At 75.6% G+C, this 57,671-nt stretch carries 41 protein-coding genes and 2 riboswitches (2 of these 43 only partly in view); of the genes, 19 read left to right on the top strand and 22 right to left on the bottom strand.

Annotated elements, in window-relative coordinates:
• From E1B22_RS10310 to E1B22_RS10285, 6 genes are all read left to right on the top strand, one after another.
• Nucleotides 1-566, top strand: the 3' end of a protein-coding gene (locus E1B22_RS10310) for a long-chain fatty acid--CoA ligase (protein ID WP_135225584.1). The gene continues 1,087 nt to the left of window position 1, outside the view; the window shows 566 of its 1,653 coding nt (coding positions 1,088-1,653); the start codon falls outside the window, past its left edge; its stop codon occupies nt 564-566.
• Nucleotides 567-953: 387 nt separating this feature from the next.
• The gene (locus tag E1B22_RS10305; protein WP_371413469.1) at nt 954-2,603 is read left to right on the top strand and encodes a thiamine pyrophosphate-binding protein; all 1,650 of its coding nucleotides are present in this window, start codon (nt 954-956) and stop codon (nt 2,601-2,603) included.
• A gap of 100 nt (nt 2,604-2,703) precedes the next feature.
• Nucleotides 2,704-3,480 (top strand): SDR family oxidoreductase, encoded by a 777-nt coding sequence (locus E1B22_RS10300; protein WP_135225582.1) that lies wholly within the window; start codon nt 2,704-2,706, stop codon nt 3,478-3,480.
• Nucleotides 3,481-3,823: 343 nt separating this feature from the next.
• Nucleotides 3,824-3,943, top strand: a riboswitch (TPP riboswitch).
• Nucleotides 3,944-4,090: 147 nt separating this feature from the next.
• The gene (locus tag E1B22_RS10295; RefSeq protein WP_135225581.1) at nt 4,091-4,687 is read left to right on the top strand and encodes an ECF transporter S component; all 597 of its coding nucleotides are present in this window, start codon (nt 4,091-4,093) and stop codon (nt 4,685-4,687) included.
• Nucleotides 4,688-4,703: 16 nt separating this feature from the next.
• Nucleotides 4,704-7,499 carry an ATP-binding cassette domain-containing protein gene (locus tag E1B22_RS10290; RefSeq protein WP_135225580.1) on the top strand — a complete coding sequence of 932 codons (2,796 nt, stop codon included), beginning with the start codon at nt 4,704-4,706 and terminating at the stop codon, nt 7,497-7,499.
• A 114-nt stretch (nt 7,500-7,613) separates the two neighbouring features.
• The gene (locus E1B22_RS10285; protein WP_135225579.1) at nt 7,614-8,282 is read left to right on the top strand and encodes a TenA family protein; all 669 of its coding nucleotides are present in this window, start codon (nt 7,614-7,616) and stop codon (nt 8,280-8,282) included.
• Between the two features lie 2 nt (nt 8,283-8,284).
• Here E1B22_RS10285 and E1B22_RS10280 read toward each other — a convergent pair whose 3' ends face one another.
• Both E1B22_RS10280 and E1B22_RS10275 read right to left on the bottom strand, forming a co-directional pair.
• On the bottom strand, nt 8,285-9,364 hold the full coding sequence (locus E1B22_RS10280; RefSeq protein ID WP_243123333.1) for a metallophosphoesterase: 1,080 nt from the start codon (nt 9,362-9,364) through the stop codon (nt 8,285-8,287).
• Nucleotides 9,361-9,969 (bottom strand): methylated-DNA--[protein]-cysteine S-methyltransferase, encoded by a 609-nt coding sequence (locus tag E1B22_RS10275; protein WP_207669861.1) that lies wholly within the window; start codon nt 9,967-9,969, stop codon nt 9,361-9,363. The genes E1B22_RS10280 and E1B22_RS10275 overlap by 4 nt, the downstream gene beginning before the upstream one ends.
• A 217-nt stretch (nt 9,970-10,186) precedes the next feature.
• On the opposite strand from E1B22_RS10275, the gene E1B22_RS10270 reads away from it, so the two are divergent.
• Nucleotides 10,187-10,525, top strand: coding sequence for a hypothetical protein (locus tag E1B22_RS10270; RefSeq protein ID WP_135225578.1), 339 nt, complete (start codon nt 10,187-10,189; stop codon nt 10,523-10,525).
• Between the two features lie 127 nt (nt 10,526-10,652).
• Here the strand turns inward: E1B22_RS10270 and E1B22_RS10265 are convergent, their stop codons facing one another.
• From E1B22_RS10265 to E1B22_RS10230, 8 genes are all read right to left on the bottom strand, one after another.
• Nucleotides 10,653-11,336 carry a TIGR00725 family protein gene (locus E1B22_RS10265; protein ID WP_243123332.1) on the bottom strand — a complete coding sequence of 228 codons (684 nt, stop codon included), beginning with the start codon at nt 11,334-11,336 and terminating at the stop codon, nt 10,653-10,655.
• Nucleotides 11,337-11,817: 481 nt separating this feature from the next.
• On the bottom strand, nt 11,818-14,109 hold the full coding sequence (locus tag E1B22_RS10260) for an ABC transporter ATP-binding protein (protein WP_135225576.1): 2,292 nt from the start codon (nt 14,107-14,109) through the stop codon (nt 11,818-11,820).
• Between the two features lie 340 nt (nt 14,110-14,449).
• Nucleotides 14,450-16,210, bottom strand: a complete 1,761-nt coding sequence (locus E1B22_RS10255) for an ABC transporter ATP-binding protein (protein ID WP_243123330.1) — start codon at nt 16,208-16,210, stop codon at nt 14,450-14,452.
• Between the two features lie 461 nt (nt 16,211-16,671).
• Entirely contained in the window at nt 16,672-17,583 is a 912-nt protein-coding gene (locus E1B22_RS10250; protein WP_135225574.1) for an ABC transporter permease, read from the bottom strand.
• Nucleotides 17,570-18,772 (bottom strand): ABC transporter permease, encoded by a 1,203-nt coding sequence (locus E1B22_RS10245; protein WP_135225573.1) that lies wholly within the window; start codon nt 18,770-18,772, stop codon nt 17,570-17,572. Before E1B22_RS10245 ends, E1B22_RS10250 begins: the two co-directional genes overlap by 14 nt.
• Nucleotides 18,769-20,298, bottom strand: coding sequence for an ABC transporter ATP-binding protein (locus E1B22_RS10240; protein WP_135225572.1), 1,530 nt, complete (start codon nt 20,296-20,298; stop codon nt 18,769-18,771). Before E1B22_RS10240 ends, E1B22_RS10245 begins: the two co-directional genes overlap by 4 nt.
• Before the next feature lie 112 nt (nt 20,299-20,410).
• Entirely contained in the window at nt 20,411-21,487 is a 1,077-nt protein-coding gene (locus E1B22_RS10235; RefSeq protein WP_135225571.1) for a BMP family protein, read from the bottom strand.
• Between the two features lie 358 nt (nt 21,488-21,845).
• Nucleotides 21,846-22,520, bottom strand: coding sequence for a DNA-3-methyladenine glycosylase (locus E1B22_RS10230; RefSeq protein WP_243123329.1), 675 nt, complete (start codon nt 22,518-22,520; stop codon nt 21,846-21,848).
• Between the two features lie 309 nt (nt 22,521-22,829).
• Here E1B22_RS10230 and E1B22_RS10225 point away from each other — a divergent pair, with 309 nt between their 5' ends.
• Nucleotides 22,830-24,041 carry an NADH-quinone oxidoreductase subunit D gene (locus E1B22_RS10225; protein ID WP_135225570.1) on the top strand — a complete coding sequence of 404 codons (1,212 nt, stop codon included), beginning with the start codon at nt 22,830-22,832 and terminating at the stop codon, nt 24,039-24,041.
• A 434-nt stretch (nt 24,042-24,475) separates the two neighbouring features.
• On the opposite strand, the gene tnpB is transcribed toward E1B22_RS10225, so the two are convergent.
• The gene (gene tnpB / locus E1B22_RS10220) at nt 24,476-25,744 is read right to left on the bottom strand and encodes an IS607 family element RNA-guided endonuclease TnpB (RefSeq protein WP_135225569.1); all 1,269 of its coding nucleotides are present in this window, start codon (nt 25,742-25,744) and stop codon (nt 24,476-24,478) included.
• Between the two features lie 302 nt (nt 25,745-26,046).
• Here tnpB and E1B22_RS10215 point away from each other — a divergent pair, with 302 nt between their 5' ends.
• The 3 genes from E1B22_RS10215 to E1B22_RS10205 all read left to right on the top strand — a co-directional run bounded on the left by E1B22_RS10215 (nt 26,047) and on the right by E1B22_RS10205 (nt 31,386).
• On the top strand, nt 26,047-26,706 hold the full coding sequence (locus E1B22_RS10215; protein ID WP_135225568.1) for a TetR/AcrR family transcriptional regulator: 660 nt from the start codon (nt 26,047-26,049) through the stop codon (nt 26,704-26,706).
• Nucleotides 26,703-28,154 carry an efflux RND transporter periplasmic adaptor subunit gene (locus E1B22_RS10210; protein ID WP_135225567.1) on the top strand — a complete coding sequence of 484 codons (1,452 nt, stop codon included), beginning with the start codon at nt 26,703-26,705 and terminating at the stop codon, nt 28,152-28,154. Before E1B22_RS10215 ends, E1B22_RS10210 begins: the two co-directional genes overlap by 4 nt.
• 106 nt (nt 28,155-28,260) lie before the next feature.
• Entirely contained in the window at nt 28,261-31,386 is a 3,126-nt protein-coding gene (locus tag E1B22_RS10205; RefSeq protein ID WP_135225566.1) for an efflux RND transporter permease subunit, read from the top strand.
• A gap of 254 nt (nt 31,387-31,640) precedes the next feature.
• Here the strand turns inward: E1B22_RS10205 and E1B22_RS10200 are convergent, their stop codons facing one another.
• Both E1B22_RS10200 and E1B22_RS10195 read right to left on the bottom strand, forming a co-directional pair.
• Entirely contained in the window at nt 31,641-32,429 is a 789-nt protein-coding gene (locus E1B22_RS10200) for an enoyl-ACP reductase (protein WP_135225565.1), read from the bottom strand.
• Nucleotides 32,430-32,655: 226 nt separating this feature from the next.
• A complete protein-coding gene (locus E1B22_RS10195; RefSeq protein ID WP_135225564.1) occupies nt 32,656-33,960 on the bottom strand; it encodes a M24 family metallopeptidase in 1,305 nt (434 codons plus the stop codon).
• A gap of 220 nt (nt 33,961-34,180) precedes the next feature.
• Between E1B22_RS10195 and E1B22_RS10190 the strand changes: the two genes are divergently transcribed.
• The 4 genes from E1B22_RS10190 (at nt 34,181) to E1B22_RS10175 (ending at nt 39,265) form a co-directional block, all read left to right on the top strand.
• Complete coding sequence (locus E1B22_RS10190) at nt 34,181-35,224, top strand: NADH:flavin oxidoreductase/NADH oxidase (RefSeq protein ID WP_135225563.1); 1,044 nt, start codon at nt 34,181-34,183, stop codon at nt 35,222-35,224.
• Nucleotides 35,225-35,469: 245 nt separating this feature from the next.
• Nucleotides 35,470-35,618, top strand: a riboswitch (cobalamin riboswitch).
• Nucleotides 35,619-35,856: 238 nt separating this feature from the next.
• A complete protein-coding gene (locus E1B22_RS10185) occupies nt 35,857-36,930 on the top strand; it encodes an ABC transporter substrate-binding protein (RefSeq protein ID WP_135225562.1) in 1,074 nt (357 codons plus the stop codon).
• Between the two features lie 116 nt (nt 36,931-37,046).
• On the top strand, nt 37,047-38,282 hold the full coding sequence (locus E1B22_RS10180) for an iron ABC transporter permease (RefSeq protein WP_135226100.1): 1,236 nt from the start codon (nt 37,047-37,049) through the stop codon (nt 38,280-38,282).
• Between the two features lie 128 nt (nt 38,283-38,410).
• Entirely contained in the window at nt 38,411-39,265 is an 855-nt protein-coding gene (locus E1B22_RS10175; protein ID WP_135225561.1) for an ABC transporter ATP-binding protein, read from the top strand.
• A 179-nt stretch (nt 39,266-39,444) separates the two neighbouring features.
• Here the strand turns inward: E1B22_RS10175 and E1B22_RS10170 are convergent, their stop codons facing one another.
• From E1B22_RS10170 to E1B22_RS10150, 5 genes are all read right to left on the bottom strand, one after another.
• Nucleotides 39,445-40,569: a citrate synthase gene (locus tag E1B22_RS10170; protein WP_135225560.1), complete on the bottom strand. Its 1,125-nt coding sequence runs from the start codon at nt 40,567-40,569 to the stop codon at nt 39,445-39,447.
• Nucleotides 40,570-40,761: 192 nt separating this feature from the next.
• Nucleotides 40,762-42,048, bottom strand: coding sequence for an MFS transporter (locus tag E1B22_RS10165; RefSeq protein ID WP_243123327.1), 1,287 nt, complete (start codon nt 42,046-42,048; stop codon nt 40,762-40,764).
• A 698-nt stretch (nt 42,049-42,746) separates the two neighbouring features.
• Complete coding sequence (locus tag E1B22_RS10160) at nt 42,747-43,829, bottom strand: Ger(x)C family spore germination protein (RefSeq protein ID WP_243123874.1); 1,083 nt, start codon at nt 43,827-43,829, stop codon at nt 42,747-42,749.
• Between the two features lie 263 nt (nt 43,830-44,092).
• On the bottom strand, nt 44,093-45,280 hold the full coding sequence (locus E1B22_RS10155) for a GerAB/ArcD/ProY family transporter (protein ID WP_243123326.1): 1,188 nt from the start codon (nt 45,278-45,280) through the stop codon (nt 44,093-44,095).
• Between the two features lie 138 nt (nt 45,281-45,418).
• Nucleotides 45,419-47,359: a spore germination protein gene (locus tag E1B22_RS10150; RefSeq protein WP_243123324.1), complete on the bottom strand. Its 1,941-nt coding sequence runs from the start codon at nt 47,357-47,359 to the stop codon at nt 45,419-45,421.
• Between the two features lie 671 nt (nt 47,360-48,030).
• Here E1B22_RS10150 and E1B22_RS10145 point away from each other — a divergent pair.
• Nucleotides 48,031-48,999, top strand: a complete 969-nt coding sequence (locus E1B22_RS10145) for a patatin-like phospholipase family protein (protein WP_135225557.1) — start codon at nt 48,031-48,033, stop codon at nt 48,997-48,999.
• A 190-nt stretch (nt 49,000-49,189) separates the two neighbouring features.
• On the opposite strand, the gene E1B22_RS10140 is transcribed toward E1B22_RS10145, so the two are convergent.
• Nucleotides 49,190-50,866 (bottom strand): acyl-CoA synthetase, encoded by a 1,677-nt coding sequence (locus tag E1B22_RS10140; RefSeq protein ID WP_243123323.1) that lies wholly within the window; start codon nt 50,864-50,866, stop codon nt 49,190-49,192.
• A gap of 426 nt (nt 50,867-51,292) precedes the next feature.
• On the opposite strand from E1B22_RS10140, the gene E1B22_RS10135 reads away from it, so the two are divergent.
• Together E1B22_RS10135 and E1B22_RS10130 are read left to right on the top strand one after the other, a co-directional pair.
• Entirely contained in the window at nt 51,293-52,627 is a 1,335-nt protein-coding gene (locus E1B22_RS10135) for a Glu/Leu/Phe/Val dehydrogenase (protein WP_135225556.1), read from the top strand.
• A gap of 77 nt (nt 52,628-52,704) precedes the next feature.
• On the top strand, nt 52,705-53,613 hold the full coding sequence (locus E1B22_RS10130) for a MurR/RpiR family transcriptional regulator (RefSeq protein ID WP_135225555.1): 909 nt from the start codon (nt 52,705-52,707) through the stop codon (nt 53,611-53,613).
• On the opposite strand, the gene sfsA is transcribed toward E1B22_RS10130, so the two are convergent.
• From sfsA to E1B22_RS10115, 3 genes are all read right to left on the bottom strand, one after another.
• The gene (gene sfsA / locus E1B22_RS10125; protein WP_243123321.1) at nt 53,541-54,479 is read right to left on the bottom strand and encodes a DNA/RNA nuclease SfsA; all 939 of its coding nucleotides are present in this window, start codon (nt 54,477-54,479) and stop codon (nt 53,541-53,543) included. The genes E1B22_RS10130 and sfsA overlap by 73 nt on opposite strands.
• Nucleotides 54,476-55,651, bottom strand: a complete 1,176-nt coding sequence (locus E1B22_RS10120) for a biotin--[acetyl-CoA-carboxylase] ligase (protein WP_135225554.1) — start codon at nt 55,649-55,651, stop codon at nt 54,476-54,478. The genes sfsA and E1B22_RS10120 overlap by 4 nt, the downstream gene beginning before the upstream one ends.
• Before the next feature lie 301 nt (nt 55,652-55,952).
• The gene (locus E1B22_RS10115; RefSeq protein WP_135225553.1) at nt 55,953-56,402 is read right to left on the bottom strand and encodes a cupredoxin domain-containing protein; all 450 of its coding nucleotides are present in this window, start codon (nt 56,400-56,402) and stop codon (nt 55,953-55,955) included.
• Nucleotides 56,403-56,774: 372 nt separating this feature from the next.
• Here E1B22_RS10115 and E1B22_RS10110 point away from each other — a divergent pair, with 372 nt between their 5' ends.
• Nucleotides 56,775-57,671: the 5' portion of a YgjP-like metallopeptidase domain-containing protein gene (locus E1B22_RS10110; protein WP_135225552.1), read on the top strand. The gene runs 27 nt beyond the window's last position; the window shows 897 of its 924 coding nt (coding positions 1-897); the start codon lies at nt 56,775-56,777; its stop codon lies beyond the right edge, outside the window.

The following is a 57,671-nucleotide window of genomic DNA, read 5'->3' as shown; positions in this document are numbered from 1 at the left end:
ACCCGGATACCGACGCCGAGATCGTCGACGTGGAGACGGGCACCCGGGTGCTGGGGCCGGGGGAGGTGGGCGAGCTGTGGATTCGCGGCCCCCAGGTGATGAAGGGCTACTGGAACCGGCCCGAGGAGACGGCGGAGACCCTGCGGGACGGGTGGCTCTACACCGGCGACATCGCCAAGATGGACGAGGACGGGTACTTCTACATCGTCGATCGCAAGAAGGACATGATCATCGCCTCGGGGTACAACGTCTACCCGCGCGAGGTGGAGGAGGTGCTCTACGAGCACCCGGCCGTGGCCGAGTGCTGCGTGGCCGGTGTCCCCGATCCCTACCGCGGCGAGACGGTGAAGGCGTACATCGTCCCCAGGCCGGGCCGCTCCGTCACCGCCGACGAGATCATCGCCTTCTGCCGCGAGCGGCTGGCGGCCTACAAGGTGCCCAAGCTCGTCGAGTTCCGCAGGGAGCTGCCCAAGACGGCGGTGGGCAAGGTCCTGCGACGGGTGCTGGTGGAGGAGGAGAAGGCCCGCCTGGCCTCCGGCGGCGGCCCATCGGAGGCGAGGGCCTAGCGAGGCACCGGGATCCGCGCCAGGGCGACCACGGCGGCGGCGGCAGTGGCGGCGTCAGGTGCCGGCGGGAGTGGGTGGCGGTCGGCGGCCCTCGGCGGCAGGAGCGAGGCCGCCCGGGGCGGGCCGCGACCGCCACCCGCTCTAGCCGCAGGGCGACGCCGCCTGAGGCCATGACGGGTCGGCATGATCGGCCGCCGCGTCGACCGACCGGTTGGTCGCCGCGGGATGCGCGGGTGCCGGCCGCAGCAGGGTGCGCGGCTTTCGGTCGCACCAGGATGGCGGGTCCGCCCGCGGGCCCCGGTCCGCCGCATCGATGCCGGGCCCTTGCGATGCCGGCAGCGGGCCACGAGGCTTGCGATGCCGGCATCGGACCACGATGTCGGGGGGATGGCCGTGGCCCACGTGCATGCCGGGCGCGTCGTCGCCCGGGCCCTGGCCCGGGAGGGCGTCCGGGCCCTGTTCACCCTCTGCGGTGGCCACATCATGCCCATCTACGACGGCTGCCTGGACGAAGGCATCCGGGTGGTCGACGTCCGCCACGAGCAGGCGGCGGTCTACGCTGCCGACGCCTACGCCCGCATCACGCGCCGGCCCGGCGTCGCCGCCGTCACCGCCGGTCCCGGGGTGATGAACGCCGTCACCGCCATCGCCAACGCCCACCGCGCCCAGTCGCCGGTGGTGATCCTCGGGGGCCAGGGGCCCCTCGAGCACGCGGGCCGCGGCAGCCTCCAGGAGATGGACCACCTGGGGGTGGTGCGGCCCATCACCAAGTGGGCGGTGCAGGTCCAGGATCCGAAGCGGCTGCCGGAGGTCCTCAACCTGGCGTTCCGGCGCAGCCTCCACGGCGTCCCCGGCCCGGTGTACGTGGAGATCCCGCTGGACGTGATCTTCGCCCAGGTGGACCTGGAGGCCGTGCGCTTCCCCGCTCCGGTCCCCGACCGCCCGCGCCTGCCGGCCGACGCCGGGGAGGTGGAGCGGGCGGCGGCCCTGCTGCGTCGTGCCCGGCGACCGGTGGCCCTGGTGGGCAGCCAGGTCCACTGGTCCCCCGATCCCCGGGCGGTGGCGCGGTTCGCGGAGTCGGGTCAGGTCCCGGTGTTCACCAACGGGATGGCCCGCGGCGTGCTGGGACCGGGGGATGCGGGGTTCTTCCAGCTCTGCCGCAAGGAGGCCCTGGCCGACGCCGATGTGGTCCTGGTGGCGGGGACGCCCCTGGACTTCCGTGTCGACTACGGCAGGGCGATCCACGACGAGGCCCGGTTGATCCAGATCGACCTCGATCCCGGCGAGCTCGGCCGCAATCGGGACGTGGAGGTCGGCCTGGTGGGCGATGCGGGCACGGTGTTGGATCAGCTGCTGGAAGCCGGCCTCGATCCGGACGAACCGGCCGAACGCCGGCGGTGGCTGGAGCGCCTGCGCGAGGCGGAGGAGCGGCGGGCCGCCCGGATGCGGCCCGGGTTGACCAGCGACGCGGTCCCGGTCGACCCCCTGCGGCTGTGCGCCGAGATCGACGCCGCCCTGCCGCCGGGGGCCACGGTGATCGGAGACGGCGGCGACTTCGTCGGCACGGCGGCCAAGGTGGTGCGGCCGCGGCGATACCCCGCCGGCTGGCTGGACCCCGGCCCGCTGGGCACGCTCGGGGTGGGGATGGGCTTCGTCCTGGCGGCCCGGGTCCTGCGGCCCGACGAGCCGGTGGTGGTGCTGCTGGGGGACGGCGCGGCAGGCCTGGACCTGCTGGAGTACGAGGCCGCCGTCCGCCAAGGTCTTCCCTTCGTGGCCGTGGTGGGCAACGACGCGGCGTGGACCCAGATCCGTCGCCTGCAGGTCCAGCTCTTCGGCGCCGACCGGGCCGTCGCCACCGCCCTGAGCCACGCCCGGTACGACCAGGTGGTCGCCGCCCTCGGCGGCCACGGCGAGTGGGTCGAGCGGCCGGACGACGTCCGCCCGGCCCTGGAACGGGCCCTGGTCGCGGGCAAGCCGGCCCTGGTCAACGTGAAGATGGGGACCTCGGACTTCCGGGCTGGGGCCATCGCGGTGTGAGGTGCCGCTGCGGGCCGGCCGCCGGACGCGGACCGGCTGCCAGCGAGCCGGCCCGCGGTCGACGGGGCCGGGCCGGCGCTCGCAACGGGGAGGTCCACCCATGGGCGTGCTCGACCGTTTCCGCCTCGACGGCAAGGTGGCGCTGGTGACGGGGGGGAGCCGCGGCCTGGGCCTGCAGATCGCCCAGGGGCTGGGGGAGGCGGGCGCCGCCGTCGCCATCACCGCCCGCAAGGAAGAGGGGCTGCGCGAGGCGGAGGAGCGGCTCCGCGGCCAGGGCATCCGCTGCCTGGCCGTGCGCTGCGACGTCACGGACTACGAGCAGGTGGTCGCGGCGGTCCGCCGGGTGGTGGACGCCTTCGGCGGCCTGGACATCCTGGTCAACAACGCCGGCGCCACCTGGGGCGCCCCCCTCTTCGACATCCCCCTGGAGGCCTGGGACAAGGTGATCCGCACCAACCTGCACGGCACCTTCTACATGAGCCGGGAGGCCGCGCGGGTGATGATCCAGCAGGGCCGCGGCGGCCGGATCATCAACGTCGCCTCCATCGCGGGGCTGCGGGGCAGCGATCCCCGGGTGATGCAGACCCTGCCCTACAACACGGCGAAGGCCGGCGTCATCAACTTCACCCGCGACCTGGCGGCCAAGCTGGCGGAGCACGGGATCACGGTGAACTGCATCGCCCCGGGGTTCTTCCCGACGAAGATGACCCGGGGCATCCTGGCCCAGTACGGGTCGGTGATCGAGCAGTCCGTGCCCCTCCGGCGCCTGGGTGGCGAGCGGGACCTGCAGGGAGCGGCGCTGCTCTTCGCCTCCGAAGCGGGGTCGTACATCACCGGGCAGGTGCTGGCCGTCGATGGCGGGATGACCGCGGTCTGAGGCCTGCCGGTGGTGCGTCGACGCCGGGCCCTTGCGGTCCCCGGCCGGGGGGGCGTCGCGTGGGGTGCGTCGGGTGCGGTGGGAACCAGCGGCACCAGGGGGTTGAGGGGTGGCGGCGGCCGCGGGCGGGGCTGCTGGGGTGCACATCGCGTGGCGCGAACCCCTCGGCCAGAACGCGGGCTGCGGGGGGCGGCCGCGGGCGGGGCCGGCGGCGCGGGCGTGGCGCGGGGCCACCCGCCGGCAGCGGGACCGCCCGGTGGGCCCTAGCTCAACACGTGTGGGTCGCCCGGCGTTGACGGCTTTGGACCGCGCGGCCTATCATCGAGGTGACAATCCAACGGGATGTCGGTACCGGGGGTGCCCGCTACGGGCTGAGAAGCGCGGCAGCCGCAGGCTGCAGGGGCGCTACCCTTCGGACTCGATCCGGGTAATACCGGCGTGAGGAAGGTACCGCATGGCCGCCTGGACGGCATGACGAGCACCACCTCCTGCCGGAGGTGGTTTTTCGTTCCTCGGCGTCCTCCGGCGACCCACGGCGCCTTGCCGCCCTGCCGCCGGCCGTCCCGCGAGCCCCCGGTCCCGCCCCGCTACGGCGAAGGGGGCGTTGCGCATGGCCGGTTCGTCCCGCCGATTGCAGTTCCGCGAGATCGTCATGTTGGCCTTCGTGGCCGCGGCCTGTTCCGTCCTGTACATCAACGCCTGGGCGCTGTGGGACGTGGCCCGGGCGGTCCATCCGGTGGTGGCGGAGCTCACCTACGGCGTCTGGTTCATCGCCAGCACGGTGGCGGCCTACATCATCCAGAAGCCCGGCGTCGCCTTCTGGGCGGAGCTCCTGGCCGCGGCCGGGGAACTGGCGCTGGGCAGCCCCGACGTGCTGTGGGTGCTGCTCTACGGCGGGTTGCAGGGACTCGGCGCGGAGGTGGCCCTGGCCGCGTTCCGCTATCGCCGGTTCGACCTGCCCGCCCTGGCGCTGGCCGGCGCCCTGGCGGCGGTGGGCAGCCTGCCCCTCGACGCCCTGACGGGCTACTTCACCGGGATGCGCGCCGGAACCCTGGTGGCCGCTGCGGCGGTGCGGCTCCTGAGCGGCGCCGTGGTCGCCGGCCTGCTGGGCAAGGTGCTGGTCGACGGCTTGGTGCGGACCGGGGCCCTCAATGCCTATGCGGTGGTGCGCGGCCGGCAGGATCAGGGCCCCGGCGTGGCCGGATGAGGCGAGGTGCCAGCCGATGCCGTGGGACGATACGGCGCGCTCGACCGCAGGCGGGGTCGGCCCATCCTGCGCCACGGCCGCGGTGGAGCCGTCCTCGTCCGCCGGCCGGCAGCCCGCCGGCCGGGTAGGCGGGGAGGGCGCGGCAGGGGTCGACCCGGCGGGGGTGGCCCCGGCGGCGTCCTGCCGTGGGCTGAGCGTCCGCTACCCCGATCGACGGGAGCCGGCCCTGCGGGACGTGACGCTGGCCATCCCGGCGGGGCAGCGCGTGTTGCTGCTGGGGCCCAGCGGCTCGGGGAAGAGCACCCTGGCCCTGGCGCTGGGCGGCCTCATCCTGTCGGTGATCGAGGCCCGGGTCACGGGCGAGCTGCACCCGGCGCGGCGGGCGGGCGTGCTGTTCCAGGACCCCGAGGCCCAGTTCTGCATGTTCACCGTGGATGAAGAGGTCGCCTTCGGCCTCGAGAACCGCTGCGTGCCGCCCGCCGAGATGCCGGCGCGGGTGGCGCAGGCCCTCGCGGCGGCGGGGCTGGACCTTCCCTTCGGTCACCCCATCCAGGCCCTCTCCGGGGGCCAGAAGCAGCGGTTGGCCCTGGCGGCGGTGCTGGTCCTGGAGCCGGACCTCCTCGTGCTGGACGAGCCCACCGCGCAGCTGGACCCTGCGGGCCGGGCCCTGGTGCTGGAGACCCTGCAGCGGCTCCCGCGCCGGCACACGGTCCTCGTGATCGAGCACAACCTGGACGGCGTGGTGGACTGGGTCGACCGCGTCGTCCTCCTGGCCCCGGGCGGACGACTGCTGGCCGACGGCGAGCCCGCGGTGGTCTTCCGGCGACATCGGGCGGAGATCGAGGCCTACGGCATCTGGCGGCCGCGCAGCTGGGGGCCCTTCTGGCGGCCGGTGGTCGCGGGGGCCACGGGCTGGCGCGAGGCGCCGCCGGCCGGGGGCGACGGCGCCCGGGTCCCCCCGCCGTCGGCGGACCGGTCCACCGCCCGGGGGACGGGGACGGCGGCGCCCCCCGCGGGGAGCGGGGTGCGGCGGCCCGAGGAGCGGCCCCGGGCGGCGGCGGACCAGGGCACGGAGACGGTGGCTGAGGGGGAAGCGGGGGCGGCGGGCGCGGCGTGGGTGCCGGGGCGGGGCGCTTCCCTGGTTCGCTTCGAGGCCGCGGCTGCCGCCCACGGCCGTCGGGTGGTCTGGCAGGACGTCAGTCTCACCATCGCCGCCGGGGAGTGGGTGGTCGTGCTGGGGGCCAACGGGGCGGGCAAGTCCACCTTCCTCCAGGTGGCGGCGGGGCTCCATCCGCCCGCCAGGGGACGGGTGGTCCACGCGCCAGAGCTCACGGGTGGCCGCGGCGAGGCCGCGCGGGTGGGGTTCGTCTTCCAGAACCCCGAGCACCAGTTCGTCACCGAGTCGGTCTACGAGGAGGTGGCCCTGGCCGGCCGGCTGGCGGGCCTGCCCGAGGCGGAGCTGCGCAACCGGGTGGAGGCGCTGCTGGCGCGGTTCGGGTTGGCGGACCTGGCCCGGGCACACCCCTATACCCTCTCCCAGGGGCAGAAGCGGCGGCTCAGCGTGGCCAGCATGCTGGTGGTGCCGCGACCCGTCCTCTTCCTGGACGAGCCCACCTTCGGCCAGGATGCCCGGACGGCGGCGGCCCTGGTGGAGGAACTGGTGCGGCTCCACCGGCAGGGAACGACGCTGGTCATGGCCACCCACGACCTGGAGCTGGCGGGGGCGGTGGCGACGCGGCTGCTGGTCTTCGGCAACGGCCGTCTCCTCTACGACGGGCCGCCCGAGCCCCTGCTGGACGACCCGGCCCGCCTGGCGGCCGTCGGCTTGGGGGCGGCCGCCCCCCAGGGACGCGCCCTGCCGGCTTCGGCGGCGAATCCGGCGGCGGACGGCATCGCGGTCGCCGGCGCGCCCCCGCTGCGGCCTGCGCCGTCGGAGGGGCCAGCGAGGCCGGCGGCGCCCGCGGGAGCGGACGGCGGGGCGGAGGGGAGGTCCGCGGTCGGGTCGGCAGGGCCCCAGGGCATCGCCCGCGGAAGCCCTGCACCCGCGCCCACCCGGCGGGAGGACCGCACCCCCTGGGTCGGCCGGGTCCACCCGGTGTGGAAGCTGGGCGCCCACCTGGTCCTGGCGGGGGTGGTGCTGGCCACCGACGACCCGGCGACGCTGGCCGCCCTGCTGGCGGTCCCCGTGGTCCTCGGACTTTTGGGCGGGGGCATCGGGGTCCGCCAGTGGCTGGTCGCCATGGCGCCCTTCGCGGTGGTCGCCGCCACGCGCGTGTGGACGCTGGGCGCCTTCGGGGAGGGCCAGCGCGTGGTGGCCCAGGTGCTGTGGTACCGTTTCACGGCCGAGGGGCTGCACCACGGGCTGGTGGTGGGACTCCGCCTGCTGGGGGTCGGAGCGCTGGGGGTGTTGTACGTCCGGACCACCGGCCTGGCGGATTTGGTGCTCGGCCTCGTGCAGCAGGGCGGGCTCAGCCCTCGCTGGGCCTACGGGCTCCTGGCCGCCCTGCGCTTCGTCCCCCTCTTCCAGGACGAACTGGCCCGGGTGCGTAAGGCTTACCGCGTCCGCGGGCTCGCCGGCCGGGGGCTGCGGGGTCGGCTGGAGGCTGCCTACCGGTACAGCCTGGCGCTCCTGGTCCATGCGGTGCGGGCGGCGGAGGCGGTGGCTGTGGCGCTCCAGGCCCGCGGCTTCGACGGGAGCCGAAGGCGCACGTTCTATCGGAGGCTGACGGCCGGCTGGCGGGAAGCAGGGTATGCCGGGCTGCTGCTGGGCCTGGCCGCCGTCGCCCTGCTCGCATCGGCGCGTTTGCGCTAGTGTCGCGGGACCGGTCCGGCGGTCGGACCGGCAGCCGGTCCGGGGGGAGGTCGGGCGGCCGTGGAGCCCGCAGGCAGGCAACTCCGCCGAGGAAGGCGACGGGAGGGATCCGCGATGCATCCGGGGACGGCCCATCCCCCGGCGTCGGGGGACGGCGGCGGGACGGGGTTGGCCGCGCAGCTCTGGCGGCAGAACCTGGACGTGGCGCGACGGTGCCTCGAGCACCCCTTCGTCCAGGGCCTGGGACGGGGCGACCTACCCCGGGACCGCTTCGCCTGGTACGTCGGGCAGGACGCCAACTTCCTCGAGGCCTTCGCCCGCGCCTACGCCCTCGCCCTGGCCAAGGCGCCCGACCTGGAGACCATGACGGCCCTTCGCGACCTCCTGGAGGGGGTGCTGGACGAGCTCCGCCTGCACCAGGGTTACGCCGCGCGATGGGGGGTCGACCTGCGGCCGGCCCCGGCCCTGGCCACGCGGGCGTACACCGGCTTCGTCCTGGACGTGGCGTGGTCGCGGCCGCTGGGGGCCATCGCCGCGGCCATGACCCCGTGCATGCGCCTGTACGCCTACCTGGGGCGCTCGCTGGCCGATCGGGTGACACCCGACAACCCGTATCGCGAGTGGGTGACCACCTACGGGAGCCCCGCCTTCGAAGGGCTGGCCCGGCGGCTGGAGGCCCTGCTGGACCGCTGGCACCCCGGCGTCGAGGACGTGGCCGCGCTGTATCGGACGGCCATGGAGCTCGAGTTCGCCTTCTTCGATGCGGCCTGGCGGGCGGCCTGACGTTAGTCGAGTTCGACCAGCACCACCTCGGGGCGGCACAGCAGGCGCACCCACGGCTTCGGCGTCCCGAGGCCGGTGGCGATGTACCACCACGTGCCCCCGATGTCGAACCAGCCGCGGTCGTAGCGAGGCAGCCAACCCTGGCCGGGGATCCACAGGGCACCGACGACGGGCAGCCGGACCTGCCCCCCATGGGTGTGTCCCGCCAGCACCAGGCGGACGCGGCGGGCCGCCGCCTCTTGGCGGAGCCGGGCGGCAGGGGCGTGGGCCAGCACCACGGCCGGCAGGTCACGGGGCGCGCCGGCCAGGGCCCGGTCCAGCCGATCCCGGCCCGTGTGGGGGTCGTCGACCCCGGCGAGGAAGACGGCGACGGCACCGCTGCGGAGCACAACCCCGCGGTTGACCAGCACCCGGATGCCCGCCGCCTCCAGCTCGCGTCGCAGCGCGGGCCAGCCGTGAAGGTGGTCGTGGTTGCCGGGCACCAGGTACACCGGCCAGCGCCGGGCGAGGGTGGCCAGGAGGTCGACGCCGCGCCGGGCCGGGAGGTGGGGGCCCTCGGCGAGGTCGCCGGTGACGACCACGGCATCGGGATCCCAGGCGGCGACCTGGTCGAGCAGCGCTCCCTCGTCGACGCGATAGAGGGGCGCGTGCAGGTCCGTCAGGTGGACCAGCCGGAGGCCGCGGCGGACGGGGCGGCCTCCGCGCGCCGCGGGCAGCGGCCGCGGCGGCCCGCCCGCCAGCGGCAGCCGAAACGCCCGGCGTCGCAGCCAGACCGGTTCCACCAACAGGGCCCAGCCCAGAACCAGCATCGCGACGCCTGCCAGGAACGCGACCGGCGGTGCAAGGGTCGGGTCGGCGGCCGGCGACCCGGCGCCGGCCGCCGCGGGCGATGGCGCCCCGCCCGGCAGCGACGTCGACGCCACGGTCGCCAGGCCCAGGGCGGCGACGGCCGTCCCCGGGCGCCGGGCTGCCCCGCGGACGCCCAGGCGCCGCCCGCTCCCGCGGCGGCCTGCGGTGGGCGCCTGGCTGCCGGCGGGCGGCCCCCCGCCGGTCCGGGGACGCCCGGCCGCGGGACCCCTCACGCCGCCCCGTCCCTCCCCGGCGCCCCCGGGGAGGGACGGGGCGGCCAGGCCCCTTCGAGGCGCAGGAGCCGCTCCTTGATCGCCGGACCGCCACCGGAGTACTGGCCGAGGCGGCCGTCGGCACGAACCACCCGGTGGCAGGGGATCAGGAGGGCGACGGGGTTGGCCGCCACGGCGTTGCCCACGGCGCGGGCGGCCCCCGGTCGCCCGAGGGCCCGGGCGATGGCGGCGTAGGTGCGCACCTGACCGCGCGGGATGCGGCGGACCTGGTCCAGCACCGCCCGGGCGAAGGGGCTGAGGCCGGCGGCCTCCAGGTCGACGGGAACCTCGACGTCGGCGCCGGCGAACCATGCGTCCAGCAGCGCCTGGAACTCCGCCCGCCGCGTATCGTCGCGGCGTGGCGCCTCCGCCCCGTCCGCGTCCGGTCCGGGGGAGCTCGGGGCCCGTCGCCCCGGTCGGGTGCAGATCGACGGGGACTCCCCGTCCAGCCGCTCGAGCCCGCAGACGCCCCGCGGGGTCCAGGTGATGCGCACCGGGCCGACAGGCGTGTCGACCACCGTGAAGTGCCGGGTCGCCATCGGGTGGCAGCTCCCTCCTCGACCCATCCCGACGCAGACCTCCTCGCGTCGCGGTGCCAGCCTCCGTCACCTCGCCCTTGGCCTCGCCTGGCGGGCCGCCGACCCCGGCCGCCCGTCCCCCCACGGTCACCCCGGGGATGCCGTCGCGGCGGGGTGGCGCAGCAGGAGAGCGCCTCCAGGGGACGAACCCCTCGCCAGGTGCGGCCCTGGGGGGCCGCCACGCGCGGCCGGGGAGGTGCGCTCGATGTTCGACACCATCCTGCACCGCCTGTTCGGCTGGGGCAGCACCCTGGAGCCGTCGTCCCTGCGGGACGACGAGTCCTTCTTCCGCGCCCAGTACTATGCGGTCTACCGGTTCCTCCACCGCAACGACATGACCATCGTCGAGGACCGGGACCGCAACTGCTTCCTCTGGGAGGGCGGACCGGAGCTCCGCCGCATCGGGATGGAGGAACTCGGCCGCTTGCTGCAGGCCGGGGCCATCCTGCCGATGTCCGAGCCGCAGCCGCTCCCCGGCCTGTACGCCCACCTGCGTCCGATCTACAACCCGATGCGGCGGAGCTTCGAGTTCCGGCGGCGTTGAGCGTCCCCCACCGGGACCCCCACCGGGACGAGCCGGCGGCTGCGTCGCAGCTGCGGGACGGTGCCCTCCGGCACGCCGGGACGGCCCCGTCCTCCGCCGCCTCGGCGGCGCCGCCGAGGCGCCGCCGTCAGGCCGGCGTCACCACATCGCCGGCGCCGCCGCCCGCCTCGCCGAGCCCCCGCCAGCGGGCCGGCCCCGGGAAGTGGCGCTGGCGAAACTGGCGGGCCAGGGCCAGCGCCCGGCCGGCCGCCTGCTCGGGGGTGGTGGCGAACTCGACGGCCACGGTGCGTCGCCCGTCCAGGTACCGCCCCTCCACCAGGACCTGGCGGATCCGATCGGACCAGCCGCCGCTGCCGGCCAGGATCACCACCGGCCGCCCGTTGAGGTAGGCCGCCGACAGCTCCGCCAGGGTCCCGTTGCCGCCGCCCATCATGACCACGCTGTCGGCGGCGTGGATCAGCACCATGCTGCGCCATTCCATCCCGAGGCCCGTGGTCAGCGGCACGTGAAGCCAGGCGTTGCCCTCGCGGGGGTCGTCCCCGGGCAGGATGCCCACGGTGAGCCCGCCGGCCTCCCACGCGCCCTGGCAGACCGCGGCCATGACGCCGTCGCGGCCCCCGGTGAGCACGACGGCGCCCTGCCGGGCCAGGGCGGCACCCACCGCCCGCGCGGCGTCCCGCAGGCTGGGCGGGATGGCCCCGGAGTCCCCGATGACCGCCACCCGCAGGGGCGGGCCGTCCAGGGGTGCGGGGGCAGCCGGCCGCACCGCCGTCGCGCTGGGGTCGTGGTCCTGCCGGTCGTCGCCGCGCACGGCCATCCCTCCTGCCGGGGAAGGGTCGATCCGACGCAATGGGCACCGCATGCGGCGGTGCCGGGCGTCGCCGTCCCGGCCGGCGGCCGGGGGCGGTTCGCGGATCCCCATCGGCTTTGCCGCGCTCGATCTCGGCCTGGGTCGCCCGGCGGCCGTCCACCCGGTTCGCGGATCGCCATAGGCTTTGCCACGGGCTGCGTGTCCTCCTGCCTTGCCGGCAGGGCGTCCGCATGGGGCGGCTGCTCCCCCGATCCCGCCGGCGCCCCGGACGGCGGGGCGTCCCCCCGTCCCACCCATCCCGCCGGCAGGCTGCCGCTCGCCGCTGGACCTCGTTCGTCCCGGGTCCCCGGACGGTGGCACGGTTCCCGCCGTCCTCGGCGGCGTCCTCGCGCCGGCCGACCCGGCCTGGGCGGGGACGGCGTCCCGCCGACGTCCCGCCGACGGACGGGGGAGGCCACGGACAGCATGTCGGGATGCGTCCTCAGGCGTCGGGACTGCCGCCCGCCGCCCGACGGCCCGCGGGGCGGCGGACCGCCTCGCCGCGCCCGTCGCCGGCCGTGCCCCCGGTGGCCGGAAGGCCCTCGTGCTCCCCATGCTGGAGCAGCCAGAGCCGGTGGTACAGCCCGCCCCGGGCCAGCAGCTCCTCGTGGGTGCCCACCTCGCGGATGCGACCGCGGTGGAGCACGATGATGCGGTCGGCGTGCTGGATCGTCGACAACCGGTGGGCGACGATCAGCGTGGTGCGTCCGCGGGTCAGCTGCCGCAGCGCCTCCTGGATCAGCTGCTCCGTCTCCGTGTCGATGCTGGCCGTCGCCTCGTCCAGCACCAGGATGGCGGGATCGTAGGCGAGGGCGCGGGCGAAGGCCAGCAGCTGCCGCTGGCCCGCCGACAGGGTGGCGCCGCGCTCCGTCACGGGCTCGTCGTACCCGCGCGGCAGCTTGCGGATGAACTCGTCGGCGCGGGTCAGGCGGGCGGCCCGTTCCACGTCCGCGTCGGAGATGGCGGGGTTCCACAGCCGGATGTTGTCGCGGATGGTGCCCGTGAAGAGGAACACGTCCTGCTGCACCACCGCGATGTGCCGCCGCAGCTCCTCCTGGGGCCACTCGCGCACGTCGATGCCGTCCACCCGGACCGCCCCGCGCTGGACGTCGTAGAACCGCACCAGGAGGTTCAGGATCGAGGTCTTGCCGGCGCCGGTGTGGCCCACGAAGGCCACCGTCTCGCCGGGTTCGACGCGGAAGGAGACGTCCCGCAGCACCCACTCCTCGTCGCGGTAGGCGAACCAGACGCCGTCGAACTCCACGGCCCCCTGCACCCGCGCCGGGACCCGCGGTCGCGGCGGATCGACCACCGCGGGCGGGGTGTCCAGCACGCCGAAGATGCGCTCGGCCGATGCCATGGCGGACTGCAGGATGTTGAACTTCTCCGCCAGCTCCGTGATCGGGCGGAAGAACCGCTGGACGTACTGGATGAACGCCACCAGGACGCCCAGGGGCAGCTCCCGTCCCAGCACCTGGGCGCCGCCGTAGGCCATGACCAGCGCCAGGGCCAGGGACGAGAGGAAGTCGATCACCGGCCGGAAGACGGCGAAGACCGTGACGTGGCGCAGGCTCGCCTGGAGATAGGCATGGTTGATCGCCTCGAACTCGGCGAACTGCTCGCGCTCGCGCCGGAACACCTGGATGATGCGCATGCCAGCGATGTTCTCGGAGAGGAAGGCGTTGATGCGGGCCAGCCGCACCCGCATCTGCCGGTAGGCGGCGCGGGCCTGGGTGCGGAAGACCGCGGCGGCCAGCGCCACCAGCGGCAGCACGGCGAAGGCCACCAGGGCCAGCCGGGCGTTGTACGCCAGCATGATGCCGGCGATCCCCACCAGGACGAACAGGTCCCGGAAGAGGTTGACCACCACGCTGGTGTACATCTCGTTCAGGGTCTCGACGTCGTTGGTCACCCGGGTGACCAGCCGGCCCACGGGGTTGCGGTCGAAGAAGGCCAGGGACATGCGCTGCAGGTGGCCGAACACCTCGGCGCGGATGTGGGCGACGATGCGCTGGGCCGTGCGCTGCAGCAGGTACCCCTGGGCGTAGGCCAGCCCGAAGGCGGCGGCCGCCAGGGCCAGGTACAGCCCCGCCAGCCGCACCACCGCGGTCCGTTCCGGCTGGCGGAGCTCGTGCAGCTCCGCCCGGCTGAGGAGGCGGGCCGGCAGGAGGCGCGCCGCGCCGCCCTCGGCGGCGCCGGACGTTGAGGCGGTGCCGTCGCGCGCGCCCGCACCGCCAGATGGCGGGGGATCGGCGGTCTGCGGGACCACCAGCACCGTGGCGCCGTGGCGGCTTGACACCCGCAGCTGGCTCGCCGGGGCGGTGACCGGTTCGTCCCCCACCAGGACCAGGTAGTGCTGGCCGTCGGCGGCCGCCAGGACCTGGTAGCGGGCCGCCGCCCGCTGCGCGGGGGGCAGGAAGTCGGCGGGCAGCCGGTCTTCCCGTAGGAAGAACCGGCCCTCGAAGGCCACCGCCTCGCGGCGCAGCCGCGCGGGAAGGCGCTCCATCGCCGCCGGGCTCAGGGCGATCCGGGGGCGGTCGGCCGCCCGCAGGTGGTGGTCGATGGCGGTCCGGATGAGCAACGGACCCGCCAGATCCGCCGCCGTCACCAGCAGCAGCATGAGGATGCTGAGCAGGATCCACCCCAGGTGGGGACGGGCATAGCCCAACAGGCGCCGCATCAGGCGGCCGTCGTAGAGCTTGCCGAGGTGCTCCTCCTCGCGGTATTCGTCCATGGGCCTCGATGGTTCCCCTTCCCTGATGCCTGCGGACCGAGGGTCCGTTGCGCCCAGTCGGGCCCCGGTCCGCGGTCCCGGCCGGCCCCGCCGCGGTCCCCGGTCCTGGCGGGTCCCCCGGCGACCCGCGGTCCTGTCGGTTTCCAATGAGATTCGCCGTCCGTGCGGCCCTCGCCGCGATCCGTCGCGGCGGGCTGCGCCCTGGCGGCCGGCGAGCCGGTCACCACCGGCAGGCCATCCCGGCCGGCGGCCGTGCGATCCTGCCGGCGCCGACGGCCGCCCCGCACCGCGGGCCGGCCCCTAGGGCTGCGGCGCGGGGCGGAGGATGCGGCCACCGGGCCTATTCGGCGGCGATCTGCTCCTCCAGCCGCTGGCGCCGGTAGAGGCGGTAGTACTCTCCGCGCCGCGCCAGCAGCTCCTCGTGGGTTCCCCGTTCGACGACGCGGCCGCCGTCGAGGACCAGGATCTCGTCGGCGTGCTGGACGGTGGAGACCCGGTGGGAGATCAGGATCGTGGTGCGCCGGGCCATGATCTCCCGCAGGCGTGCGAGGATGCGCGCCTCCGTCTGGCTGTCGACCGCCGAGAGGCAGTCGTCGAGGATCAGGATCGGCGGATCCTTGAGCAGGGCCCGGGCGATCCCGATGCGCTGACGCTGGCCGCCGGAGAGGGTGACGCCCCGCTCGCCGACGGGCGTGTCGAAGCCCTTCGGGAACCGGCGGATGTCCTCCTCGACCTGGGCATCCCGGGCGGCGGCCACGACGGCCTCCCGGCTCCAGTCGGCGGGGGCGAAGGCGATGTTCTCGGCGATGGTCTTGGAGAAGAGGAAGTGGTCCTGGGGCACGTAGCCGATGTCGCGCCGCAGCACCGCCAGGGGGATCTCTCGCACGTCGACGCCGTCGATGAACACCGTGCCCGCCGGCGGGTCGTACACCCGCACCAGCAGGTTGGCCAGGGTGCTCTTGCCCGACCCGGTGCGACCGATCAGGGCCAGCGTCCGGCCCGGCTCCACCGTCACCGTCAGATCCTCCAGGGCCGGCGGCAGGTCCGGTCGGTAACGGAAGGTGAGGTTTCGCACCTCGATCCGCCCCCGCAGGCGGCGGACCGGGGCGGGCCTCGGCGGATCGGTGATCTCCGGCCTCTCGGCGAGGATGGCGTCGATCCGCTCCATGGACGCGGCCCCGCGCTCCAGCAGGTTCACCACCCATCCGATGGCCAGCATCGGCCACACCAGCATGCCGAGGTAGCTGACGAAGGCGACGAAGTCGCCCAAGCTGATCACGCCGTCGAGGACCAGCGAACCGCCGTACCCGAGGACGATGACGAACCCCAGGGCGGTGAGGAACTCGATCAGCGGGTCGAAGGCGGCATCCACGCGATGGAGGTGCAGGTTGGCCTCCAGGTAGCGCCGGTTGACGCGGGCGAACGCCTGCTCCTCCGCCTGCGTCCGGGAGAACGCCTTGACCACCCGGATCCCGGAGAGGTTCTCCTGGACGCGGTCGGTCAGGTCGCTGAAGATGTCCTGCACGCGCCGGAAGCGGGCGTGGATCGCGCGGCCGAGCCCCCAGGAGGAGAGGGCCAGGAGGGGCAGCGGCAGGAGCCCCAGCAGGGTGAGCCGCCAGTCGATGGTCAGCAGCATCACCGCCAGGGTGCCGGTGCTCATCAGCAGCGAATCGGCCAGCATCAGCACGCCGGGCCCCAGCGCCATGCGCACCGCCTGCAGGTCGTTGGTGGCGTGGGCCATCAGATCGCCCGTCTTGTGGTGGTTGAAGTAGTTGGCCGACAGCGTCAGCAGGTGGCCGAACAGCCGCGCCCGCATCGCCTGCTCGATGCGCCAGGAGGTGCCGAAGACGTAGATCCGCCAGAGGTACCGGAAGATGCCCACCCCGACGGCGAGGCCGACCACCAGGGCGGCGTGACGCACCGCGCCGGGCAGGTCGAGGGCGCCGCGGTCGAGGGCGTCGGTGAAGGCGCCCACCAGGCGCGGGATGGCCAGCTGGAGCGCATCGGTGGCCATCAGCGCGCCGATGCCCAGGGCGTACCGGTGCCAGTAGGGGCGGATCAGGCGGATCAGGAAGGCCGTGCGCTTGCCCAAGGGGTCCATCCTTTCCGGTTGCCCCGTCTCCCGAGGGGTGCGCCACGGGCCCTGCCGGCGAAGCCGGCCGGTCCGGCGGCGCCCGCCAACGCCGGCCGAGCGCCCGAACGCCGGCGGCAAAGACTAAGTATAGCACAGCAGGGCCTCCGGCCCCGGGGGCGTCTCGCCGGAGGGGGCGCGGTCTGCCCCCGGGGCGGTCCTCGCGCTGGAGCCGGCTCGATCCGCGCCGCGGCCCGGCGGCCGGGGGACCCGGCGGCGCCACACCGCGGCGACCCCCGGATCCGGCCGCGCCCGCGCGAAACCCTATGGGTGAGCGGCCGGGACCGGCGGGGCCGATGCGCCCGGTCTCCCGGCTGCGATGGTCCACCCCCCAGGGTACTCCCCCTGTCTCGCGCGGAGGGGACCGCCACCGGCGGTCCCCTCCGCGCGTGGGCGGGGCGGGCCCGAGGCGCCAGGCATCGTCGCACCGCTCAGTCGTCGTCGCGGCTGTAGTGGGTCCCCACCGCCGCCGGCGGCGTGGAGCGGCGCACGACCCCGGCCAGCACCAGCAGCGTGACCACGTACGGCACCATCTCGAGGAACTGGTAGGGGATCGCCACGTTGGCCTGGATCGACAGCGCCTCCGCGGCGCCGAACAGGAGGGAGGCCAGGGCGGCGCCCGCGGGCGTCCAGTTGCCGAAGATCATCGCCGCCAGCGCCACGTAGCCCCGGCCCTGGGTCATGCCCTCCACGTAGACGTGGTTCAGCTCCACCACCAGGTACGATCCCGCCAGGCCCGCCATCATGCCGCTGAGGATCACGCCCGCCATCCGCAGGGACTCCACGTTGACCCCCAGGGTGTCGGCCGCCAGCGGGTTCTCGCCGCAGGCGCGCAGCCGCAGCCCGAAGGGCGTGCGCTGCTGGACGTACCAGGCCCCGAGGACCAGGAGGAAGCCGACGACCACCAGCGGCGAGACCTGGCCCAGGTAGGGGACCTGCAGCGGCGGCAGGCCCTCGACCCGCCCCGACGTGGTGGCGGTGCCGAAGGCCTGGTAGCTGCCGATGCGGACCAGGCCGGCGGCCAGCAGGTTGACGGCCACCCCGCTGACGATGTGGTCCACGCGGAAGCGCACCGCCGCCAGGGCATGCACCAGCGCCAACAGGCCCCCGGCCGCGATCCCCGCGGCGATGCCGGCCGCCGGACCCCACGCGGTGCCGGCCCAGGCCGAGGCGAAGGCGCCGCCGAGCATCATGCCCTCGAGCCCGATGTTGACGACCCCGCCCAGCTCGGTGAAGGTGGCGCCCACGCTGGTGATCAGGACGGGGAGGCTGAGGCGCAGGGTGCCGGCCAGGAGGGTCAGCAGGCCGGCCAGCAGGGCGGCGGTCCCGTCAGGCGCCGGCATGGTCTCCCCCCTCCCCCAGCGCCGGCGGCGCCGCCGACCGGGGCGGTGCCGGTTCGTCCGGATCCACCGCCTCCCGACGGCCCGGGGCACCGGCCAGGGTGCGGGCCCGCTCCCAGCGACGCAGCCAGCGTCCCCACGCGGCGGCGACGACGAGCATCGTCAGGATGATCGTGCCCTCCATCACCGTGACCACCTCCCGCGGCACCCCCGCCAGCGCCTGGACGCCGAGGCCGCCCCGCTGCAGGAAGGCGAAGAGGAAGGACGCCAGGATGACGCCGGCGGGGTGGTTGGCGCCGACCAGGGCCACGGCGATGCCGGTGAAGCCGTAGCCGCGGGGGAAGTCGATGTCCAGGTATCCGAAGTACCCGAGGAGGTCGGACAGCCCGATCAACCCGGCCAGGGCGCCGCTCAGGAGGAACGCCCTGCGCAGGGTGGCCTCCACCGGGATGCCGGCGGCCCGGGCGGCCTCGGGGTTGAGCCCCACCGCGCGGATCTCGAAGCCGAGGGGCGTGCGCCACAGCAGCAGGTACAAGCCGCCCGCCACCGCCAGGGCGACGGGGAAGAACCAGTCCAGCGCCACGGAGGGACGCAGGTGGATCCCCAGGGCCTCGGCCAGCCCGTGGATGCGCGGGATCCGGGCGCCGGGTGCGATCTCGGGCATGCGCACCCGCGGCGTGCTGCCGCCCTGGACGGGATCTCGGAAGACGTCGCCGATGAGCCACAGGAGCAGCGAGGCGGCGACGAAGTTCAGCATGATGGTGCTGATCACCTCGTGGACGCCCCGCCGCACGCGGAGCTCGGCGGGCAGCCACGCCCACAGGACGCCGCCCGCCATGCCCGCCAGGACCGTCAGGGGCAGGTGGACCGCCGGCGGCAGGCCGGCCAGGTACACCCCGGTGAGCGACGCCGTGAAGGCCCCCATCAGGTACTGGCCCTCGACGCCGATGTTGAACAGGCCGGCGCGGAAGCTGGTGGCCACGGCCAGGCCGGCGAAGATCAGGGGGGTCATGCGCGAGAGCACCCCCGCGAGGCTGTCCGCGCTCGCCAGGTTGTAGCGCAGCATGACCGTCAGGGCCTCCAGCGGGTCGCCGCCCGTGACTCGGACGACCACGGCCCCGATCAGCCCCGCCACGGCCACCGCCACCGCGGGCACCGCGACGGACAGCGAGGCCCGGACCCAGGGGTTCACGCCGTCTCACCCCCCGCCAGCATCAGGCGCCCGAGCCGCTCGGGGGTCACCTCGTCCCGCGGGACATCGCCCACCAGGCGCCCCCGGACCAGCACGCCGATGCGGTCGGCCAACGCCAGGATCTCCTCCAGGTCCGCGGAGATCAGCAGGATGCCCAGGCCTCGGGCCCGGGCGGCCAGGAGCTGACCCCAGACGAACTCGATGGCGCCCACGTCCAGGCCGCGGGTGGGCTGGGCGGCCACGACCAGCCGGGGTCCGCGCTCCAGCTCCCGGGCGAGCACCAGCTTCTGCTGGTTGCCACCGGAGAGGGCCGCGACGGGGACATCCAGGGAGGGCGTCCGCACGTCGTACGCGGCGACCAGGCGGGCGACCTGGGCCCGGATGGCCGCGGGCCGATACAGCGGGCCGCGCCGCCAGCGGGGATCGCGATGGCTGCCCAGCAGGGCGTTCTCCCACAGGGTCATGGGCAGCACCAGGGCCTGCCGCTGACGGTCCTCGGGGATCACCGCCAGTCCGGCCGCGCGCCGTCGCGCCACGCTCCAGCCGGCCGCGTCGTGGCCGAAGAGCCGGAGCCGGCCGCCGTCCACAGGGCGCAGACCCGCCACCACCTGCACCAGCTCGGCCTGGCCGTTGCCCTCGACGCCGGCGACGGCGTAGATCTCGCCCGCGCGGACCGTCAGGCTCACCCCGTCGAGTACGGCCCGCCCGCCCTCGCGGCAGGTGACCCCCTCCAGGGCCAGCGGCGGCGCCGGTTCGTCCTGCCGGGCCGGCTCGGGCCGCTGGACGCGGAACAGCACCGGCCGGCCGACCATCATCTCGGCCAGCTGCGCCTTGGTGGCGGCGCGGGCCTCCACGGTGCCGACCACGCGGCCGCGCCGCAGCACCGTGATGCGGTCGGCGATGGCCAGCACCTCATCCAGCTTGTGGCTGATGAAGAGGACGGTCGCGCCCTGCTGGCGCAGCGCCCGCAGGTGGCGGAAGAGCTCCTCCACCTCCTGGGGCGCCAGCACCGCCGTCGGCTCGTCCAGGATCAGCAGGCGGGCGCCGCGGTAGAGCACCTTGAGGATCTCCACCCGCTGCTGCTGGCCGACGGAGAGGTCGGCCACCCGCGCGTCGGGGTCGACGTCGAGCCGGTAGCGCCGGGCCAGGGCCTCCACCCGGGCGCGGGCGGTCGCCAGGTCGAGCCGGGCCCGGCCCCCGGGCTCGCTGCCCAGCACCACGTTCTCGGTCACGGTGAAGCGGGGGATGAGCATGAAGTGCTGGTGGACCATGCCGATGCCCAGCTGGGCGGCGTGCCGCGGGCCGCGCAGGCGGACCGGGCGGCCCTCCAGCCGGATCTCGCCGGCGTCGGGCGAATGGAGGCCGGCCAGGATCTTCATCAGCGTGGACTTGCCGGCGCCGTTCTCGCCGACGATGGCGTGGATCTCGCCGCGGCGCACGGCGAAGCTGATGTCGTCGTTGGCCACCAGGCCGGGGAATCGCTTGGTGATGTGGCGCACTTCCACCATCCACTCGGCGTCCGCCACCCCTGCACCTCCCCGCGCTGCCCTTGCCGTGGGTCGCCGGGCACGGGCAGGGGACGGCCGTCGCGCCGTCCCCTGCCCGTGCCTGCGCCCGTTGCCCCGCCCGGGTCCGGGCTCAGACGTCGCCGGGTCGCTCGGGCACCTGGATCTGTCCTTCCAGGATCTTCTGCTTGATCTCGTCCAGCTGGGCGGTGATGTCCTCGATCATCGGCCGGTTCTTGTCGTTGAGGGCGTAGCCCACGCCGCCCTCCTTGAGCCCGTACTGGCGCAGCCCCGGCTGGAAGTCGCCCTCGACGACGGAGCGGATCACGTCGAGGACGGCGACGTCGACACGCTTGACCATCGACGTCAAGATCACGTCGGCGTAGTCCGGCGCCGTCAGCGACTGGTCGGCGTCGACGCCGATGGCCAGCTTGCCCTCCTGCTTGACGGCCTCGAACACGCCCTTGCCCGTGGCGCCCGCCGCGTGGTAGATCACGTCGGCGCCCTGCCGGATCTGGGCCAGGGCCAGCTCGCGCCCCTTGGTCGGGTTGCTGAAGGCCTCGCCGGTGGTGCCGGCGTAGTCGACCAGCACCTGCACGTCGGGATTGACGTACTTCGCCCCCGCCCGGTAGCCGGCCTCGAAGCGCTCGATCAGCGCGCTCTTCATCCCGCCGACGAAGCCGATCTTGCCCGTCCGCGTCTTCAACGCCGCCGCCGCCCCGACGAGGAACGAGCCCTCGTGCTCCTTGAAGGTCAGGCAGGCCACGTTGTCCAGGGGCTCCTCGGGGCAGGAGTCGACGATGGCGAACTTCACGTCGGGGTACTCCTTGGCGACGGTGGTGATGGGATCGGTGAAGAGCAGCCCCACGCCGATCACCAGGTCGTAGCCCTGGTCGGCGAAGGTCCGCAGCAGGTCCTCCCGGTTCTGGCCGCCGGCGTCGGGTTCGGCGTCCTGGACCTCGACGCGGTCGCCGAACTCCTCCTTGGCCTGCTCGAGGCCCGCGTAGGCCATGTCGTTGAAGGATTGGTCGCCCCGGCCGCCGACGTCGTAGACGAGCCCCACGCGGATCCGGGGCTGCTCCGCTTCCCCGGTGCCCTGTTCGCCCTGCGACGGGCCGTCGCCGCCTCCGCCGCCGCACGCGGCGAGCACCAGCGCTCCGGCCAGCAGCAAGGCGAGCCCTGCGGTCCGACCCTGCGGTCGTCTGCGCATGCCCAAACCCCCTACGCAACCTTGGCTGTGCCCTGGGCGGACGTGCCGCGGCCGGGGTTCGTCGAACCAGGGCCTGACCGCCGGGGTTCGTCGAACCAGGGCCCGACCACGGCCCCCGCGCCGACTGGCCATCGCACCCCGCCTGCCGGCCGCCCGACCCGAGGCGCAGACCATGGACAGGTTCCGCGCCGGCGGACCGACTCCTGCCGGCGCCCCGGCCTGCGGCCCCAGAACATCCTGGACGCGACGGCGGCGGCTGGTCGCCATGGGGAGCGATGGGGGCGGCGGGAGCGGGGGATGCGCCGCGGCCCGGGCCGCGGCGGGCCCTCCCGGGTCGTGAGGAGCGGGGGCCGACCGGCTACGGTCGCGACACGTGGGGGTTGCCCTCGATCCAGAACCGCCAGGGCACGTGCCTCCACTCGCCGGCGTAGTCGATGTTGATCCGCGGGCCCCGGGCGACGGTCCCGACGGGGAAGGGCGGGTTGGGCCGGTGCAGCCGCAGGGGGGATGCGGGGTCGAAGAGGGGGAGCCCGTACTGGGCGCGGGTGATCCCCAGCGCCTGGCAGAGCCGGCCGGGGCCGCCCGTCAGGACCCGCGGGGGCAGGCGGCGGGGGTCGCCGGCCTGGCCGCGCCGACGGGCCATCAGCGCCAGGCCCCGGCGGGGCTCCAGCGCGCGCACCAGGACCGCGTGGGGCCGACCGGGCTCGGCGGCGACGACGTTGAAGCAGAAGTGCATGCCGTAGATCGAGAAGACGTAGGCGTGGCCCCCTGGCCCGAACATCACCTCGGTGCGGGCGGTGCGGCGTCCGCCGTAGGAGTGGGCGCCCTTGTCCTCCGGCCCCGCGTACGCCTCCACCTCGACGATGATGCCGCTGGCCAACCCCTGGGGCGTCTCGTGGACCAGCTCGAGGCCGAGGAGCGCGGGGGCCAGCTCCGGGGCCGGTCGGCGGAAGAACGCGGCCTCGACCACCGGCCCCAGGGGGACGGCGGCCAGGGGGTCGGCGGCGTCGGCGGTCGGGACGTCGGCGGTCACGGGCGCACCCTCCGCGGGCCGGGGACCCGGCGTTGCGGGTCCCGGGGGGCTTGCGGGTCCTGGGGTCTTGCGGGCCCGGGGGGTCGGGGGAGCCCCCAGCCGCCCGGGTCCCGCCCCACGGGCACCAGTCTAGCGCATCCAGCCCGCGGCGGGCCGGACCGACCGGCCGCCGCCCTGCGCCGCCCGGCATGGCCGCCTGGTGACCGGGAAAGGCTAACGGCCGGACCCGGCCCGGTGCCAGGGCGCCATGGCGGGGGGCAGGGGGGAGTGCCCCCCGGCCCTCGCCTGCCAGGGAGGGAGGCCGCCGCGATGCCGCAGGGCAGACCAGGGGGCTCCGGCAGCACCATCCTCGCCCGCGACCCCGCGTACACCGCGGCCCTGCCCGATCCGCGGGGCGACGCCAGCGTCGAGCTCCGCTACCTGGACGACGAGGGCCGCCACATGGTCCTCAGCATGGGACCCCAGCACCCCAGCACCCACGGCGTCCTGCGGGTGGTGCTGACGCTGGAGGGGGAGACCGTCGTCCACGCCGAGCCCGACATCGGCTTCATGCACCGCAACTGGGAGAAGCAGGCCGAGTACCGGACGTACGCGATGAACGTCCCCTTCGCCGATCGCAACGACTACCTGGCGCCGTTCCACAACGAGCGGCTGATCTGCGAGGCCATCGAGCGGCTGGTGGGCGTCGAGGTGCCCGAGCGGGCGCGGTGGCTGCGGCTCGCCCTGTGCGAGATGGAACGCATCGCCAGCCACGTCCTCTGGATCGGCACCATGGGCCTGGATCTCGGCGCGGTCACCCCCTTCCTCTACGCGTGGCGCGACCGGGAGATGTACTACATGCTGGTCCAGCAGCTCTCGGGCGGCCGGCTCTTCCCCCAGTTCATGCGCATCGGCGGGCTGCGCAACGACGTCCCCGACGGCTGGGTGGAGGCCGCCCTCCGGTGGCTGGACCACATGGAGCGCCAGGCGTGGCCGGAGTACGTCGACCTGCTCTTCGCCAACGAGTTCTACGTGCGCCGCACCCGGGGCGTGGGCGTCATCACCCCGCAGCAGGCCGTGGCCTGGCAGGCCAGCGGGCCCGTCCTGCGCGGCTGTGGCGTCGCCCGCGACCTGCGCACCCAGGACCGCGGCGTCCCCTACGACGAGCTGGGCTTCCGCCCCGTGGTGGCCGAGGGCGGGGACGTCTACGCGCGCAACCAGGTGCGGGTCCAGGAGGTGCGGGCCAGCATCCGCCTGGCCCGGGAGGCGTTGCACCGGCTGCCGGACGGGCCCGTCATCGCCAAGCTCCCGCGGGCCCTGCGCCCGGTGGGCGAGGTCTACCACGAGGTCGAGTCGCCGCGCGGCATCATCGGCCTCTACCTGGCGGCCAGCGGCGACGTGATGCCCTACCGCGCCCACTGGCGATCGCCCTGCTTCGTGCACCTGCAATTGCTGCCGTTGATGGCGCGCGGCCACCTGGTGGCGGACATGACGGCCATCATCGGCAGCCTCGACATCGTCCTGTGCGAGGTCGACCGCTAGCGCGCGCCCCCGCCCTCGGCACGCGGCCCGAGCCCGCCGCCCGGCCCCGCACCGGGCCTCGCGCCGGGTCCTGGGCCGCCGCGGGCCCGCGCCCCCGGCCCCGGGGGCCGGGGAGGGTCGGGCCTTGGCGCTCTCGGTGGGTCGGGGGCCTGAGGCTCCGGTCGAGCGGGTCGCCAGCCCTGCTCCAGCGGCCCCGGCGCGAAGAGGCCACAGCGGGGCCTTCCCCCGCAAGGTCCGGCGGGCCGGCTCGAGGCCCGTCGCCCTCGGCCCGCCAGCCTCCCGTCCCCGCCTCCCCGGGGACGGACGAACCGGCCTCCGGGGCAGGCCCTCCGGGGGCAGCCGGCGCCGGCGGTCATCGACTCGACCCAGGCCGTTACCTGAAACATCGTCATCTGTTTCAGGCAGCCGATCCTTGCGGATCGGCGGTGCCGGTCTTACCCAGCGATGCGCCGGTGCCGGCTTCCCGCTTCCTCCGGGACCGCCTGCCTTGCGGCAGGTCTTCCATCCCGTCCACGGGCGTTTTTCGTCTCCGGGCCACTCCCGGCGACGGCGGCCGCCAGGGCCGCGAGATTCCGGGCCGCGTTTTCGTCCCGGTCGAGCACGAAGCCGCATTCCTCGCAGCGGAAGATGCGCTCCGAAAGCGGCAGCGACAGCTTGACCGCACCGCACAGCGAGCAACGCTTGCTGCTGGGATAGAACAGCGGCGCTTCGACCAGGACCGCCCCGTACCAGGGGCACTTGTAGCGGAGCTGGCGGCGGATCTCCGCCAGGGCCGCATCGGCCAGCACCCGGGCGAGCCGCCGGTTCTTCAACATGCCCGCCACGTGCAGCCGTTCGACCACCACCACGCCATAGGTGGTCGCCAGATGGTGCGTCAGCTTGTGAAGGGCATCCTGGCGGAGGTTTCGGGCTCGCGCATGGAGCCGGGCCAGCCGGCGGCGGGCCTTGTGCCACCCCCGGCTGCCCCTCTGACGCCGGGCCAGGGCGCGGCTGGACCGGGCGATCTTCCGGAGCACTTTTTCAAGGGACCGGGGGTTCGGCCACTTCTCACCCGTCGAAAGGACCGCCAGGTGCTTCACCCCCGCGTCCACGCCCACCACCCGCCCGGGGAACCGGGGGCGGCCCGGTTGCCGCTCCACCTCGCAGGTGAAGCTGACGAACCACCGGCCCCCTTCCCGGGCGACCGTGGCGGACAGGATGCGGGCCGTTCCCGCTTCGATGCGCCGGAGCAGGGCCATGGTCGGCTCGTGGGTCTTCACGCGCCCGATCCGGGGCAGGACGACGTGGCTTTGGTCGTCCACCCGGATCGCGCCGGTGGTGAACCGCACCGACTCCCGGCCCCGGCCCTTTTTCCGGAACCGGGGGAACCCCACCCGGCGGCCCTTGCGTTCGCCCTGGCGGCTCTTCGACCAGTTCTGCAGGGCCCGGGCGAGTCCGTCCAGACCGGAGGAGTAGGCTTCCTTCGAGTTCTCCCGCCACCAGGGGGCGACGAGGTGCTTTTGCCGGTTCCACTCCCGCCGCAAGGCGGCGAGGGTCCATGGCACTTCCACGTCTTCACCCCGGGCGCGGGCTTCCAGGCGCTCCTTCACCAGCGCCAGACCCCAGTTGAAGGCGAAGCGGCGGGCGCCCACGTGGGAGGCCAACGCCCGTTCCTGGCGGGGTGTGGGGTCTAGGGCGAAGCGGTACGCCTGCAACACACGCATGGGGAAGCCCCCAAGATCATCCAAGGACATCGTACCAGAACATCTGTTCTCAGACAACGAGCCGGCCGAGGAGGGAAGGGGATGCGAAGATTTGATGATATTGGACGAGAAAGATAAGAAACGCACTAGCTGTTCTCAACCCTCGCCTGACCCACCGCCCACCGCCTGGCGGCCGGCGTCCCCCCCTTGACGGCGGGGCGGCGGATCCGTACGCTGGGTCCGTCGAGATGACCCGGGTCAGATCATGACCGCGGTCATTCCCGGGAGAAGCACCGCCGATCCCCGCGGGGGAGGGGATCCCGTTGAGCCTGCGCCAGCACCAGCGGGAGGCCGTGCGCCAGGCCCTGCTGCGGGAGGGCATGCGGCTGCTGGCCGCCCAGGGCTTCGCCGCCACCACGGTGGACCAGATCGCCAGCGCCGCCGGGGTCGCCAAGGGGACCTTCTACAACTACTTCGCCACCAAGGAGGACCTGGCCCTGGCCGCCCTCCCGCCGCGCCTGGAGGCCCTGCGTCGCGAGCTGGCCGGGGCGGAGGGGCTCCCCCTGCGCGCCGCGCTCCACCGCCTGCTCACCCGCCTGGCGGAGTGGACGCAACAGATCCACCCCGACGTGATCTGGCTGTGGTGCATCGAGAACCTGCGGCGGGGCGGGGCCGAGCGGGCCTCCCAGCTGCTCCACCGCCTGGTGACCGACCTCTGCGCCCGCGGCCAGCGGCGGGGCGAGATCACGGACCGGCGGCCGGCGGAGGAGGTGGCGCTGGACATCGAGGGGATCGTGCTGGCGCGGCTGGCCGCCTGGTACCACAGCGGGGCGCCGCCGGGCCTGCTGCCACGGCTCCTGGCGGCCGTCGACACCTACCTGGCCGGGGCGAGGGCCGGCGACCCGGCGGGCGATGCCGAGCGGACGGGCGCCGGCGCCTTGCGCCGGACGGAGGCCATGGGAAAGGAGACCGGAGGGCGATGACCGCGCACCACGCGTCCCCAACCCTGCGCCGTCGGGGGAACCTGGCGGCGGCCCTGGTGATCGCCGCCCTGGTGCTGGGCGCCTGCGGGACCCGGGCGGGGAACGGCGCGGCCGGCACGGGCGGATCCGAACCGCCCGCGGCGGTGCCCGTGGAGGTGGCCGAGGCCGTCCCCGGGACCCTGGCCCAGCCGGTGGAGCTGCCCGGCCGGGTGCGGGCCCGGGCCGAGGTGCCGGTCCGGCCCCAGGTGGCGGGGCCGATCACCGCCGTCCACGTCGAGGTGGGCCAACGGGTGCGCAAGGGCCAGGTGTTGGTGGAGCTCGACGCCGCCGCGGCCGAGGCCCAGGTGCGCCAGGCCGAGGCGGCCCTGGCCGCCGCCCGGGCCGCCGTCCGCCAGGCGGAGCAAGGCGCGGAGGGGCAGCGACTGCAGGCCGACGCCGAATACCGCCAGGCGCAGCTCGCCCACCAGGGCGCGGCCGCCCAGCTGGACGGGGCGCGGCAGGCGCTGGCGGCGTTGGAGCGGCAGTGGCAGGCCCTGGGCTGTGACGGCGCCGGCGGGGCCGCCCCGGGGACACCCACGGCGCCCCCGGCCGGCGCAGCGGCCGCGGGCGGCGCGCCGGCCGGCGCACCCGGCGCGGCCGGGCCCCACGGCGCCGCGACGGGGTGCGGCCAGCTGGCCGCATCCCTGGCCGAGGCGCGGGCGGCGGTGCGGCAAGCCGAGTTCGACCTGGAGGCGGCCAAGGTCCGCCTCGACGCGGCCCGTCGCGCCCGCGAGCTGGCGCGCCGCGGCGATCCCGCCGCCGCGGCCCGGGCGCAGGTCGACCAGGCGGAGGCCGCCCTGGCCCTGGCCCGCCAGCAGCTGGAGCGGACCCGGGTCACGGCGCCCGTCGACGGCGTGGTGGCGGCGGTGGCGGCGGAGGTGGGCACCCTCGCCTCCCCCCAGGCCCCGGAGCCGCTGGTGATCCTGGTGGACCCCGGCCCGGTGCAGGTGGCGGCCGAGCTGCCGGTCGGCCTCTACGACGCGGTGGACGACGGCGCCAGGGTCGAGGTGGTCGTGGGCCAGCAGACCTGGCCGGGCCGGGTGCGCAGCAAGACGCGGGTCCCCGACGCCCGCACCGGCGCCTACACCCTGACCGTCGACCTGGAACCGGCCAGCGGCGCCCGGTGGCCCGCCCCCGGGCAGCCCGCCACCGTGCGGCTGTCCATGGAGGGCGGCACCCGCGGCCTGCTGATCCCCGTCGACGCGCTGCAGGAGGGGGACGAACCCGGCCGCGGCACGGTCTTCGTCGTCGAGGGGGGTCGCGCCGAGCGGCGCGAGGTGCGGTACGGGACCGTCACCGCCGAACGGGCCCTGATCCTGGAGGGGCTGCAGCCCGGGGAGCGGGTGATCACCCGCGGCGCCGACGGCCTCGCCGGCGGCGAGCGGGTGCGGGTGGTGCCGCCCTCGTGAGCCGGCCGGCCGACGCCGGCGACGTCGTCGCCGGCGTCGGCCGGCGCCCGCCCCAGGCGCCGGATGCCCGCGGCGCCGCCAAGCCGCGACGAAAGGACGGTCGCCTTTGAGCATCGCACGCTTCTCCGTGCACCGGCCGGTGTTCGTCTCGGTCCTGGTCATCGCCCTGGTCCTGCTGGGCGCCTTCCTGCTGCCGGCCATGCCCGTCGACCTGTTGCCCCAGTTCGAGCTGCCGGTGGTGGTGGTCGCCACCTCGTACCCGGGCGCGGCCCCGGCCGAGCTGGAGGCGCGGGTGGTGGAGCCCCTGGAGCAGGCGGTCAGCACCGTCAACGGGGTCAAGGGCGTGCGATCCATCGCCCAGCCCGGATCCGCCCTGGTGATCCTGGAACTGGACTGGGGCGTCGACCTGGACTTCACGGTCCTCGAGGTGCAGAAGCGGATCGACGCCGTTCGCGGCGTGCTGCCGGAGGACGCCGACAGCCCCCGCGTCCTGACGCTGGATCCGGCCGCCGCCCCCGTGGTCACCGTGGGCGTCACCGGCGACCTGCCCGCCGGCCAGCTGCAGGCGCTGGCGGAAGACCGCATCGCCCCCGCCCTGGAGCAGGTGGACGGGGTGGCCTCGGTGGCCGTGGTCGGCGTCCGCCAGCGGGAGGTCCGGGTGCGGTTGGATCCCGCCCGGCTCGAGGCCTACGGGCTCAACCCCGCCCTGGTGGCGCGCGCCCTGGGGGGCGGTGCCGCGCTGGTGACGGCGGGCGCCGTCGACCGCGGCCGCGCGGAGCTGGCGGTGCGCCTCGACGCGCAGTACACCAGCGCCCGCGACGTGGCCGCGGCCGTGATCCCGACGCCCGGCGGGGCCGCGGTGCGGCTGGCCGACGTCGCCCAGGTCGAGGAGGCCCTGGCCGATCCGACGCAGCTGGCCTACCTGGATGGCAAGCCGGTGGTGCAGCTCCAGGTCCTCAAGGCCACCGACGGCAACACCCTGGCGGTCTCCCGCGGGGTGGAGCGGGCGCTGGAGCGGCTGGCCCCGCAGCTGCCGCCCGGCGTGGAGCTGCGCCCCATCCTCGACCAGGGGGACTTCATCGAGGAGTCGGTGCGCACCGTCGCCGAGCACGGCCTGCTGGGCGCCGTCATCGCCGTGGCCGTGCTCTACCTGTTCCTGGGCAACGGCCGGACCACCTTGGTGGTCGGCCTGATGCTGCCCGTGTCGGTGATCGGCTCCTTCGCCATGCTGGCCGCCGCCGGCCAGACGCTGAACATCGTCTCCCTCGGCGGCCTGCTGATCGGCATCGGGTCGCTGGTGGACTTCGCCATCGTCGTCATCGAGAGCATCCACCGCTATCGCCTCCGCGGCACGCCGCCCGCCGCGGGGGCCGAGCAGGGGACGGCCGAGGTGGCCGCAGCGGTCACGGCGTCCGCCATCGCCCAGGGAGCGGTGTTCTTCCCCATGTTGTTGATCGGCGGCCTGGCGGCCGAGCTGTTCACGCCCCTGGCGCTGGCCGTGATCTTCTCCCATGCCGCCGCCCTCTTCGGGGCCGTGACCTTCGTGCCGATGCTGGCGGCCCGGGTGCTGGGGGCCCATTACGAGCCCGTGGGCTTCCTGCGCGGCTTCCACCGCGCCATCGAGCGGATGGAGGCGGCCTACCGCCGGCTGCTGGCGGCCAGCTTGCGGCGCCGCGGCCTGGTCATGGCGGTGGCCCTGGCGGCGTTCGCGGCGAGCCTGGTCGGGGCGCCGCAGCTCGGCTCGGAGTTCCTCCCCCAGGCGGACAGCGGCGAGATCCAGGTCGCCGTCCGCACCCCGCCGGGGACGCGCCTGGAGGAGACGGCCGCGGTGGCGCGGCGGGTCGAGGAGCGGTTGCTGGCCGTGCCGGAGGTCGACCGGGTGGTGACCACCGTCGGCGCCACCGGTGGCGCCTTCAGCACCGCGGCGGCCGCAGGCAACGAGGCGACGGTGGTGGCGGTGCTGGTGCCCGTCGAGCAGCGGGATCGCTCGGTGTTCGACGTGCTGCGGGCGGTGCGGGCGGACCTCGACGCGATCCCCGGCGCCGAGATCCAGGCCACGGTGCAGTCGTCGGTCATGGGCGCCGGCTTGAGCCAGCTGGAGATCCAGATCGCGGGCGACGACCCCGACGTCCTGGCCCGGGTCGCCGACCAGGTGGTGGAAAGGGTCCGCCGGGTGCCCGGCGTGGCCGGCGCCGAGAGCAGCCTGCGGGAGACCCGACCCGAGGTGGTGATCCGCCCCGACCGCGACGCCCTGGCACGGGCCGGGCTCTCCGTCCAGGAGGTGGAGGTCGCGCTGCGCGCGGCGCTGGGGGGCATGACGGTGGCCCGGGTGCGCACGGGGCAAGACCAGTGGGACGTGCGCCTGATGCTGGCCGACGAGGCGCAGGCGCGCTACGGCTCCCTGGAGCACCTGCCGCTGCGCTCGGCGACGGGGCAGGTGGTGCGCCTGGGCGACGTGGCCGCGGTGACCGAGGAACGGGCGCCCCTGGCCATCACCCGGCAGGACGGTCGCCGCCAGGTGACGGTGGCGGTCCACCTGGACGGGAGCCGACCGCTGGGGGTGGTCTCCGCGGACCTGCGGCGCGAGCTGGCCGCCATGGACTGGCCGGGGGGCATGACGTGGGAGGTCGCCGGCGAGGCCGAGCAGATGGCCGAGACCTTCCGCTCGCTGGGGCTCTCCATCGTGCTCGCGGTGCTCCTGGTCTACCTGATCATGGCGGCCCAGTTCGAGTCCTTCTTCCACCCGCTGGTGATCCTGTTCTGCCTGCCGCCCACGGTGGTGGGCGCCGTGGCCGGCCTGGCGGTGCACCGGCTCCCCATCGGCGTCACCGCGCTGCTGGGCTTCTTGATGCTGGTGGGCGTGGTGATGAACAACGCCATCGTCCTGGTGGACTACACCAACGTGTTGCGGCGGCGCGGCCTCGCCCGGGACGCCGCCCTGCTGGAGGCGGGCCCTGTGCGCCTGCGGCCGATCCTGATGACCATGCTGACCACCAACCTGGGGCTGGTGCCCTTCGCCTACCTGCCCGGGGCCTCGTCGGAGCTGCTGCGGCCGCTGGCGGTGGTGGTGATCTACGGGCTCTTGCTCTCCACGCTGGTCACCCTGGTGCTGGTGCCGGTGGCCTACAGCCTGCTGGACGACGGCTTGCGCCGGCTGGGCCGGTTCGTCCGGCGCGGGCGGCCGCGGGAGGCTGCGGAACCGGGGACCGGCCTGGCCCAAGCGGGGCGATAGGGGCGCCGGGAGCCGGCAGCGGCGGCGGCAACCGGCACGGGCCAGCCAAGCCGGCCACCCACGTCGTCGCGGCCCCGGCCGCGGCCCGAGGTCGCCCGAACGCCGGCGGCCGGTGGCGCTGGGCCCACCGGCCGCCAAGGGACGGGCTCCGGCGCCGACGGCCCCCGGCACGCCGAGCTCCCGCCCGGGCGTCAGCGGGCGCCGTCCCGCCGCCCATGCCCGTCCGTCCCGCCTCACGCGCCCGTCCGACCCCCTCACACGCCCATCACGTTGTACCCCGCGTCGACGAACAGCACCTCGCCGGTGATGCTGGCCGCCAGGTCGCTGGCCAGGAACAGGGCGGCGTGGGCGACGTCCTCCTGGGTGACGTTGCGCCGCAGGGCCGAGCGTTCCGCGTGGGTCTTGATGAAGTCCGTCAGGTTGCGCACGCCGCGGGCGGCCAGGGTGTTGATGGGGCCGGCCGAGATGGCGTTGACCCGGATGCCCGCCGGACCCAGGTCCGCCGCCAGGTAGCGGACGCACGCCTCCAGCGCCGCCTTGGCGACGCCCATCACGTTGTAGTTGGGCACCGCCTTCTGGGCGCCGTAGTAGGTCATGGTCAGGATGGAGCCGCCCTCCTTCATCAGCGGCCGCGCCGCCCGGGCCAGCGCCACCAGCGAGTAGGCGCTCACGTCGAGGGCGATGCGGAAGTCCTCGCGCGTGGTCTCCACGAAGGGGTTCTCCAGGGCCTGCTTGGGAGCATAGGCCAGGCTGTGGACCAGCACGTCCAGCCGGTCCCAGTGCCGGGCCACGGTGGCGAAGGCCGCGTCGATCTGCGGGTCGAACGCGACGTCGCACTCCAGGAGCAGGGGCGGGCGCCGGAGCTCGGGAACCAGCTTCTGGACCCGCTCGCCCAGCCGCTGGTCCTGGTAGGCGATGGCCAGCTCCGCCCCCGCCGCATCCAGGGCGCGGGCGATGGCCCAGGCGATGCTGTGCTTGTTGGCCACCCCGAAGACCAGGGCCCGCTTGCCTTCCAGGAGGCCGGCGGGAACCGTCGTCGCCACGGAATCGTCACCCTTTCCCGTCGCTGTGGAAGCCCAGCCGATGGCCGTTCCCGTCGCGGCGGCGGCCAAGGTCGAACCGACGGTCCAAGGGCCGGCCGAACCGACCACCGTCGCCGCCGCGGCCTCGCCGAACCCCGCGGGCGGACCCCCTCGGGCTGGGTGCTCTCGGGCGCTCGGCGGCGGCAGGCGCTGGGTGCGCGGCCGGCCGGGCGGCCGTCGGTCCCCTTCACGAGCCGGCGGCCGCCGCCCCCGGCGATCCGCCCGCGCGGGGGCGTCGCGGCGTCCGCGTCAGGATGCGGGGCCCCGCGGCCTCGACCACCACCATCTCCTCGATGCTGTAGCCACCCAGCCCCGGCACGCGCAGGGCCGGCTCGATGCAGAGGACCATCCCCGCCTCCAGGCGATCGTCCACCCCGGGCATCAGCAGCGGCTCCTCCACGGTCTCGAGGCCGATGCCGTGGCCGAGCAGCGGCGCCAGGTGGCCGGCGAGCCCGAAGGACGCGGCTGCCTCTTCCGCCGCCGCCAGCAGGGCCGCCACCGGCGTGCCGGGCCGGCACCGCGCGAGGACCGCCTCCAGGCAGGCCGCGGTGGCGGCGGCCAGCCGCTCCAGCTCGGGACGAACCGGCTCGAGCAGCGCGGTGCGCAGCACGTCGAACTGGTAGCCCCGGCAGGCGCCGATGATGTCGAAGGCGACCGCCTCGCCCGGCTGCACCCGCCGGTCCGTGGCCTGGGGCCAGCGGAAGCTCAGCAGGGACCAGGCGCCGGCGTGCACCCGGAAGTAGCGCACGAAGTCGGCGCCGGCGGCCAGCGCGGCCGCGGTCCCCGCGGCGCCCAGCTGCTGCTCCGAGAGGCCGGGGCGCAGGACCTCGAGGGCCGCGGCCAGCCCCACATCGGCCACCGCCGCGGCTCGGGCGAGCAGCTCCTGTTCCTCCGGGTCCTTGACGCGGCGCGCCCGGCGAACCAGCGCGTCGGCGGGGACCCACTCCACGCCCGGCAGGGCCTGGGCGGCCGCCCGGAAGGCGGCCCAGGACCACAGGTCCGTCCCCGCGACGCCGATGCGGCCCGCGGTGAGCCCCAGGCGCTGGATCCACGTGCGGAGGGCCATGGGATGGGCGGGGGTGAGATCGACCCGGTCCGCCACCACCGTCTCGGGACGGGCCGCGTCGGCGATGAGGACCACCGGGCCGCGGCGCGGCACCAGCAGGAGCGACTGCCCCCAGCCCTCGTACCCCGGGACCGCCGCCGCCGTGGGGGCGGGGGCGTGGTGGCCGCAGAGGAAGGCCACGTCCCCGCCGCGTTCGTAGAAGGCACGGCCCACCGCCAGCACCGCATCGAGGCCCGCGGCCGCGGCGGCGGCCCGCAGCGCGTCCTGCCGCCGTCGGTAGGTGGCCTCGGGCAGGACCGGCCGGTCGATCCCGGGGCCCCGGGCCCCGCGGGGCAGGTAGGGCGCCGGGGCGGCGGGCGCCGGACCGGCGGCGTCGCCCGAGGGAGGTTCCGGGGCGGTTCCCGGTTCGTCCGACACCGGCGACACCTCGCTTCCGTCCCCCTACTTTGGCCGTCGGGCGCGGATTCCCTCCCGGGCCCCTTCCGGCCACCGCGCCGGGCCGGCGACGGCGGCCGCACCGCCGGCGGCCGCCGGCCCCCGGTGCCGGCGGCGCGGAGCCTCGGGGCCCCGGTGGAGCCGCCCCGAACGCCGGGGGTTGAGGCCGGCTCGCGGCGAGCCGATAATGGCGCCGTCGAGGTGAGGAGCCATGGCGGGCTTGTTCGATCCCATCGCCTTCCGCGGGCTGACCCTGCGCAACCGCATCGTCATGTCCCCGATGTGCCAGTACAGCGCCGGCACCGACGCCCGGGCCAACGACTGGCACTTCGTGCACTACGGGACCCGGGCGGTCGGCGGCGTCGGGCTGATCGTGGTCGAGGCCACGGCCGTGGAGGGCCGCGGGCGCATCAGCGAGGCCGATCTCGGCCTCTACCGCGACGACCACGTCGAACCCCTCCGGCGGATCGTCGACTTCTGCCACGCCCAGGGGGTGCCCGTCGGCATCCAGCTCGCCCATGCCGGCCGCAAGGCGTGGTCCCCGAACAAGGGGGTGGGGCCGGAGCCGGCGGTGGCGCCGTCGGCGATCCCCTTCGCCCCGGACTGGCCCGTGCCGCGCGCCCTGGGGATCGAGGAGATCCCGGCCATCGTCGACGCCTTCGCGGCGGCCGCCCGCCGGGCGCTGCAGGCCGGGTTCGACCTCATCGAGATCCACGCCGCCCACGGCTACCTCTTGAACCAGTTCCTCTCCCCGCTGAGCAACCGGCGGACCGACGGGTACGGGGGCGACCTCCGCGGCCGCATGCGCCTGCTGCTGGAGGTGGTCGAGGCGGTGCGGGCGGTCTGGCCCTCCGACCGGCCCCTCTGGGTGCGGCTCTCGGCCGTGGACTGGGCGCCCGGGGGCGTCACCCTGGACGACACCGTCGCCGTTGCGTCCGCCCTCAAGGAGCGGGGCGTCGACCTGGTGGACTGCAGCTCCGGTGGGGTGGTGCCGCCTCCCGAACCCATCCCCCAGGGGCCCGGCTACCAGGCCGCCTTCGCGGCCGAGGTGCGCCGCCGGGTGGGCATCGCCACCGGGGCCGTCGGGCTGATCACCGAGCCCGCCCAGGCGGACCACGTGATCCGCTCGGGCCAGGCCGACGTCGTCCTGCTGGCGCGCCAGTTGCTGAGGGAGCCCTACTGGCCGCTGCGGGCGGCGCGGGAGCTCGGGGCCGAGATCGCCTGGCCCCGCCAGTACCTGCGGGCGCGCCGGTAGCCGACGCCCGCGTTGGGCCGAGCCGGGGGCGCCCGCGGCCGCGGCCACGCCGGGGCGCGGGTGGGCCCCCGCCCGTCCCGCGTCCGGAAGGGCGCGTCACCGCCGCCCATCCGCGGCGACCGGCCGCTACCTCGTGCCCCCGCGATGGGGTAGAATGGGTGCGGACAACCGAATCCCGTGGCGGTCCAGGTGCCCCGTCCCGCGGCGGCCCAGGGTGCGGCGCGACGCGGCCGCGGGCGAGGGAGAATAGGGAAGTCCGGTGCGAATCCGGCGCGGTCCCGCCACTGTGACCGGGGAGCCGGCGCCCCTCGTGCGCCACTGCGGCCCGCTGCCCCAGCGGGCAGGGCTGCGGGAAGGCCGGGCGCCCGGCGGTGATCCGGGAGCCAGGAGACCTGCCTGGACCGAGTACGTACGCCTTCGGCGGAAAGGAGGTACGTACCGGGTGCGCCCACGTGCGGGGACGTCGCCCCGGCCTGCTCTGACGCCAAGGCCGGGGCTTTTCGTTTGAGCAGGGAGCCGTTGGCGGAGGGATCCGTCCGCCCGCCGCCGAGGGGCGCGGGCGACCCGGGTGCGGCCGGGTCGGCGCCCCGGGCGGGTGCCGACGGAGACGGGGACGAGGGGAGAGGGACCGGATGATGGCACGGTTCGTACGAGGGCTCTGGGCGGGACGAACGCGGCGAGGCGGCGGGCCGCGACGCGGTGGGGCCCTGGTGGCGCTGCTCCTGCTGGTCGCCCTGCTGGTGACCGCCTGCGGCGGTGGCGGCGGGGCGACGCCGGACGGCGCAGGGGCCGGCGGCTCCGGGGCCGGTTCGTCCCCGGCCGCTGCCGGCGAGGGGCAGGCGTCGACGGAGCAGGCGCCGCGGACGAGCTACCCCTACACCCTCACCGACGACGCCGGGCGGCAGGTGACCCTGGAGCGGCGGCCCGAGCGCATCGTCTCGCTGGCGCCGAGCAACACCGAGATCCTCTTCGCCATCGGCGCCGGGGACCGGGTGGTGGGGGTCGACTCCTTCAGCGACTACCCCGCGGAGGTCCAGGAGCTGCCCAAGGTCGGGGGCCTGACGGACACCAACTACGAGCAGATCGTGGCCCTGGAGCCGGACCTGGCCCTGACCATCGGCGGGACCGAGGAGCAGGTCGCGAAGCTGGAGGAGCTCGACATCCCGGTGGTGGTCATCCAGCCGGCCACCCTGGACGACGTGCTGGACCGCATCCTGCGCATCGGCGAGCTGGTGGACGCCCAGGCGGGCGCGCGCCGGGTGGTGGAGGACATGCGGTCCCGCATCGAGGCGGTGCGCCAGCGCGTGGCGGACATCCCGGAGGACCAGCGGGTGCGCGTGTTCTACGAGGTCTGGAACGACCCGCTGATGACCGTGGGGCCGGGCGGGTTCATCCACGACGTCATCGTGGCCGCCGGCGGCATCAACGTCGCCAAGGGGACCGGTCAGCCCTGGCCCCAGATCAGCCTCGAGGAGGTCGTGCGGCAGGACCCCCGGGTCATCGTGGTGCCGGCCTCGCTCAAGACCTCCTACGAGGAGCTCAAGGCCAAGCGCCGCCGCGGGTGGGAGGGCATCACCGCGGTCGAGCAGGGCCGCGTGTACGCCATCGACGACGCGGTGATCAGCCGGCCGGGGCCGCGCCTGGTCGAGGGGCTGGAGCAGCTGGCTCGCTGGTTCTACCCCGACCGCTTCCAGGGAGGCGAGTGACGGCCGAGGACGCGCCAGGGGGGTGCCGGCCGCGCCGGTGGGGTCCGGTGGGGGCGGGGGGCATGCGGCTTCAGGGGAGAAGGCAGCGGCCCCTGGGCCGGGCCGCACGATCGGCGATGCCGCAGGGCGGGGCGAGGGCCGAGGCCGACGGGACGGGTCCTGGACGAGGGCCGGGAGGGCCGGGTCCGGCCCGCCTGCCGGGCGCGGGGCGCCCTCCCGGCCGGGGGGCCGGCGTCTTCGCCGGCCTGGCCCTGGCCTTGGTGGTCTCGCTGCTGCTGGCGACGGGGCTCGGGGCCGTCGCGGTGCCGCCGGCCGAGGTGGTGCGCGTGCTGCTGGACGCGGCGGCCCGCGCCCTCGCGGGGGACGCGGGCGGGGAGGTGGCCCCGGCGGCACGGATCCTGGTGGACATCCGGCTGCCGCGGGTGCTCCTGGCGGCCCTCGTCGGGGCGTCCCTGGCCGCCGCGGGCAGCGCCTTCCAAACCCTCTTCCGCAATCCCATGGCGGACCCCTACGTGCTGGGCGTCTCCAGCGGCGGCGCGCTGGGCGCGGCCCTCGCCTACCTGGTGCTCCTCGGGCTGTCCACCGGCGCGGCGGGCGCGGCGGAGGGGCCGCCCGGCGGCGCGGCCGGGCCGGCGGCCGGAGGGCTCGGTGGCGTGGCGGGCGCGCTGGTGCGGGTCATCGGCTTCGGGCTGGTCCCCGCCGGCGCCTTCGTCGGCGCCCTGGGTGCGGTGGTGGCGGTCAGCCGCCTGGCCCGGGTCGGCGGCCGCCTGGCCGTCGGCACCCTGCTGCTGGCCGGGGTGGCGGTGGCGTCGCTGCTGGGCGCGCTGGTGTCCTTGCTGGTCTTCCTCAGCGGCGAGCGATTGCGACCCATCGTGTTCTGGCTGCTGGGCAGCCTGTCGGGCGCGGGCTGGCGGGACGTGGAGGCCCTGGCCGTGGCGGCGGCGCTGGGCCTCGGGATCCTGGCCAGCCAGGTGCGGGCGCTTAACGCCCTCTGGCTCGGCGAGGAACCCGCCCACCACCTGGGGGTCGACGTGGAGGCGGTGAAGCGGCGCCTGCTGGTGGCCGGTTCGCTGCTGGCCGCCACGGCGGTCAGCGTCAGCGGCGTCATCGGCTTCGTGGGGCTGATCGTCCCCCATGCGGTGCGGCTGCTGGTGGGCGCCGACCACCGGCGGCTGTTGCCCGGTGCCGTCCTGGCCGGGGCGACGGTGATGATCCTGTGCGACACCGTGGCGCGGCTGGCCCTGGCGCCGGCCGAGCTGCCGGTGGGCGTCGTCACGGCCCTGGCCGGGGCGCCCTGGTTCCTCTGGCTGCTGCGGCGCCATGCCACGGGACGGGACGTGGGACTGGGATGAGGGAGGGTCGCGTCCGGGCCGCGGTGAGGGGGCGCGGGGCGGGGCTCGCGGCGACCTGCGCTCCGCCGGACGGACCGGGACGGCGGGCCGGTGCCGGCGACGGTCCCCGAGGGTGGGGAGGTGGGCGGATGGGATTCGCCCTGGAGGTGCGGGACGTGCGCGTCGGCTACGCGGCGACCCCGGTGCTGGACGGGGTGACCCTGGAGGTCGGTGCCGGGGAGTGGTTGGCGGTGGCCGGCCCCAACGGGTCGGGCAAGACCACGCTGCTGCGCACCCTCTCGGGCTACCTCCGCCCCCAGGCGGGGTGGGTGCGCCTGGAGGGCACGGACCTGGCGGCGTGGCGGCCGACCGCCCGGGCGCGACGGCTGGCCGTGGCCGGCGTGGAGTCGGGGCCGGGGTCCGGGCTCACCGTGGCGGAGTACGTGGCGCTGGGGCGGACGCCGCACCTGGAGGGGCTCTGGGGCTGGGAGGGACCCCGGGACCGCGAGGCGGTGGCCCGCGCGCTGGCCTGGGTCGGACTCGCCGACCAGGCCCATCGGCCCCTGGACGTGCTGAGCGCCGGCCAGCGGCAGAAGGCGCTCCTGGCCCGCGCGCTGGCCCAGGAGCCGGCGGTGCTGCTGCTGGACGAGCCGACCAACCACCTGGATCTGCGCCACCAGGTGGAGATCATGGACCTCTTGGATGGCCTTCGCCGCCGCCTGGGCCTGACGCTGGTCGCCGTCCTCCACGACCTCAACCTGGCCGCCCTCTACTGCCAGCGCCTGGTACTCATGGAGGCCGGCCGGGTGGTGGCGGCGGGGCCGCCGGCCCAGGTGATGCGGCCCGACGTGCTCGGCCGGGTCTACGGTTGCCCGGTGCTGGTGGTGCCCCATCCGCGCCTCGGCGTGCCCCAGGTGGCGCTGCTCCCGGGCGGGTCGTCGGGGCCGGGAGCCGGCTCGTCCCCTGCGGAGCGGGCGGACGAACCGGCGGCGGCCGGCGCCTGAGGGACGACGCGCCCGCGGGAAACGCGGCGGCGGATGCGGGCGGCCTGGCGGCCGCCCGCATCCGCCGCAGTGGATCGTCCCCCGCCGCGATCCGCCGCCCTGCCGCCCCCCGCGGCCTCCCGTGCGGTGCGGGGAGGCGCGCCCCGCGGGGAGGGCGGCCGGTCGCCCGGGCCCGCGGCTCAGCGCCGTTCCAGCGGGACCCAGGGCCGATGGGTGGGGCCCGTGTACTCGGCGCGCGGTCGGATCAGCCGCTTGTTGGCGTACTGCTCGAGGACGTGGGCCGTCCACCCGGAGATCCGGCTGACGGCGAAGATCGGCGTGTACAGCTCGAAGGGAATCCCCATCACGTAGTAGGTGGAGGCGCTGTAGAAGTCCACGTTGGGATGGAGCCCCTTCTCCGCCGCCACCGCCCGCTCCACCGCCTGGGAGATCTCGAACCAGCGCAGCTCCCCGGCCGCCTCCGCCACCTTGCGCGAGAGCCGGCGCAGGATGGTGGCCCGCGGGTCCTCGGTCTTGTAGACCCGGTGCCCGAAGCCCATGATGCGGCGCCGCTGGGCCAGGGCGTGCTTCACCCACGCCTCGGCCCGCTCGGGCGAGCCGATCTCCAGCAGGGTGCGCATGACCTGCTCGTTGGCTCCCCCGTGGAGGGGACCCTTGAGGGCGCCCAAGGCGGCGGTGATGGCCGAGTACATGTCGGACAGGGTGGCTGCCACCACCCGGGCCGCGAAGGTCGAGGCGTTGAGCTCGTGGTCGGCGTGGAGCACCAGGGCGACGTTCATGACCTCCGCGTGCAGCGGGCTGGGTTCCTCCCCCCGCAACATGTAGAGGAAGTTGGCCGCCAGGGACAGGTCGCGCCGGGGTGCCACCGGCTCCTTGCCCTGGCGCACCCGCTCGATGGCGGCCACCAGGGTGGGGAACTGGGCCACCAGGCGCGTCGCCCGGCGCAGGTTGGCCTCGCGGGACTGGTCGTCCTGCTCGGGATCCAGCGTGCCGAGGAACGAGACCGCGGTGCGCAGGGCCGCCATCGGGTGGGTGGCCGGCGGGATGTGCCGGATCAGCTCCAGCACCTGGCCGGGCAGCGCCTGCTGCGAGCGCAACTGCTGGACGAAGGCGTCCAGCTCCGCCCGGTTCGGCAGCCGGCCGTGCCACAGCAGGTACACCACCTCTTCGAAGGTGGCGTGCTCCGCCAGGTCGCGGACGTCGTAGCCGCGGTAGAGGAGGCGGCCCTCCTTGCCGTCGATGAAGCAGATCTCCGACGTGCCCGCCACCACGTCTTCCAAGCCGGCGGGGTTCGGTTGGGTCATGCCACATCCCCTTCCTGCCGCGAAGTCGGACATCGGTTTCCGGCGGCGCCGCGTGGGGACACCGGACCGGGCCGTCCGCCCGCCGTCCCGCGGACGCGGCGGTGACGATGGTCCCGTCCGCCCGGCCCCGTCGGGCCAATTTCGGTTTTGCGGGGCGGCAGTCCTCCCCTGCCTAGTCTCCCGCCCGCCCCCTCAGTCTCCCGCGCGGTGGACGGGCGGTCGCGCCCCGCGGCCCTCCAGGGGGCCGCCGCCGGCGAGGTCCTCGTCGGCGCCGGACGGAGAGGCCGCGCCGGCCAGCCGGTCGGCGTCGTCCAGCCCGTGGCGCCAGCGCAGGGAGAGGAGGGCGGCCGCCAGGAGCAGGACCCCGGCGGCGTGGAACGCGGGACCCAGGCCGACCCAATCCGCCACCGGCCCGAAGAGCAGCGGGCTCGTCAGCTCCGCCAGCCGGTTGCCCGTCAGACGCACCCCCATGGCCAGGCCGCGCTCCGCGGTGGGGACGGAGTTGGCCGCCGCCAGCATGCTGAGGGGCATCGTCAGCCCGGTGGCGATCCCCAGCAGGGCGGCGGCCACGGTCAGCGACGCCACGTCGCGCAGGAGCGGTGTGACGCCGAGGGCCGCCGCCCCGGCGACCATGGCCAGGAACAGCACGCGGAAGCGACCGCCCGCCCACGCGACCAGGGGCCGCATGTAGGCGCGGACGGCCAGGGCCGTGACCGCGCGCACCGCCAGCAGCATCCCCAGGGTGGACGTGCTGAACCCCAAGACCTGGGTGACGTACACCGCGTAGAACGACTGGTTGACGCCCAGGGAGAAGATCAACGAGAAGGCGGCCAGGATGGCCAGCCGCATCTCGGGCAGGGCCAGCAGCTCGCGGGCCCGGCCCGCCTGGGTGCGCAGGTCCATGGGGGCCGCGGCCGCCGGCGGCGCGTACACGCGCCGCGCCAGCAGGACGCCGGCCAGGCAGAGCGCCGCCGCCACGGCGAAGGTGGCCCGGAAGCCGACCCGATCCGCCAGCAGTCCGCCCCCCAGGGGACCGACCAGCTGGCCGGCGGAGGTGGCGGTGGTGAACCAGGCCAGCTGCTGCTCGCGCTCCCGGGGCTCGCCCAGGCTGGTGACCAGGGTCTGGGTGCAGACCACCAGGAGCATCTGGGACATGCCCGCCACCAGGGCGGCTGCTACCAGCCAGGGCAGCGCGGGACTGGCCGCGGCCACCAGGAGCCCTGCCGCCAGGCCGGCCGCTCCCGCCACCAGCAAGGGCCGCTCGCCCCAGCGACCCACCAGGCCGCCCACCGGCATGGAGAGGAACAGGGGCACGAGGGCATACGTCCCGGCCACCACCCCGAGCCCCGTGGCGCCGGCTCCCAGTTCTCGGGCGGCGAACACCGAGAACAGCGGCCGCGACATGGTGACCACGGCGAAGGTCAGGGCGGCCAGGACGTTGACCCGCCAGAGGGTGTCGCGCAGCTGCCGGCGGGTCAAGGGGGGCCGCCCCTCCCAGGACCCGGGCCGCCGCGCTGGGAGACCGGCACGGCCCGAGGCCCGCGCCGGCGCCACCGGCGGTGCGCCCCCGCTGGCTCCTTCGGCGGCGTCCGGCTGCGCCGCCCCGACGCCGGCCTCCCCGCGGTGGGTTGTCCACGACCCGCGCCGCTCCATGGCGATCGCGCTCCTCCGGTGTCGACCTCACCCGGTCCGAGGGCTGCGTGCGTACCCGACGGGCGCGGCGCGCCGCCGACCCGCCCGACGGCCAGCGCACCGGCGGGTCGACCTGCCGAGGACGCCGACGGGCGCGGCGGGCCGCCGACTGCCTCCGACCCCTCACCGCCCGCGCCCGGCGCCAGTCGAGCCTGACCCCGATGTCGCCGCACCGTCTGGCCGACGCCGCCACGCCCGACCACGGCGACGGCGACGTCCCACCGGGGCGGTCCGCGGGCGGCCACCGATCCTTCGGGGAACGAACCAATTCCGATACCGGCATAGCACATCGGCCCCGCCCGGGAAAGGTGGGCGGAGGCGGCAGGTGCGATGCAGGGGCACGGCGGGCCGACCCGGGCGTCCGGCTGCCCGGGCGTCCGGCTGACCCGTGGGGTGCCCGAGGTCCGACCGAGCCGGGCAAAGAGGTCCGACCGAGCCGGGCAAAGAGGTCCGACCGAGCCGGGCCAATCGGGGGGCTTCAGTGGTCAGTGGAACGCGCCGCCCCGGCTGATGTTGACCCGGACTTGGACGTCCACCTCGGCGCGGGGCCACTGGCTGTGCCAGGGCTGCCGGGCGAAGGCATCCGGGTGGGCGATCCGCCACCGCTCCCCGAAGCCCCACGGGTCGGCGCCCAGGCGCTGCAGCCGGTCGATCAGCCGCCGGACGGACCGGGTCAGGGCCGTGGTGGCGTGACGCTCGAAGAGGCGGTGATGGGGGCCCGAGAAGCCGTGGGCCTCCATCAGGATGGCGTTCACCTCGACGTCGAAGCGGAAGCGGGGGGAGCCGTCCGCCGCCGGCGAGAGGGGCACGATGTCGGCGCAGACGCCCAGCGGACGGAGGCTGATGCTGCGGCCCCGCCCCATGGGGACTTGCCAGGCGGTGTTGCGGGCGTCGCGGGTCAGCGCCAGCAGGCGCGTCTCCTCGGCGCTCAGGACGCCCACCATGCGCTGGCCGCGGAAGACGGCGGCCCGGGCCACGCGCATCTGGCCCTCGGGGCCCCCCTCCACCAGCGGCACCACCGCGTCCCGCCCCGGGTTGAGGGTCGTCACCCACAGCCGCCAGTAGGGCAGCCCCAGCACCCCTGCGGGTTTGCTGCGGGCACGCAACACGTCGTCCAGGTAGAACTCGGGGAAGGTCTGCTGCGGCGGCTTGATGGTCATCACCCGCTTGGGATCGCCCCGGCCGACCACGAACCACGCCGCGCGGGGGATGTCGGTGTCGTTCATGAGGAACTCCAGCAGGGGGCCGATGCCCCGGCGGGCCAGCCGGTCGCTGACGCCGACCACCATGAGCTGCCCCAGGAACAGATCCCGGCTGGTGACGTCGCGCAGCGCCGCCAGGGTCTCCGTCGCCGTGTGCCCGCGGGTCTCCAGGACCACGTAGGCCGGCTCCTCCGGTTGGGGTCCGATGGCGGTGCCGCCCGAGGGCACCAGGGCGCGGGGATCGGGGACGGTGGCCAGCATCCGCCAGCCGCCGCCGGGTGCCAGGTCGAAGACCAGGCCGAGCACCACGGTCCGCCGGTCGATCTCCTCCAGGTCCCAGCAACCCGCGAGGAGGAACGCGGCCAGCAGGAGCAGGGCCGCCGCCCGCCGGCGCGCCGCCCGCCGGCCACGGACCCGGCCCGCCAGGCCGTCGGGGTCGACCTCCGCCCGGCAAGGCGTCGGCGGCGGGGCCGCCCCCGCACGGGCCGCGGCCCCGCCCCGCCCGCCAGGCCGCCTGGGCCCGGGCCTCAGCAGCAGGCCTCCCCCGGGGCGGTCCCAGGCCGGCGCCCTGCGGCCACCGGACCTCCAAGGGGCTCCCTGAGATGGCCGGCCACCCCCGGGATGGGGCCTCATGGCGGCGCCACCCCCAGGCGCCGCAGGCGGGCCACCGCCCACAGCAGCAAGGGGTAGGCCGCCGCGGCGTACAGGCCGCCGTAGACCACGACGCGCCGCAGGGCGTCCATCTGGGACTGGTCCTGGGGCCAGAGGCCCACGGCCAGCGCGCCCACGGCCAGGGCCGGCAGGAGGTAGGGCATCGCCCGGGGACCCAGACCCAGCCACACCGGCAGCCCGATGTAGTCGGTGACGAAGTACACGGCGCTGGAGACGAACAGCACGACCTGGTAGACCACCAGGCCGGGCAGGCCGAGTTCCTCGAGCAGCGCCAGCGGCACCTGGACGATGCGCAAGGCCTCCAGCGTCGGCCACCCCATCAGCGCCACCGCCCGGGGGCTGAACGTGGCCAGGGTCGCGGCGGTGACCGCCACCTTGAAGGCCGCCACCCCGAGGTAGACGCCCACCACGGTGCGCACCTGGCGCCGGGGATCGCGCACCGTCGCCAGCTGGACCGTCAGGTGCTTGATTGGGATGAAGGGCGCGAACCCCGCGGTGGGGGCGGCGGCGAGGACGGTCGCCGGCACCGGCCACAGCGGCAGGAGGTGCAGGGGATCCACATTGCGCAGAGACAAGAGGAACATGGTCCCGGCTGCGGCCAACACCGGCACCAGGAGCATCTGCGCCAGCCGGTTCAACGCCAGCGGCCCCAGGCCCACCACCAGCACGATCCCCGCCACCACCAGGGTCGCGATGGCCCACGACGGCGTCCGCGGGAGGAGGTAGGTCTGCACCACGTCGACGAACTGGCGCAGGAAGTAGCCGAGGAAGAGGAGGCTGTACGACAGCAAGGCACCGTTGGCTGCGAAGGCTACCGGGCGCGGGAGGATCGCACCTGCGTACTGGTAGACCGTCTGGCCCGGAAACCGTGCGGCCAGGTCGAGGATCGCGAGGACGACGACCAAGCCCAATAGGGCACCGAGGACTTGTGCAAGCCACCCGAAGCGATCGGCGGCTCGGGCGAGCCACATCGGGCCATCCAGGAGGGAGAACTGGAACAGGGTGAAGAATAGGAGGGCGGCCAGGCCGCGCGAGGACATCCACATGCCGTGGTGCTTGGCCGACGGCCGGGCACGGCGCGGGGCGCCGGCTCGGACCGGCGGCCGGATGGGCTGCCCATCCCGCTCGCGTTGCCTGCGCGGCACCAGTCGAGCACACCTCCTCTGCGATCCTCCACCCCTGGGACCAGGAAAGGGTGTCAAACGGGTCTTGCGGTACGGGACCTACGGGAGCACCGTCAGCCGCCTGCCCTGCCTGCCGCGAGGCCGCGCCCCCGCATGGGGTCAGGGACGCTGGGAGGCGTCCTTCTCCCAGTGCGGCGGGCGCAGGGCCGCACTGAGGAGCCGACGTGGCCGTAAGGGACCGAAGGGCGTGGTGTACGGTGCGCCAGCCGATTCGGCGGCGGCCAGGTGTGCCGCGATCAGCAGGAGACCGGCCATCAGCCCCGTCAGGCCAAAGGTGGAGCTGAGGCCGATCAAGACGAACTTCAGGATGCGCCACGTCAACCCCAGGAAGTAGTTGGGGATGGCAAAGGACGCGATCCCCGTGCCTGCCGTCACCACGATGACGATCCCGGAGACGAACCCGGCCTGGGCGGCGGCGGTGCCCAGCACGACGCCGCCTGCGATGCCCACCGTCTGCCCGACCGCCGCGGGCAGGCGGAGGCCGCCCTCGCGGAACAGCTCGAAGAGCAGCTCCATCACCACCAGCTCGACCGCGGCGGGCATCGGTGCCCCTTGGCGGATCCCGGCGGTGGCCAGGGCCAGCTTCGTGGGGACGAGTTCGGGGTGGAACCCCACCAATGCGATGTAAAGCCCCGGGAAGGCCAGCGAGATGAATAGGCCCACCACCCGTAGCAAGCGGACGGCGGAGCCCTGCCAGAAGTTGACGTAATATTCGTCTGGGCTTTGATACAGCTCGTTCAGAGAGGTGGGGAGGAACAGGCCGAAGGGGCTGCGATCGACCAGGACCACGACGCGGCCCTCCAGCAGCGCCGCGGCCACCTTGTCGGTGCGCTCGGTGGCCTGTACCAACGGGAAGATCGACCCTTTCCGCCCCGTGAGGTACTCCTCGATGGTGCCGCTCTCGATGACGGCGTCGGCGTCGATGCTCTGCAGGCGCTCCCACACCTCGTCCACCAGGGCCTGGGGCGCCACGTCCTCGATGTAGACCATGGCCACCGGTGTGCGGGTCCGGCGGCCCAGCTTGAGCTTCCGCACCCGCAGGGAGGGGTCGCGGATCCAGCGGCGGATCAGGGCCAGGTTGTCCGACAGGGTCTCCACCAGGCCCTCCCGCGGCCCGCGGATGGTGCGCTCGGACTCGGGCTCGTCGGGCTGACGCTTGGGCCAGCCCTCGGCGCCGAAGGTCAGGATGTCCGGGACGCCCGCCACCACCAGGGCCGCCTTGCCCTCCACCACGGCCTGGGCCGCGCGGCGGTAGGAGCGGGTGCGGCGCACCTCGGTGGCGATGGTGATGGACTGGCGCAGCTCCCGGGCCAGCCGGGCCGCCGGGGTCGGCGGCCCGGCTGGCCCGCGGGCCGCCCCGGCCGCGCCGCCACGGGGGCGCCCGGGCCGGCGGGCCGGGGGACGCCATCCCGGCGCCCGCGATGCCGACGGCTCGGCCGCCGCGGGGTCGGCAGCCCCCGCAGGGGGCCGGGCGGCCGCCCCGCGGACGGCGGCCAGGCGCTGCAGGGGTTCCAGCACGGCCTCGCTGACGAACTTGGGGTCGACGACGCCGTCGGCGTAGACCACCAGCCCCGCCAACGGCCCGAAGCGGAACGGCCGGTAAATGATGTCATCGCTGGGACCGATGTAGTAGGCGAGCTGTCGACGGGCATGGCGCAGGTCGTCGCGGGTGGCGGCACGGGGATGCCGCGTGGCCCCGGGCGCCCCCCGGGCATGGTCCAGCAGCGCGTCGATGGCGGCCAGGGTGCGGCGGGTGTGGCGCCGCAGCAGCTTGAGGGCGCGAGGGGACGCCGGGTCGGACCGGGTCGGGGGCGCGTCCCGCCGCGGCGCGGCGGCCGGGTCCGGCGGTCGCGTCATGTTGGCCACGGCCCACCAGCCCGCCGGGCCGTCGAACCGGATCTCCCCGGCGGTGGCAGGGAAGGGGCGCCGTCGCCCGGACCCCTCGCCGGTTCCGCCGCGACGGGCGCGGGCCGCGGACGAGGACCCCTCGCCCGGGTCGCGGCGGCCGAGCCGCGTGCGCAACGCCGACCAGAGCCCCAACGCGGTCACCTCCTGGCCGTGGGTTAGCTTTTCCGGCCCGTGGGCCGTTCACCCGGCCCGCGGGCCGGCGGGCCGGGTTCGCCCCCCGGCCGGCGGGCATGGGCCGACCGGCGGAGGCGCGATCCCTGCGGTGCCGTGCACCGGCGGGGGCGGTGCCGGCAGCGGGGATCCCGGCGGCGGTGGCGTGGACCAGCGGGGAGCGGTCCGGACGGCGGCCTGCACCGGCAGGGGCGATCCCGGCGGCCGGCTGGACCGGCGGGGGCGGTCCCTGCGGCGGCGCGCACCGGCGGGAGCGCGGTCCCGGTGGCGGCCTGCCCCATCGGGGGTGATCCCGGCGGCGTGCACCGCGGGTGGCGGGCGTCCGCGGCGGCCTGCACCTGCGGGGGCGATCCTGGCGGCGGCCTGCATCGGTGGAGGCGGGGTCCGTCGGCGGCCCGGGACTGGACTGCGCGCGTGCCCCCGGCGGCCTGGGGCTGGACTGCACGAGCGCGCCCGCGGTGGCCCGAGGCTGGACGGCGCGAGCGCCCCTGCGGTGGCCTGCACCGGTGGGGTCACCGGCTCGGCCGGCTCCGGCATAGGGTGGCCCAGGGGTCCCGCCCCCCGTCGCGGTGCCGCGGTCGCGACGGCGGCGGGACGGGTGGGAGCGCAGCGCGACGCGAGGGGGGTTGCCCGTGAATGCCGATGCCGTCCTCTCCGGGGGCGGGGTGCGGGTCATCGCCCTGGTGGGGGCGTTGGAGGTGGCCGAGGAGCGCGGCTATCGCTGGGTCAACCTGGGCGGGACCTCCGCCGGCGCCATCGTCGCCGCCCTGCGGGCTGCGGGCTACACGCCGGCGGAGATGCGCCAGCTGATGGAGACCGTCGACTTCCGCCGGTTCCGCGACCGGGACGCCCTGGACCGCATCCCGCTGGCCGGCGGCCTGCTGAGCCTGCTCTTGGAGAACGGGATCTACGAGGGCAAGGCGCTGGAGGCGTGGCTGGAGGACCTGCTGGCGCGCAAGGGGGTCCGGGTCTTCCGCGACCTGGAGCTGCCGCCCGCCCTGGCCGGCGAGGACCCGCGCTTCCGCTACCGCCTCCAGGTGGTGGCGGCGGACGTCACCCGCCGGCGCATGGTGGTGCTGCCGCGGGACCTCCCCGCGTACGGGCTCGAGCCCGGCGACTTCCCCGTGGCCCGGGCCGTGCGCATGAGCGCGGCGCTGCCCTACTTCTACGAGCCGGTCCCGCTGGTCTACCCGACGCCGACGGGACCGGCGACCAGCCTGCTGGTGGACGGCGGGCTGGTGGCCAACTTCCCGGTGTGGCTGTTCGACGTGGAGGGCGTGCCGCCCTGGCCGACCTTCGGCTTTCGCCTCGCCGACCCGGTCGACCAGGCCGTGCCCTTCGACGGACCCCTCGGCTACCTGGTGGCGCTGATCAGCACCGCCCTGGAGGCCCGGGAGGAGCTGGCCAACGCCCACACGGCCGCCCGCACCATCGCGGTCCCCACCCTGGGGGTGCGGACCACCGACTTCGAGCTGGACCTGACCACGCGGCGCCGGCTCTACGAGGCCGGCCGGGAGGCGGCCACCCGGTTCTTCCGGCGGTGGGACTTCGGGCGGTACAAGCAGGCGTTCCGGGGCCAGGCCGGGCCGCTGGCCGTCTGAGGGGGACGCCGATGGGCCGAGGCCGGGGGCCGGTTCGTCCGGACGAACCGGCCCCCGGCCCGGGACACGGCATCGGGCGAAGGGCCGCGGCGGCGGGCGCCCACGACCCGCCGCCGCGGCCCCCGGCGACAGCGGTCCCCACGCGGCGTCCTGCCCGGGGAGGGGCGCACAGGGGAGCGGGCCGGCCGCCCTAGCCCTGCGCGCCGGGCTCGTCCGCGGGCTGGCCCGCCCTCGCAGGGCCGCCGGCCGCCGCCTGCGCCTTGCGCCGGCGCTCCCGCTCCCGGAGTTCGACCCGGCGGATCTTGCCGGAGATGGTCTTGGGCAGGTCGGGCACGAACTCGATCTCGCGCGGGTACTTGTAGGGGGCGGTGGCCCGCTTGACGTGCTCCTGCAGCTCGACGGCCAGGGCGTCGCTGGGCTCGTAGCCGGGCGCCAGGACGACGAAGGCCTTGACGATGCTGCCCCGCACGGGATCGGGGCTGGCCACCACGGCCGCCTCGGCCACCGCGGGGTGCTCGACCAGGGCGCTCTCCACCTCGAAGGGGCCGATGCGGTAGCCGGCGCTGATGATCACGTCGTCGGCCCGGCCCACGAACCAGAAGTAGCCGTCCTCGTCGACGATGCCGCGGTCGCCGGTGATGTACCACGGCCCCACGCGCCGCGCCGCGGTGCCCTCGGGGTCCTTCCAGTACTCGCGGAAGAGGCCCACCGGGCGCTCGGGCTCCACCCGGATGGCGATGTCGCCCTCCCGCCCCGGCGGCAGCACCCGACCCTGCTCGTCGACGATGGCCACCTCGGCGTGGGGGGCCGGCGTGCCCATGGAACCCGGCTTGACCGGCAGGCCGGGCCAGTTGGCGACCATGCAGACCGTCTCCGTCTGGCCGTACCCGTCGCGGATGGTGACGCCCGTCGCCTCCCGCCAGGTGTGGATGACCTCGGGGTTCAGGGGTTCGCCGGCGGAGACGCACGAACGCAGGCTCGAGAGGTCGTACCGGTCCAGGGGCTCCAGCACCAGGAGCCGGTAGACGGTGGGCGGCGCGCAGAGGCTGGTGGGCCGGTGCCGCTGGATCAGGGCCAGGGTGCGCTGCGGGTCGAACTTCCCCGGCTTGCGGTCCACCATCACCGCGGCCCCCGCCACCCACGGGCCGCACAGGCTGGACCAGGCCGCCTTGGCCCAACCGGTGTCGGATACGTTCCAGTGCAGATCCCCGGGCTTGAGGTCGCACCACAGCTCGCCCGTCACGCGATGGCCGAGGGGGTAGCTGTGGTCGTGCAGCACCATCTTCGGATACCCGGTCGTGCCCGAGGTGAAGTAGATCAACATGGGATCGTCGGCCCGGGTGACCTCGCCCTCGTCGGCCGGCGCGGCGGCCACCGCCTCCTCGTAGCCGATCCAGCCCGGCCGCGTCCCGCCCACCACGATGCCCACCCGCAGGGACGGGCACTGGTCGCGGACCGCGTCGACGCGGGCGGCCCCCTCGGCGTCGGTGATCACCGCCACCGCCTCGGTACGCTGGATGCGGTAGAGCAGGTCGCGGGCGGTCAGCAGGGTGGTGCCCGGCGCGGGGATGGCGCCCAGGCGGATGAGCCCCAGCATGACCTCCCACCACGCCACCTCCCGGCCGAGCACGACCACCACCCGGTCCCCCCGGCCCACGCCCAGGGACCGTAACAGGCCCGCCACCCGGCGCGAGCGCTGGGCGAAGTGGCGGAAGGTGAAGGGGTGACCGGTGCCGTCGTCGTCGACCCAGAGCATGGCGCGGCGGTCGGCGTCCTGGGCCCAGCGGTCCACGGTGTCGCGGGCGAAGTTGTACCGCTCGGGCACCTCGATGCGCAGGCTCCCCATGGCCGCATCCCCCTCGCGCATGGATTCCGCTCCCTGGTTCGGCGGCCCGGACGCGATCTCCTGGCCGCCGCCGGCGGGCTCGCGGGAGATCGATCCGCCGTCGTGACGGCGATCCTGCAACGACGTATAATGCTGGACGGAAGACTTGCTCCACGTTGCTGCCCGTACGAACCGGTCTGCAGGCCACCGGCATACCGGTGGTGTCGAGGGCAGCGGTTCCCACCACGGCTTGGGCGGGTGGCGGGCCGCAACGGGGGCGCTTCCCGTCGACCGGAGGGCGGCGGGGATGGCGACGGGGTGCGGCGGTGGTCGGGCGCCAGCTGGCTTCGCCCGGGTAGGGCCGGGCGAGGGCGGTCGACGCCGACGGGACCCGTCGCGCAGGCCCGGGCTCCCCGCCGGCGCCCTGGCCGGTCGAGGCCCGACGCCCGCGAGGGGGAACGACGCGCCATGCCGGAGGCGAACCACTCGCCCCTTCGGGCTGCCCAGCGCCAGCTGGCCGCCGTCGTCGACCGGCTGGGACTGGGTCCCGACGTCTACGAGCTGCTCAAGGAGCCGGCCCGCGTGATCGAGGTCTCCATCCCGGTGCGGATGGACAACGGCCGGCTCAAGCTGTTCAAGGGCTACCGCGCCCAGCATTGCGACGTCCTGGGTCCCACCAAGGGAGGCATCCGCTTCCACCCCCGCGTCGACCTGGACGAGATCAAGGCGCTGGCCATCTGGATGACCTGCAAGTGTGCGCTCCTCGGTCTGCCCTATGGCGGTGCCAAGGGGGGCGTGGTCTGCGACCCCCGGGAGCTGTCCCGCCGCGAGCTGGAGGAACTCAGCCGCGGCTACATCCGGGCGCTGGCCGGGTTCATCGGGCCGGACCGCGACATCCCGGCGCCGGACGTCAACACGTCCGACCAGGTCATGGGCTGGATGCTGGACGAGTTCTCCCGCCTCACCGGCCATCCGAACCCGGCGGTGATCACCGGCAAGCCCGTGGTGCTGGGCGGCTCCCGCGGGCGCGGGGAGGCCACGGGCCGGGGCGTGGTCATCGTCATCCGCGAGGCTGCGCGCGTCCTGGGGCTGGACATGCACCGCATGACCGCCGCCATCCAGGGGTTCGGCAAGGTGGGCAGCTGGGTGGCCCGCCACCTGCACCGCGCCGGCACGCGCGTGGTGGCGGTGGTGGACGCCTATGGCGGCGTGTACAACCCCGACGGGCTCGACGTCGAGGCCCTGTTCGCCTACGGACGCCAGAACGGCACGGTGCGCGGCTTCCCGGGCGGCCAGCCCATCGACAACGAGGCCCTCTTCCGCCTGCCGGTGGACGTGCTGGTCCCCGCGGCCCTGGAGAACGTGATCACCGAGGAGAACGCGCCCCACATCCGGGCCCGCATCGTGGCGGAGGGCGCCAACGGCCCCACCACCCCGGAAGCCGACGAGATCCTCTACCGGCGCGGCGTGTTCGTCCTGCCCGACATCCTGGCCAACGCCGGCGGCGTGACGGTCTCGTACTTCGAATGGGTCCAGAACCTGATGCAGTACTACTGGTCGGAGGAACAGGTGGTCCGCCAGCTGGAGCGGCTGATGGTGGGCGCGTTCAAGGCGGTGTACCGCTGCCACGTGGAGGAGTCGGTGCCGATGCGGCTGGCCGCCTACATGGTGGCCGTCGACCGGTTGGCCGAGGCGATGATCGCCCGCGGCTGGGTTCCCGCCACCGACTACCACCACGTGCCGCAGCCGGAGCCGGCGGAGGCCGCCGTCGACGTCTTCGGCGAGCCGGCGGCGTCGGTGTAAGGTCGGGGGAGGGGACGGACGGGAATCGGGCGGGGCCGGCCCGCTCCGGGCCGGCCCCGCCGCGTTGGGAGGCGGTCATGGCAAGCTTTGCCGAACGGCTGCGCAAGCAGGCTGGCCGGTTGAGCCGAGCCCAGCGCCAGCTGGCCGAGTTCATCCTGCAGAACGAGCCCCGGGCGGCCTTCATGACGGCGGCGCGGCTGGGGGCGGCCGTGGGCGTCAGCGAGTCCACGGTGGTGCGGTTCGCCATCGCCCTGGGCTACAGTGGCTACCCCGAGCTGCAGCGGGACCTGCAGGAGGAGCTGCGGGCCCGCCTCTCGGCCGCCGATCGCCTCGTGCTGGCGGAGGAACGCGGCGAACGGGCCGAGACCATCCTCGACACCGTGTTGCGCACCGACATGGAGAACATCCGGGCGGCCCTGGCCTCCCTGCCGCGGGACCGCTTCGGCGAGGCGGTGACCGCGCTGCAGGGGGCCCGGACGATCTACGTGGTCGGCCACCGCAGCGCCGCCGCCCTGGCCCACTACCTGGGCTACTACCTGCAGCTGATGCTGCGCAACGCCCGCACCCTCACCCAGGCGGGCACGGTGCTGGAGGAGCTGATGGCCGTCGGACCCGAGGACGTGGTGGTGGGCATCACCTTCCCGCGGTACGCCCGGGCGACGGCCGACGCCTTCCGCCTGGCGGCCCGGCGGGGTGCCCGCACCATCCTGATCACCGACAGCGTGGTCTCGCCGCTGGTGGAAGACGCCCGCATCGTCCTCCCCGCGCGGTCGGAGTCGCCGTCCTTCGCCGACTCGCTGGTGGCGCCCCTGAGCCTGATCAACGCCCTGATCACGGCGGTGGCCCTGGCCCAGCCCGACCGGGTCCGGGCGGCCTTGCGGGAACTCGAGGACATCTGGGACCGTCAGGGCACCTATCTCAAGGAGGAACGCCGCTCCGACCGCATCGCCGCACCGGGCGACGCCGAGGGCGAGGGGTCGCCCTGAACGACCGGCGCGGTGAGCACCGGGATGGCGTCGAGCACCGCGATGGCCGCCGGGGTCACGCGGCAGCGGTAGGCGTAGGCCTCGACGCCGGCCGCCCGGGCCCGGGCCAGGGCGGCGGCGAAGGCCGGATCGGCCGTGGAGTGGGGGGCGAGGCGCACCGCGTCGTCCCGCTGGACGAACCAGACCACCGCCGCCCGCCAGCCCTGGCGGACGGCGGCCGCCATCGCGTCGAGGTGCCGGCTGCCGCGGGCGGTGGGTGCGTCGGGGAAGAGGGCGGTGCCGCCCTCCACCAGGTTGCAGGACTTGGTCTCCACCAGGCAGGGCGGGGCGGGCGGGTCCGCGTCCTCGAGGCGGAAGTCCAGGCGGCCGCGGCCCCAGGGGACCTCCGCCTGCCAACGGCGGTAGGCGGCGAAGGGCGGCAGGGCGCGGGCGCGCAGGGCCGCGAGGAAGAGCCGGTTCGGCATGCGGGCGTCCACGGAGACCCAGCGGCCGCGGTAGGCGACGAGGAGGAGCTCGCCGGCCGTGCGCCGGTGCGGGTCGCCGGCCGCCAGCCGGGCGAGGCCGCGGGTGCCCGGTGCGAGCAGTTCGGCCATGCGGCCCGAATTGGGCAGGTGCAGGCGCAGCGGCCGGTCCCGGTCCGCGCCGTCGCGGCCCCCCACCGCCTCGGAGGCGGCCGGCGCGCCGGTCCCGCCGGCCGGCGGGACCGGCGCGGGAGCGCGGTCGGGCACCTCCGCCTCCGGCAGGGCGGCGACGGCGAAGCGGTTCAGCCGGCCGAGGACGATCACCGGCACCAGCGGCTGGGGCCAGGCCACCGTCACCGGCGCCGGGGGCGACGATGCCGACACCCCCGGCTGCCCGCCGGTCACGGCGCCCCGTCCCCCCGCGGCGCACCCGGCGAGGTCGCGGTGCTGCCGCCCGCGCCCTCCGCGGGCCGCACGCCCGCGGCCTCCGCCGGCCGCACGCCCGCCTCCGCGGGCCGCGCGCCCGCCTCCACGGGCCGCACGCCTGCGGCCTCCGCGGGCCGCAGGCGCTGGACGTCCCCCGCCAGCACCCGCCGACGCCGGCCGTCGGCCTGCTCGACCACCAGGGCGCCGTCGGCGGCGACGTCCAGGGCGATGCCCACCACCTCGCCGGTCGGCAGCGTGACGCGGACGGGCTCGCCGAGCCAGGCGGCCCGGGCGCGCCAGGCGGCCAGCACGGGCTCGGCCCCCTCCTGGTGCAGCTGCCCGTACCGCGCTTCGAGGCGCTCGAGGATGGCCTCGGCCAGGTCGTTGCGGCTGACGGGTCGCGGCGCCTCCCGGGCGAGCCACGTGAGACGGCCCTCCAGCTCGGCGGGCACGGGCTCCCCCTCGACGTCCAGGTTGACGCCGATGCCCGCCACCACGTACTCCGCCCCGTCGGGGTGGGCGACGCTCTCCAGCAGGATGCCCGCGACCTTGCGGTTGTCGATCAGCACGTCGTTGGGCCACTTCAGGGCCACCGGGCGCTCCGCCTGGCCTTCCACGGCCTCGGCGACGGCAGCGGCCGCGGCGAGGGTGAGCAGGGACAGTCGCTCCGGGGGCAGGGTCGGCCGCAGGATCACCGACATCCACAGCCCGCCCAGCGGGCTCCACCACCACCGGCGCAACCGGCCGCGCCCGGCCCGCTGGCGCCCGGCCAGGACCACCGTGCCCTCCGCGGCGCCCGCCTCCGCCAGGCGGCGGGCCACGTCGTTGGTCGACCCGACCTCCTCCAGCCAGTGGACGGTGTGCCCGAGGCGGCAGCCCAGGCGCCGGGCCTCCAGCAGCTCCGGGACGAACCGGTGGGCCGTCATCCGCGACGCGGCCTGGGGATCGAGGGTGTAGCCCCGATGGGGCCGGGCGGCGATGGGCCAACCCAGCCGGCGCAGGGCCTCGATGTGCTTCCAGAGCGCGGTGCGGGTCACCCCCAGGGATTCCGCCAGGGCCGCGCCGGAGACGGGCCGGCCGCCGGCGGCCAGCAGGGCGGCCAGGACGCGGGTGCGGGCCCGGGCCTGGGACAGGGGCTCGGCAGCGTGCATGGGCGTTCCTCCCGGGAACACCATACCACGCTGCGGCGTCGCCTGGCTCGTCCCCGCCGCCTGCGCAAGGGGCCGGCCATGGCGACGCTCCGCGCAGCCCCGCCCCCTCCGGCGCGCCCGCGGGTCCTCGCCGCGGGGCCCGGCCGCTGCGGGACGACCATCCCCGGGCCTCCTTCGGACCTCGCTCCCCGCCCGGCCCGCCACGTACCGCTTCCCGGGTCGCAGCACCGCCGCGTCGGCGGCCTCCCGCGGCCGGGTCCGCCGGCCCGGCGAGGCGCCGGCCGGCCCGGGGCGCCCGTTCTCACCGCGTCCCCTCGACGGGGTGCACCACCAGCACGCCGCGCATCCCCTTCTCGTAGTGGCCGGGCATGTGGCAGGCGAGCTCGAACCGGCCTGGACGGTCGGCGTTGAAGATCAGGCGCACGCGGGTGCCGGGCCGCAGCCCCGCCACCTCGAGGCCGTAGCCCGCGATCTCCAGCTCGTGCTCCTCCCGACCGGCGTTGATGAGGGTCAGGCGCAAGCGCGTGCCCTGCCGGACCTCGATGACCGCCGGCTCGTAGGCGTATTCGGTCAGGCGGATGACGCGATCGGCCACGGGTCGGCCGGACATCGCGGCGACGCCCGCCACGGCTCCTCGCTCCCCCCGCTCCGCAGGGCGGGCGCGCAGTCCCAGGGCGCCGGCCAGCAGGGCGGCCGAGACCAGCAGGGCGAGGACCGAGCGGGCGGCCGCACCGGGGGACCCCTCGGACACGGTGGCACCTCCCGGGGACGGACGGCGGGCGGCTCCACGACCGTCGACCGCGATTTCCCCGGCGCTCCCCGCCCGCCCCATCCCGCGACCAATGTATGCCACCGCCGTCCCGTCCCATGCGCCGGGTCCGGGGGCGTCGGCTCCCGCGAGCCGACGCCCCCGGACCCGCGTCGTTCGTCCGCACCGGCGGCTGCGGCGTCCTCCCGGGCCCGCGGGCCCCCCGGGCAGCCGGTTGTCCACAAGGAGGGGAGAGGCAGGGCGCGAACCAGGGGACCGAGGCGATGGCCGACGGCGCCGCCGCCTGCCCGGGCGGGGTGCCCGCGGGCCGGGTGGGGCGCCCCGCCCGGCCCGGGCAAGGGGGCGATCCAGGGGATGGAGGCTTCCCAGCGGGACCGACGGTGCGGTGGCAGGCCCCGGCGGGAGGGCGACGGGCCGCCGGGGGAGGGCGACGGGCTGCGGCGGCAGGGGGTCGACCCGCTCCCGCCCTACACGGTGCGGGTCAGTGCCCGGGCCCGACGGGTGCGCCTGGTGATGTCCCCCGCCGAGGGCCTGGTGGTCGTGGTGCCGCGAGGCTTTGCCCTGCCGCGGATCCCCCAGGTGGTGGCCGAGCATGCGGCCTGGATCCGGCGGGCGCGGCGTCGGCTCGAGCAGCAGGCGCGGCGCGCCGGGGCCCTGCCCGACGCGGCCCTCGACGCGGACGACGGCCTGCCGCGCTGGCTGCTGCTGCGAGCCCTGGGCGAGGCTTGGGCGGTGGGCGTGGACGCCGCCCGCGGACGGCCGGCCGCGACGGACGGGCTCGCCGACGCCCGGTCGGTGCCGGCCGGCCTGACGCTGGCCGGCCAGGTCTGGATCCCGGCACCCCTGGTGCGCCGGGGGCCGGTGGGGTGGGCCCCGTTCCTGCGGCGCTGGCTGGCCGGTCGGGCGCGGGCGGGCCTCCTGCCCTGGCTGGAGCGGCTGGCGCGGGAACGCGGGTTCCGGCTGGCCGGTTCGTCCGTCGGATGTCCCAAGACCCGGTGGGGGAGCTGCTCGGCCGCGGGCCACGTGCGGCTCAGCCTCAAGCTGCTGTTCCTGCCGCCGGAGCTGGTGGAGCACGTGCTGATCCACGAACTCTGCCACACGGTGCACCTCCACCACGGACCGGCCTTCTGGCGGCTGGTCCACCGCCACGACCCCCGGGCCGCCGAGCACCGGCGCCGACTGCGCGGCGCGTGGAGCTACGTGCCCGGGTGGCTGCGGCCCGCCCGGTCCATCGGGCCCTCGGCGGCCGAC

The organism is Thermaerobacter sp. FW80, assembly GCF_004634385.1.
In the GTDB taxonomy this organism is placed as follows: domain Bacteria; phylum Bacillota; class Sulfobacillia; order Thermaerobacterales; family Thermaerobacteraceae; genus Thermaerobacter; species Thermaerobacter composti.
Note: the sequence above shows the minus strand (reverse complement) of the source record. Positions and strands in the feature narration are given on the sequence as shown.

What these genes read in the sequence shown, in the direction of transcription:
- E1B22_RS10305 (WP_371413469.1), top strand. Translation starts at nt 954, where the DNA reads ATGGCCGTGGCCCACGTGCATGCCGGGCGCGTCGTCGCCCGGGCCCTG.
- E1B22_RS10300 (WP_135225582.1), top strand. Translation starts at nt 2,704, where the DNA reads ATGGGCGTGCTCGACCGTTTCCGCCTCGACGGCAAGGTGGCGCTGGTG.
- E1B22_RS10295 (WP_135225581.1), top strand. Translation starts at nt 4,091, where the DNA reads ATGGCCGGTTCGTCCCGCCGATTGCAGTTCCGCGAGATCGTCATGTTG.
- E1B22_RS10290 (WP_135225580.1), top strand. Translation starts at nt 4,704, where the DNA reads ATGCCGTGGGACGATACGGCGCGCTCGACCGCAGGCGGGGTCGGCCCA.
- E1B22_RS10285 (WP_135225579.1), top strand. Translation starts at nt 7,614, where the DNA reads ATGCATCCGGGGACGGCCCATCCCCCGGCGTCGGGGGACGGCGGCGGG.
- E1B22_RS10275 (WP_207669861.1), bottom strand. Translation starts at nt 9,969, where the DNA reads ATGGGTCGAGGAGGGAGCTGCCACCCGATGGCGACCCGGCACTTCACG.
- E1B22_RS10270 (WP_135225578.1), top strand. Translation starts at nt 10,187, where the DNA reads ATGTTCGACACCATCCTGCACCGCCTGTTCGGCTGGGGCAGCACCCTG.
- E1B22_RS10260 (WP_135225576.1), bottom strand. Translation starts at nt 14,109, where the DNA reads ATGGACGAATACCGCGAGGAGGAGCACCTCGGCAAGCTCTACGACGGC.
- E1B22_RS10255 (WP_243123330.1), bottom strand. Translation starts at nt 16,210, where the DNA reads ATGGACCCCTTGGGCAAGCGCACGGCCTTCCTGATCCGCCTGATCCGC.
- E1B22_RS10250 (WP_135225574.1), bottom strand. Translation starts at nt 17,583, where the DNA reads ATGCCGGCGCCTGACGGGACCGCCGCCCTGCTGGCCGGCCTGCTGACC.
- E1B22_RS10235 (WP_135225571.1), bottom strand. Translation starts at nt 21,487, where the DNA reads ATGCGCAGACGACCGCAGGGTCGGACCGCAGGGCTCGCCTTGCTGCTG.
- E1B22_RS10225 (WP_135225570.1), top strand. Translation starts at nt 22,830, where the DNA reads ATGCCGCAGGGCAGACCAGGGGGCTCCGGCAGCACCATCCTCGCCCGC.
- tnpB (WP_135225569.1), bottom strand. Translation starts at nt 25,744, where the DNA reads ATGCGTGTGTTGCAGGCGTACCGCTTCGCCCTAGACCCCACACCCCGC.
- E1B22_RS10210 (WP_135225567.1), top strand. Translation starts at nt 26,703, where the DNA reads ATGACCGCGCACCACGCGTCCCCAACCCTGCGCCGTCGGGGGAACCTG.
- E1B22_RS10190 (WP_135225563.1), top strand. Translation starts at nt 34,181, where the DNA reads ATGGCGGGCTTGTTCGATCCCATCGCCTTCCGCGGGCTGACCCTGCGC.
- E1B22_RS10185 (WP_135225562.1), top strand. Translation starts at nt 35,857, where the DNA reads ATGATGGCACGGTTCGTACGAGGGCTCTGGGCGGGACGAACGCGGCGA.
- E1B22_RS10180 (WP_135226100.1), top strand. Translation starts at nt 37,047, where the DNA reads ATGCCGCAGGGCGGGGCGAGGGCCGAGGCCGACGGGACGGGTCCTGGA.
- E1B22_RS10175 (WP_135225561.1), top strand. Translation starts at nt 38,411, where the DNA reads ATGGGATTCGCCCTGGAGGTGCGGGACGTGCGCGTCGGCTACGCGGCG.
- E1B22_RS10170 (WP_135225560.1), bottom strand. Translation starts at nt 40,569, where the DNA reads ATGACCCAACCGAACCCCGCCGGCTTGGAAGACGTGGTGGCGGGCACG.
- E1B22_RS10140 (WP_243123323.1), bottom strand. Translation starts at nt 50,866, where the DNA reads ATGCGCGAGGGGGATGCGGCCATGGGGAGCCTGCGCATCGAGGTGCCC.
- E1B22_RS10135 (WP_135225556.1), top strand. Translation starts at nt 51,293, where the DNA reads ATGCCGGAGGCGAACCACTCGCCCCTTCGGGCTGCCCAGCGCCAGCTG.
- E1B22_RS10130 (WP_135225555.1), top strand. Translation starts at nt 52,705, where the DNA reads ATGGCAAGCTTTGCCGAACGGCTGCGCAAGCAGGCTGGCCGGTTGAGC.
- E1B22_RS10120 (WP_135225554.1), bottom strand. Translation starts at nt 55,651, where the DNA reads ATGCACGCTGCCGAGCCCCTGTCCCAGGCCCGGGCCCGCACCCGCGTC.